The organism is Shewanella polaris (assembly GCF_006385555.1).
In the GTDB taxonomy this organism is placed as follows: domain Bacteria; phylum Pseudomonadota; class Gammaproteobacteria; order Enterobacterales; family Shewanellaceae; genus Shewanella; species Shewanella polaris.
This window is the reverse complement of record NZ_CP041036.1, coordinates 2825900-2883570: the sequence shown is the minus strand read 5'-3', so window position 1 is coordinate 2883570 and position 57671 is coordinate 2825900. Positions and strand designations below refer to the sequence as shown.

The window sequence follows — 57671 nt, the reverse complement described above, 5'->3', positions numbered from 1 at the left end:
GGGTAAATTGTTAACTCAGCAACCGCCAGATAAAACCTGGGGATATTCCGGCCAACTATCGGGTCTTGAGCATTCGCAAGTCGCCTTGGTGTCGCTGCATGAACAGCAACAATTACTTGAAGATATTCTTGAACAAGATGACAGCGAGTCTTTAGGTTATATCGATCCTAAAACCACTGTTTATGGCGTAATATTTGCCCAATGTAATGATGACGCACTGACTCATCGATTATTGGCGCAATTGGATCTTACTCGGTTAAGTGATAGCCAGTTTACTCAGCTTTCTACCGGAGAAAGCCGTCGCGTGATGCTTGCCCGTGCGCTGGCGACAAAGGTGCCATTTTTAGTGCTCGACGAACCCTATGCCGGGCTAGATGTGGCTCATAGGCAAGCGTTAAGCCAATATTTACAGCTGTTATCGCAAACTGTGCAAATGTTGGTGGTGGTCTCTCGTGAGCAAGATATGCCAGATTGGATAGAGCATGTTGCCCTGTTTAACCATGGTAAATTAGACAGTGTGATGGCTAAGTCTGAGTGGGATAACCATCCGCTTATCACTCAATTAACCGCGCAATCTGGCCAACAAAGTGAAGATATGCTGGCGCTTATTCGTCGTCACCGTCACACCCCAACATTTACAAATCCGGTTTTTCAATTGAACAATGGCCGAGTCGCTTACGGTGACAAAGTCATTTTCTCTGGGGTGAATTGGCGCATCAATAATGGTGTTCATTGGCAAGTTAAAGGCCCTAATGGCTGCGGTAAAAGTACTTTGCTTGGGCTTATTTTTGGCGATCATCCACAATGCTACAGTAACGATATTGATATTTTTGGTAAAAAAAGAGGCTCTGGTGAGAGTATTTGGGAGATAAAAAAGCACATCGGCATGGTGTCATCTGCGTTGCATTTACAGTATAGGGTTAATTGTAGTGCGCTTGATGTGATTGTATCGGGCTTTTATGACTCTATTGGCTTGTATCAGCAACCGTCGAAACAACAAGTCGCTATCGCAACGGAGTGGCTAGCGATTTTACACATGAGTCATTTGAGTAAATTGTCATTTCGACAACTAGAATACGGTCAACAGCGATTATTATTAATCGCCAGAGCCATTGTTAAACAGCCAACCTTACTTATCCTCGATGAACCTTATCAAGGTTTAGATTATCTAGGGCGTAGATTGATCAAGAATGCCCTTGAACTTATTGCAAAAGAACACTTAACTCAATTGCTATATGTGTCACATTATCAAGAAGATAGCCTTGATAGTATTCAACACTTTATTGAGTTTGTCGCCGATGAACATCAAGGCGGTTATCGTGCTGTGGTCACAAATGCCTAAATACTTAACTGGCAAAACTCTTTAAACAGCTGACATTAGTCGGCTGTTTTTATTTCAGATGATTTTCCAATGATAATTGATAATGTTTCAATTATTACGCCGTATATGGCAATTAAATTATCGGATATGATAACCAAATTAATGTAGTGACAGACTTACCAAGTTACTCATGCTAACTGTAAAGGATATGACCTATGTTACTCGATACGCCTATTTGTGATTTTGGCTGGAAAGCACCTGATTTCACACTTAACACGCCTAATGGTGACGCTTTTACCATGAGTGAAAATTTGGGTAAAAAGGGCTTGTTAATTATGTTCATTTGTAATCATTGTCCCTATGTTAAAGCCATTGCGACTCGCTTAGCCGAGGATACAAAACAATTAATGGCCGAAGGCATTAATGTATTGGCAATAATGTCTAACGACTATGAAAATGTTGAAGCGGATTCGCCGCAGAACATGTTGCGCTTTGCTGAGTTGCATGGGTTTGAGTTTCCGTATTTAGTTGATGAAGACCAACAAGTCGGTAAACAGTATGGTGCTGTATGTACCCCTGACTTTTTTGGGTTTAATCACCTTGGTGAATTGCAATATCGTGGCCGTTTAGATGATGCACGTTTGCACGATGATCCAAATCGAGAACCTGAGCTTTTGAATGCCATGCAAATGATCGCTGGGATTGGTAAAGGCCCTAAGCAACAAACAGCCAGTATGGGGTGCTCAATTAAATGGCGCTAAATAGCTTTTAATTGAATGCAAACCTTGAAAAAACCTTTTTAAGCACAATAACAGGGTGACGATGTATTGATTTAGTTATCTTGTTAAACAATTGTATTTATTGTTAATTTTTTTTAGTTTTATGCTTTTCCTCGTTTGTTGTTCACGACTCTTTGTCGTGATTAACAGGGCAAGCTAATCGATAATATTATTATTTGATATCGTTAACTGCCAATCCTTTTAATGATTGTTAAAAAAGATGGAGCTCCACATGACTAATGCCATTATTGCTGATTTAGAAAAACGTTACACAACCAAACGCTATGATCCGACCAAGCGTATTCCAAAACAAGATTTAGCCGTGATTTATGAAGCAATGAGACTGTCACCTTCATCGATTAACTCTCAACCATGGAAATTTATCGTGATTGAAAGTGATGAGGCTAAGCAACGTATGTCTGACACGTTTGCCAATAAGTTTCAGTTTAACCAACCGCATATTAAAGCGGCATCTCATATCATATTGTTTGCTTATAATCCTAAGTATACCCGTGAAGATTATGCCAAGGTTGTTGATAAAGGCATTGCAGACGGTCGCACTAAACCTGCTGATCGTGAAGCTGCGTTTGGTGGATATGTATTTGTAGATTTAAATACCGACGAAGCTGGCAACAATGGTGCTTGGACAAAATCACAAACCTATTTAGCCTTGGGTAACACTATGCATGCTGTTGCACGTTTAGGTATCGATTCAACACCGATGGAAGGGGTTGATAGCGAATTGATAGGTCAAGTTTTTGAAACAGAATTGGGCGGCTATATTTGTGACGTGGCACTCGCGTTGGGTTATCACAGCTCGGAAGAAGATTATAACGCTGGGTTACCTAAGTCTCGTTTAGCGAAAGAACAAGTTATTCAAATATTGTAATGAATTGATCTTGGCTCGCAGCAATATAAAATTATTTACAGGCTATAAAAAACGGCTTAAACGTTTAACGTTTAAGCCGTTTTTTATCTTATTCTTTTAACTTAACTATTTTTATCATCAATACTTTTAGCGTAAATTCTTCTAACGTAAACAATGACCTCGGTTAAGGCTTATCAGTTTATCTAAAATGCGCTCGCCATCCATACGGATACCATTATGTTCATATTCTGAGGTGAGCCAATATTGTAGTTGTCCGACTTGTTGGGTAGTTTCTAAGCTGTATTGCATTTCCACAAACATGTCGTTGCTATAAATGGCTGCTGCCACAGGGACTTTATTATTAGCCAATTTTTCAAGGTCATATAAAGCTGGCCAGTCTTTCTTAGCGGCGATTAACTCTGCAGCAGGCTGCAAGGGAGTTAATGCTTCAAACTGGGCAAACATCCATGGATAAACCATTTCACCAGTAAACAACAAAGGTTTATCTGGATGGTAATTAAATTGGTCAAACTGCGATCGTACTCGATGAGCAGCCCACGATGACGCATTATGTTGACAGTAAATCGACTCATGCATTAAGGCAAAAATTGGATTGGTATTGTAACTAAGTAATTGACTGAATTGATGTGCAAATAACGGGTTTAAATCTTCACCGTGAGCCGTTTCTATTAACGCTTGTTCAAGCAAGTAATAAACCGCTTCAGGTCCTTGTTCCATGCCGATATTAACGCCTAATAACTGCAGCATTTCTACTGTCAGTTGTTCACCTGTTGCTAAGTAAACTTTGTTTCCATAAAGGTACTTGGCTAAGTTATCAACCAGTAATCTCGCGTCACTAAAACGATTAAAAAAGTCTTTGTTTTTAGCGATAACGCGTTGATATGTCGCTTGGTAAACTTCATCTGCAGTACGGGTCAGCGAAGGAATGCCACCAGTAATATAGGCTTCTTTCAAACCTTCTGGCGCGGCAGATAAATAATGCAATACACAAAATCCACCAAAGCTTTGGCCTAAAATGGTCCAGGGTTCGTCTGGTGACAATTTTGCGCGAATATACTCAGCATCGCGAATAATATTATCGGCACGAAAAAAGCTTAGATAGTCAGCTTGATCAGTGGAGCTCATGTCGCTTAAGCTGGTGGCATTGACTGGGCTTGATAATCCAGTGCCGCGTTGATCAAGCAGTAATACCCGATATTCTTTTAGTGCTCTTTTTATCCAACCGCTATTGCTAATCGGCCTTACGGCTCCAAAGCCTGGTCCGCCTTGAAAAAACACTAAGTATGGTAGCTTTTTATGTTGGTTTTCTATGCTGGATATTTCACGGGCGAAAACGGTAATTTGTTGACTTAGGTTTTGTTGGTAATCAAGCGGCACAGAGAAAAAATGTTTACGGGCAACGATGTCTGCTAAGGTGAGATCAATGTGCATATAATGGCTATTCCGTCGTTATTAATGATGTTACTAAATTTATCTTGTGGATATGATATATGAACGCATGTACGAGCGCGAACAAGGTTATTTAATTAGCCCGTTAATGATTAACAATCAGTCACTAGACGTAAATCACTTTAAAGAGCTATCTAGATCACATCTGCCTAAGTAGAATTAACGGATAATCAGCAAGTGTTTTTTAAAGAACGAGGTTGTCGATGAAGTATCAAATCATCCCCGTAACGCCTTTTCAGCAAAATTGTAGTGTCATTTGGTGTGAGAAGACCTTAAAGGCTGCGGTTGTTGATCCCGGTGGTAACATTGATCGGATTTTAGCTGAGGTGACTAAGCTAGGCTTACATGTTGAAAAAATACTATTAACCCATGGTCATATTGATCATGTCGGTGCCGCTGCAGCGTTATCGAAACAATTAGCTGTCCCGATTATTGGTCCGCACATTGCTGATAAATTTTGGTTAGATAATTTAGTCAAACAAAGTCAAAACTTCGGTTTTCCGCGTGTAGAAGCCTTTGAACCAAGCCAATACCTGAATGATGGTGACGAAGTGAATGTAGGTGAGCAACATTTGCAGGTGCTTCATTGCCCCGGACATACCCCAGGTCACATCGTTTTTTATGATAAAAAGGATAGTTTAGCTTGGGTGGGTGATGTGCTTTTTAGGGGCTCAATTGGTCGCACCGATTTCCCTGAATCTAATCATCAAGATTTACTTCACTCAATTACCACTAAATTGTGGCCATTAGGACAAAATATCAATTTTATTCCCGGTCATGGACCTATGTCGACGTTTGCCGATGAACGCCAAAACAATCCCTTTGTTGCTGATCAGTTATTTGATTAATATTTTGTTATAAAATCAGATCATTGAGGTTATTTTTAATCCCATGAATGATTGATTATTTGCATTGTAAAGCCAGTCTGTTAGCTTAATAGTCTGCGTTTATTATGATGGACAGTTCTCATGGTTCAACACCTTGTTGATTTACTCGATGCCTGGTTACCTACTTATCAAGAAGACTGGGTTGTAGCAGTGTTAACTCAAGTGCAAGGCTCTTCTTATCGCAAGCCTGGCGCTATCATGTTATTTCATCCTATGGGGAAAAGTTTAGGCATGCTAAGTGGAGGTTGCCTTGAAGCAGATCTCCGTCGTCATGCCCAACGAGCGATTCAAACCCAAGAAGTTATTCAATTAACCTACGATGCGACCGACGAGTCTGATACCAGTTATCAACTTGGTTGTGGTGGTATTGTCAATATTATGATGGTGTCGGTAAATAAAGCTAATAATTACTTAAGCTTACTGCACGTACACGATGCATTAATGCGGGGAGACAGCGGAATTTATCAGTTGGATATTGTCGATGACGGTGTATCGAGCAATAAGATATCGGGCTTATTTATTGAGCATCCAAATGATTCGGCCACACCAATAACCCTCAATACTAAAACCATTAAAGTGACAGAGCAGGGTAAAACCTTACTGCAGATCCCTTTGCGTCCTCCGGTGCATATTGGTATTTTCGGTGGTGGTTTAGACGCGCAACCTGTCGCACTAATGGCGCAAACCATGGGCTGGAAAGTCTCGGTGTTTGACGAGCGCACCGCTTATGCGCGTAGCTATGATTTTCCGGGTTGCCAAATTATCAAACAACCGACTGCCAATGTAACTAATCACTTACTCAGTGATTTAGATGCTGCTTTTTTGATGAGTCACAATCTGCAAATTGATGCCAAGACCCTTAAAGTATTGCAGACACAACCTTTAGCCTATATCTCGTTACTTGGGCCAGTGCACCGCCGCGATAAAGTATTAGCAATGGCTGATCTTAGTTTGGATGATTTTAGTGGTTATTTCTCCGCTCCTGCAGGGCTTGCATTAGGCGGTGAGCTTCCTGGTTCAATAGCATTAAGTGTTTTATCTCAGTGTCACGGGGTGCTATATGGCAGTCAGCTCACTAGTCTTGATAGTGTGATGCTGTAATGATGGGCATAATGAAGCCTAATATCGTTACCGTGATTTTAGCTGCGGGGGCTAGCAGCCGATTTAATGGCAGTAAAATAACGGCCAAAGTGCAGGGCGATCAAAGCTTGCTGGCCCATAGCATTACAACCCTAAATCAAGTGACAACCGCTGCAGGTATTCAAACACCTGCGGTGGTGTTGGGTGCACACCTTAATGACGAGATTATGGCAATAACTTCGACATCACATCGAATTATCAATCATGATTGGCAACAAGGATTATCCAGCTCTGTTAAACAGGCTGCTCAATATGCTATTGATCATCATGCAGAGGCTTTATTGCTGGTGTTGGCCGACCAAGTGGCGATAACCGCTCAAGATTATACTCGGCTTGTTGATGCTTATTACCAAAATGGTCTAAGTAGTTGTGCTTTTTATCGGGAAAATGTTGGTGTACCCGCTATATTTTTAGCAGAGGATTTTGCCGCGTTAATGTCTATTGAAGGTGATAAAGGCGCTAAAAGTATATTAAAACACCATGAAAAAAATAACAGTTTGAACATATTGACTATGGAACAAGCCCAATTTGATATTGATACCCCAGCTGATTTAACGCGTTGGTTAGATCAAGTGAGTTAAGTTTCGGCCCAATTAAGGAATGATTATGACAACCTCAACACAAAAATTAATGGTCAATGGTAAGGATTTTACCCTTGATGCCGATCCTAATATGCCTGTGCTATGGGCTTTGCGTGACATACTTGGTTTAACGGGCACTAAATTTGGATGTGGTGCAGGTTTATGTGGCGCGTGTACGATTCATGTTGATGGCAGTCCGATGCGCGGTTGTTTAACCAGCTTAAAGCAAGTGCAAGGCAAGCAAGTTACCACCATTGAAGGCCTTGAGACCGAACAGTTAAAGCAAGCTTGGCTGGAACACAATGTGCCTCAATGCGGTTATTGTCAGGCGGGGCAATTGATGTCTGCGGCTGCATTATTAAAAACCACAGCTAAACCTTCTGAGGCACAAATTGACGATGCAATGTCGGGCAATATTTGCCGCTGTGGTACTTACCCACGTATTAAAGCGGCGATAAAATCGGCTTCGGAGGCATAACCATGACTACATTTACTGCAGTTGAAAATATCAGTCGCCGTCATGTACTTAAACTATTTGGCGCTGTTGGCGGCGGATTGGCCCTCGGCACATCCAGTTTAGCATGGAGCCCAATGGCGCTGGCACAAGACAAACAAGCTTTAATGAATCTATTTGTTGCTATTGGTGAAGACAACAAAGTCTATTTAACCTGTCATCGCTCTGAAATGGGTCAAGGTATTCGAACCGGTATCCCGCAAATTTTAGCTGATGAATTAGAAGCTGATTGGGATAAGGTTGTGGTGGTGCAAGGCCTAGCAGATAAACGTTATGGCAGCCAAAATACTGATGGTAGCCGCAGTATCCGTAAGCATTACCATCGCATGCGTCAAATGGGTGCCACCGCTCGTACTATGTTAGAACAAGCGGCGGCACAACAATGGAAAGTGCCTGCTGCGGAGGTATATGCCAAAGCTCATAAAGTGCATCACAAAGGCAGTAACAGAAGCCTTGCTTATGGCGATTTAGCACTGGTAGCGTCGACATTGCCAATGCCAGAATTAGACTCAGTGGTGTTAAAAAATGCTAGTGATTTTACTCATATTGGCAAGTCACACACTATTGTCGATATGGATGCGATGCTAACGGGTAAAGCGATATATGGATATGACATTAAGCTAGATGGCATGTTGTACGCTAGTATTACTCGCCCACCAGTATTAGGCAGTGATGTGGTAAGTGTTGATGACACCAAAGCCCGCAGTATTGCCGGCGTGGTTGATATCATTACCTTGCCAGCACCACAAGGTGCACCGTTGTTTCAACCTTTGGGCGGCGTAGCTGTAATCGCTACCAACAGTTGGAGTGCGATTGAAGCGCGCAAAGCATTAACGATTACCTGGTCTAAGTCGATTAATGATGGTCATGATTCAGAATTATATTTACAAGGCTTGGTTGAGCGAGTTAACCAGCCTGGGAAAGTAATACGCAAACTCGGTGATTCGATCACTGAGTGGCCTGCAGAGCAAACCGTTAATGCAGTGTACACAGTCCCTTACTTAACCCACGCCATGATGGAGCCACCCGTTGCAACTGCAAATGTGACGGCCGATGGCTGCGAATTATGGGCATCGAGCCAAACGCCGCAAAGTACTCAACAGAATGTAGCTGGAGCATTAGGGCTTAAAGAAGAGCAGGTTACGGTTAATGTGACCTTATTGGGCGGCGGTTTTGGACGTAAATCCAAACCTGATTTTAGCGTAGAAGCAGCTATTTTATCGCAAAAGTTAAACAAGCCTATTAAGGTGTGTTGGAGCCGCGAAGATGAAATTCAAAATAGCTATTACCATGCGATTAGTGCGCAAATGTATCAGGCAAAACTTGATAACAACAATATGCCAATCGCATTGTTAGCGCGGACTGGTTTTCCATCTATTAGTTCAACATTTGCTGAGGGCGTAGAATATCCGTCGGCTGGTGAGTTAGATTTAGGTTTTAGTGATGTACCATTAGCGCTGGGACATGTTCAGTTGGAAGCGGTAAAGGCGGAGGCACATACCCGTATCGGTTGGATGCGCTCTGTGTGTAACATTCAACACGCTTTTGGTATGGGAAGTTTTGTTGATGAGTTAGCCGTTAAAGGTAATAAGCCTTGTATACAAATGTGGCGTGATCTTTTGGGTAAACCACGGATAGAAACATTTGAAAACCAAGCTTTTAAATACGGTAACTATGGTGAGGCGTCAGGGGATCATCCCGTGGATGTGGGTCGATACCTTAAGGTATTAGATACACTTGAAACTGCGTTAGCTAATGCGCCTAAAGCGGCTAAAAACCAAGGCTGGGGTATGGCTATTCATCGCAGCTTTGTGAGTTATGTTGCTGTTGCTACCTTGGTTGAAGTTGTCGATAAGCAGCTTAAGGTGATTAAATCAATAGCAGTGATGGACGCTGGTACTGTGATTAATCCTGATCGGGTTAAATCTCAATTAGAGGGCGCGATTATTTTTGGTTTAAGCCTCGCTATGATGGGCGAAATTAGCTTTAAAGAGGGTAAGGTTGAACAATCAAACTTTCATGATTATCCGTTATTACGTATGCCACAAAGTCCAGATATTGAAACGTATGTTATCGAGTCTACCGCAAAACCAGCGGGTGTCGGTGAACCCGGTGTGCCACCTGTTGCGCCAAGTTTAACGAATGCAATTTTTGCAGCGACCGGTGCAAGATATCGCGATTTACCGCTCAATAAATATTTATCCGTTTAGCCATTTACGTGAGCTGTAACACTTAAGTCTTACTCATTTAAGTCGATAATTATTAAGCCTAATGCCTAAGTATATTCGTACTTAGGCATTGTTATTGCCTCAAGGTTAACATTTTAAAAAATACGGCTATAAGATGGCAAATGAATCTGAATAACCTGGATCTTCTATAATATTGATTGACGTTTGTGCGGGTGCTGTCCGTTTATGTCGTTTTGTTGTCACTTTTGAGATAATGGCAAGTTGCCTTAGGAAGCTTATATGAAGCAAATCCAGTTTAGAAAAATTGATGCTATTTTGATTAAATTAAGCCTCAATGGAAAATTTTGGGTGGTGTGTTCACTTGTTGCATTGATCACCAGTGTTATTGCATTATTGAATTACCAACAAACTCAAGAATTAATTGAGCAAACATCGTTACAACGTGCTCAAGCAAGTGTTGACAGTTTCGCCTCGGTTGCCAATAACCAAGATTTACATAATGATGCCCTTAAACAATTTGCACAAGATAACCAATTGCAGTTAACGAGTCGTGATAACACGGTTAGAAGTGGTGATGTGGTAACGACGTCTGCAAGCGTTGGCGATAAGTATTTAACTAAAAGTCAAAATGTTCAGCAATGGGAACAAGAGCCGCTAAGCCAAACGAATTTAATGTTGATTTTGGCTTTGGTTGGTTTATTGCCGTTATTTCAACTGAGCTATTGGATTTCCACCTCATTAGGGGGAGGCTTATGGGATATTTACCAAGCAATTAAACGTTTAGCTGATGGTGACTTAACCGTTAGGTTAAACTTTTTTGGTTCTGATGATTTCAGTTTAATTGCTAATGAAATTGATCGCAGCGCAGATAACATGAGTGAAATGGTTGGTGCTATCCGCAGTAATGCTGAAACCTTGGCTGTTGCCGCTAACGAGTTTAATCATCAAGCCAGTACCAATGACGAACTAATTGACCAACAACACCATTTCTTAGATTCAGTGGCTCACGCCATGGATCAAATGACGACGGCCATTGCCGATGTGTCACATCATGCAAGTGATGCCTCATTAAATACTAAGCAAAATGCTACACACATAGGTGAAAGCCAAAGTAAGATTAATGATGCGGTTAAACGTATTAGTTATTTATCTGAACGTATAGCTGAAGCATTTTCATCTGTAGAGCAACTCTCCCGCGATGCTACCCAAATTAATGATGCCGTTACCACCATTGATAGTATTTCTGAGCAAACAAATTTATTAGCATTAAATGCTGCTATTGAAGCTGCTCGTGCTGGGGAGCAAGGTCGTGGTTTTGCGGTCGTGGCGGATGAAGTACGTACTCTTGCTGGGCGGACACAAAAAGCAACCGTAGAAATTCAAAAAATGATTGAAGGTTTACAACAAGGTTCCAAAAAGCTCACCACTATTACTACTGTTATTGTGACAGAAGCCGATCAAGGTAGTGCGAGTATTAAAGCTGTCGGTGATGATATTACTCATATGGCTGATTCTATTAATGCGGTGTTTGATATGAGTAGCCAAATAGCTGCTTCGGCAGAACAACAGAGTGTGTCTGCCGGTGATATTGCCATGCAACTTAATCAAATTCGTCAGCAATCGGATACTATTCGTAGTACTTCCAAGCAAGCTGGTATATTAGCTCAAGATTTGAATAAATCTTCTAAAGGTTTAGGGGTAATTTTAAGTCAATATAAAATTTAGTTTAGTCTGTCTTACCTTATCATAGAGGATTATTGATATTTTTTTGATTAGCTTGAAATAAAGTACTAAGGTAGCAGGTCTGTTAATAAGTTGTTAGGCTGAATTAATGACTGATTTAAGTTAACCGCATTTAATTTAATCCGTTCGCTTAACAACGTTTATTTTTATAACAGCATGATTAGATACCGATGAATAACAACCGCTTGGATACCTTCATGGTAAACTTGTTTCGGTGCTTTATTGTATGATCAGGCAAACGTCATTTAGGAGTATCAATGATCATTACCTCAACGCGCGTAATCGTGCTGACTTTAACCAGTTTAATATTTAGTACCAGTGCTGCGATAGCGGCTTCGCAAAATATAATGGTGTTAAATACCCAAGGACTACCAGCAGAAAACATGGTGGTGTACCTACTGCCAAGCAATCCAGCCCATATTGTTGCCAGAAAATCATCTAAAAAAGCTGAAGTTCATCAAAAAGATAAGCAGTTTTCCCCCTATATTACTATTGTGCAAAAAGATAAGGATGTGGCTTTTGTCAATGAAGACGATATTACTCATCATATTTATTCGGCACTTGGTCCGAAACGTTTTGCATTTAAATTACGTCATAATCAAGAACAACAAGTTCTGAGATTCGAGCAAACAGGACATGTGTCGATGGGGTGTAATATTCATGATTGGATGTCGGGCCATTTGTTGGTTGTCGACACCCCTTTTTATGCAGTGACCAATCCACAAGGGCAGGTGACATTTGCAGATTTACCCGCCGATGACTTCAAGATTGTTGTATGGCATCCACAATTAAAATTGACAGATAATCAACAAGCCAAAATGTTCCATTTACCCAGTGATAACACTATTACTATCTCTTTACAGGGTGAATTTGATAGTATTCCGGAACAGAAAAGTTTAGATGAATTTGAATTTTTAGAAGGATACTAGTATTGGCATTTTTTAATCGCCTACAAACTCGGATTTTTGCTTTTTTTGTCCTGTTAATTATTGCTGTATTAAGCTTGTCTTTTTGGTTGTCTTATCAAGCAAATCAAAGATTAGAGCAACAATATGTGGCGAGCCAACTTGACGTCGCCAGTCTTGTTTTTGAATCGCAATATGATAATCGAAGCTATTATTTGGCGGCATTCGCAGCGACGGCAGCAAAAGACTTCGGCTTAAAAGATATTTTTATTGATGGTGATAACCGTAGTTTTTTAGTTGCACTCAATAATCATCGTAGTCGAATCAATGCTTCGCTTGCAATGGCAGTATCTGCGGAAGGTAAGATTATTGGTCAGCTGGTCGCATCACAAACAGACAAGGGCCGTGAAGTGGTTGCTTTGGGCTCTGAGCAAAATAGTACGTTTCGCTATCTGTTAGGTTCTGAGTTTGAAACATTAAGTCCATTTTATTTATTAGATAATAAGTTATATCAAATTAAGTTTTCTCCACTCACCAGTGGTGGCAATAGTGTTATCGGTTGGGTTGGATTTGGTTTTCTCGTCGACGATGCATTGGCCAATTCGTTGTATAAACTCACTGGGTTAAATAGTGGTTTTATCCTAACCTCGGCGGATAAGATGACGACAATTGGCCACTCTGGTGAGTCGTTGTCAAACGATGAAAGCATGTTGTTATCCAGCTATATCACTGATCAAAAAAGCAATCTCGATTATATCTTGTGGAAACAGTCTTTGGGTGATGTTGATGGACAAGCTCTGCATGCTTACATGTATAAATCGCGTTCAGACTTACTGGCTTCCATAGACTCGCAGTGGTTACAACAAGTGGCAGTGCTGGTATTAATGTTACCCGTTTCTTTGTTATTGGCATTTTTGATTTCGGGCAGTATTACTCGACCGATTAAACAATTAATTGCCCAAGCCCGCTTTATTGCCAAAGGTAATTACGACTCGAATGTTACTGTCGACTCAAGTGTTGAGTTACAACAATTAGCTAACGAGTTTACCTCAATGCAGCAAGCTATTTTAGCGCGTGAAAAAGCCATTGAGCATCAAGCGTTTCATGACCCGTTAACCAATTTAGGTAACCGCAACGAATTACAGCGCAACATTGAACCTTGGTTGGTGTCAGGTTCAAAAATGGGACTGTGTTTAATTAATATTCGCCGTATGACCGAAATTAATGTCACTTTAGGTCATGAAGTGGGTGATGAAGTGATTAAAGAGGTGGCTAAGCGTCTATGTGAGATTAATTCTGATGCCTTTGCTTACCGATTGTCAGGTGATGAATTTGTTCTGGCATTTAAGCATTGTGAGCATCAATCGTTCGATGTTTTGTTATCCAAGTTACAGCAACAGATTGGTCAAGATTATCATTACAAAGATGTGATGTTACATTTGCAGTTTACTGCTGGCGTGAGCTTTTATCAGCCTAATATCGATATTGTAACCTTACTAAGACAAGCCGATACCGCCTTGCAGCACGCTAAAGTAAATAAGCGTGATTACCAGATCTATGATGCTAATATTGATAAAAATAGCATTGAACGTTTTCAATTAATTAATGAACTCAAAGTGGCTATTGAGCAAAATCAGTTAGTATTGTATTACCAACCAAAATTAAACTTAGCCAAACAAAAAATCACCCATGTTGAAGCATTAGTTCGTTGGGACCATCCTGCTAGAGGCATTATTCCACCCGATACGTTTATTCCTATTGCTGAAAAAACCATGCAAATGGATGCGTTGACACGTTGGGTTATTACCGAAGCAATGGCTCAATATCATCGCTGGCAATTATTGGGCATTGATATGTGTATTGCCGTTAATATTTCGGCTGAAAATTTAAAAGATGAGCAATTTTGCCATTGGGTCATTAATGCACTCGCGGAGCATCATGTTCCTGTAGCTGCAATGACGTTAGAGATCACCGAGGATGCGGTCGTATCAGATCCTGAACTGGCGATAAAGCAGCTCACATTATTACGAAATAATGGACTGACACTATCGATAGATGATTATGGTACGGGTTATTCTTCACTGGCACAGTTGAAGCAATTACCGGTTGATGAGCTAAAAATTGATAAGTCATTTGTGCAAAAGTTACTAGAAAATCAAGCTGACCAAATTATTGTGCAATCAACACTACAACTTGCTCATAACTTGGGGCTTAAAGTGGTTGCCGAAGGCATCGAAGACAAGGTTACGTTAGAGTGGTTAACCGATCTAAACTGCGAAATGGGCCAAGGATTTTACTTGTCTCGCCCGCTCCCAGAACGACAGTTTAATGATTGGTTAACACAATCAGATTATCAATAGGAGAGTGACTATTATTTGCCCGTCATATACAAGGATAGTGTGCTGTTTACTGTTTTTGAGTAGCAGTGTTTATGCCGACTCTATTGAACTGAAGGATGTTGAGCATGATCTCACTGGTGTGATTGATGTTCGTGCCGGTTATGCAGATACCATCGATTCTTATCTAGAGGGTGGATTGGGCAAGTTTGGCGCTGACAATGGCGCACAAATAGCGTTATCACAACTAGGATTAAATTATCACATCCAATGGGGTGATGCTTGGTCGAGTCGCATTGTGGCTAATGGCTATGTTGATGGGATCAATAATGGATTGGGCATCACCGAAGCGTTGATCCGTTATCGTGATATTCCAAGTGAATCGGGCATTCGCCTTGATGTACAATTTGGTCTGATGTACCCGAAAATCTCGTTAGAAAATGTTGCAACAGCTTGGGCATCGCCTTACACGTTAAATTACTCAACGTTAAATAGCTGGCTCGCTGAAGAAGTCAGACACATTGGTTTATCGACAACCATTGAGTCTTTAGGCAAGTATCGTCAGTCAGAGCATGATTTTTCATTAACAGCTGAAGCCTTTATGTTTAACGATACCACTGGTGCCATGTTGGCTTGGCATGGTTGGACTCAAACCTCAAGACAAACATTAGTGCAAGAAACGCTTCCCATCGCAGCCATTCCAGCAATGGAAACTGGCGGTATGTTAGAGGCTCAAGCTGCTAATTCGGATCCTTTTACTGAACTTGACGATCGTATTGGTGGGCATGTGTTAGCCAAGTGGACTTGGCGTAATAAAGGCAGTGTTCAAGCAGGTTATTATGACAATAATGCTAACACGCTTATCGTTAAACAAGGTCAATATGTGTGGTTGACTCAGTTTGGTCATGTTGGCACAAAATGGCGTTTACCTTACGGAATAAGCTTAATTGGTCAATTTATGCAGGGTTCTACCTTGATGACCAACACAGAAGGTTATCCTGTGGTTGATAATGATTTTCAATCGGGATATATCTTACTCAGCAAGCGTTGGTCGCAACATAGAGTTAATATTCGTGTTGAAGATTTTTCTGTCACCGATAATGACAGTACGCCATATGATAATAACAACGAAGATGGCCAATCATTGACACTGGCTTACCAGTACCAATTAGACCGACCATGGTTTATTCAATTTGAGTACAATCTTATCGATTCAAATCGACCCGCTAGAGCTTACCTTAATGAATCTATTGATTTAGTCGAACAACAATGGCAATTATCCAGCCGCTATTTCTTTTAGATCACTTGAACATAAAATCTATATAAACTAAAACCATTTTTTCTGCTGGTGCGATGCTACTTTGCAAGCACTCTAAGCATAAAGAATAGGCATAGAGAGTTGTCATAGTGACTGGTCGTTGAGATTAGCTGAGAGGGTGTTCTGAAGGCTGATCCGCTACTAAAAATGCGCTAGAAGTAAGATGAACTTATCGCTTTTATGGTTTTTAGTAGCGAAGTAATCGAATTGATACGTTATTTGGTTAACCTATGACTAAGTTATTTAACTTATATTAGCTTTTCGCTAAAGGTGCTCCAAATTGGCGCGTGATCTGATGGTTTATCAATACCGCGTAAATCGTAATCCACGTCAGATTCAATTAAGCGTGGGACCATAGATTCAGTCACCAAAATAACGTCTATTCGTAGGCCACGGTTATCAACAAAGCCTTTGCTGCGATAATCAAACCATGAATAACGTTCTGTACGAGTTGGGTGTAATTGACGAAAACTATCGATAAATCCCCATTGTTCTAGGCGCGCTAACCATTCACGTTCTTCAGGTTGGAAGCTACATTTACCCGATTTTAACCAACGCTTGGCGTTAATATCACCAATACCAATGTCTAAATCGGTTGGCGATATATTAATATCACCAATAATCGCAATGTCTTCACTAGGATTATGATGCTTTTCTAAATACAGCATTAAGTCTTGATAAAACTTACGCTTAGCCGGATATTTTGTTTCGTGATGAATACTTTCACCTTGAGGGAAGTAGCCATTGAATACCGTTAATATACGGCCATTGTCTTGCTTGAACTGGCCAATGATCAGGCGACGTTGGGCGTCTTCATCATCGGTTTCAAAACCTTTAATAACACAAATAGGTTCTATTTTTGACAGCATCGCCACACCATAATGTGCTTTGCCACCATGATAATGAACTTTATAACCCATAGCTTCTACGTCAGCGACAGGGAACGCGTCATCATGTACTTTGGTTTCTTGCAAACCAATAATATCCGGTGAATGGCTGTCGATCAGTGCTTGTAATTGATGTAAACGAGCACGTATCCCATTAATGTTAAAAGACACTATTTTCATTATGGAAGTACTCGCTTAAATGGTTTAACGATGACACTTTTGTATACGCCAGCGGCGATATAAGGGTCTACATCGGCCCAAGCTTGGGCATCTTCTAGTGAAGAGAACTCGGCAACAACTAAAGAACCAGTAAAACCCGCTTCTCCAGAGTTTTCATTATCAATTGCAGGATGTGGTCCGGCAGTTAATAAACGGCCTTCATCGGCTAAAGTTTGTAAACGGGCTAAATGTTCAGTACGAACAGATAAACGTTTTTCTAAACTGTTTTCGACATCTTGAGATGAAATCATATACCACATATAGCATCTTCCTTTACTTGATCTTGTTGATTGATTATTGACCATCAGTTGGTTGTGAGTTGTCTTCTTCCATATTTTTATACAGATAGACTACCGTAATAACAGTGTTAATTAAGGTGAGGGCTGTTAAGCCAAAGACTTTAAAGTTAACCCAAGTTTCTAAAGGTAAATTGAACGCAATATAAATGTTGGCGAATCCACATAAAACAAAAAATCCAACCCAATACCATGTAAGTTGAGCCCATATTTTATCGTCAACTTTCATTTCTTTACCTAACATGCTCTTAAGCGCAGGTTTGCCCATCATTTGAGAGACAATTAACCCAATAGCAAACAAGGCGTAAACGATGCTGACTTTCCATTTGATAAAGGCATCATCATGGAAAAACAGTGTAAGAGACCCAAAGACAGTCACCAAGGCGAATGTGGCCAAATGCATTTTTTCAATGTGTTTATAAAGCAGATAAGTGATGACGAGTTGAATTGCTGAAGCAGCAATCAATACTGCTGTTGCAGTATAAATGTCATAGAGTTTATATACAGCGAAAAAAATGACTAAAGGTAAAAAATCTAACAGTTGTTTCATAACGATCTCAGGTTAGAAAAAGAGGCTGATGATGTGGCATTACCACCGTAATAATCATCGATTGTAGCATGATGTTATCCCTATTCACATTAGGGTCTGTTGATCTTTCAAGGTTGTTTTTGCAGCGAATTGTTGGTCATTTGTACAAGGCAGAGACTTTGTGGTGTAGTTATTCTACATAAAAAGTCGATAACGCAGTAAAAATGACCAACAAACGCTGCCCGAAGGGTTCGGCTAAAAACGTTTTACTCTTTGTTGAGCGAATTTAGCTTAGATTGCTAGGCAGCAATCCGCTCGCCTCGATTAAAACGTTTTTATCTCGAACAAAATTTAACCTGCAAAGATCAACAGACCCTAACAAGGATAGCGAAAAATGATTAATCATCGGCCATCTTGCAAGGGAATGTTAACGGCAATCTTCAGCGAGATCGATGATTGTCCGTGCCTTATATATGCTCCAGTGAATCATTTTTTATGTGTTGTTATTTAGGCTGAGTAAGTCTTGGTTGTCACTTTTTAAACGGTGTTTGATGTCAGTCGCGCTTTTGTCCCCATTCGTAGTAAAGCTATAGCGTTCTTGACTGCTGATATTCAGCATTGAAAACTTAACCCGTATTATGGACGGATTAATACCTGAAAAAAGAGCCGAATTAACGGCTCTTTTTGGGCTATGGTTATCAAAAAGTGTCTAGGTTGCGGCTTTCATTGTCGCGGTAAATTCAGCAAGTTTGGCCAATAAGGTGACTTCATCATGTTGGTGTGCAGCAATAATCTTAACTACAGCTGAGCCTGAAATAGCACCTGCAGCGCCTGCTTTGATGGCCGCACGTACTTGTTCTGGTTCTGCAATACCAAAACCTAATAGCGGCGGCGGTGCATTAAATTCAGCCAGCTGTGCCAGAATGTTTTCAATAGGTTGACCTGCTTTTGATTCAGTACCCGTGACGCCCGCACGTGATAACAGATAGGTGTAACCTTCACCTTGTTCACTGACCATTTTTAAGGTGTCAGAATCTGCATTAGGCGGTGCAATAAAGATAGGTGCAATACCGTGAGCTTTAGCAGCTTTACTAAAAGGTGCTGACTCTTCAACTGGTACGTCGGCAATCAATACTGAATCAACACCTGCTGCCTGTGCTTTGGCATAAAACACATCAATACCATTAGCAAAAACTAGGTTGGCATACAGTAATAACCCAATCGGCAGATCAGGGTGTTGGACACGAATTTTAGTGATGATATCAAAGCAATCACTTGGGGTGGTACCTGCGGCTAAAGATCGCAAATTTGCACCTTGTATTACGGGGCCATCGGCTAATGGATCTGAAAATGGAAATCCTAATTCAAGGGCATCAGCGCCATTATCCACTAAGGTTTGAATAATTTTTAACGATAATTCAGGGCTCGGATCGCCAATGGTCACAAAAGGAACAAACGCACCTTTATCTTGTGCTTTCAGTGCAGCAAATGCTGTTTGATAACGGTTACTCATTGCCGCTCTCCTGTGTTTTTTGTTTGGCTTCTAAAATATCAGCCACAGTAAAAATATCTTTGTCACCACGGCCAGATAAATTAACCACTAAAATGGTTTCTTTAGTGGCTTCTTTTGCCATGCGTACGGCATAGGCGAGGGCATGGGCAGACTCTAATGCGGGAATAATGCCTTCGCAGCGAGCAAGTGTTTGAAACATCTCAAGCGCTTCATCATCAGTAGCTGACTCATAACGTGCACGACCAATAGAATTTAAATACGCATGTTGTGGTCCTACCGATGGGAAATCAAGTCCGGCAGAAACCGAATATGATTCTTCAATCTGACCGTCACTATCTTGCATTAATGGCGATTTCATTCCAAAGAAAATCCCGGTTTTACCATGTTTAAGTGGTGCACCGTGCATCGGGGTATCAATGCCTTTACCGGCAGGTTCTACACCAATGAGTTCTACTGATGGTTCATCAATAAAATCAGCAAACATGCCAATAGCGTTTGAGCCACCGCCTACACAAGCGATAACGGCATCTGGTAAACGTCCTTCTCTTTCAAGAATTTGCTTTTTAGTTTCTTCACCTATCATCCGTTGGAATTCACGGACAATAGTTGGAAATGGATGCGGGCCGGCTGCTGTGCCCAATAAGTAATGGGCTTTATCATAGCTGCCTGACCAGTCGCGCATGGCTTCGTTACAGGCATCTTTTAAGGTTGAAGAACCCGATGTTACTGGAATCACTTCAGCGCCCATTAATTTCATGCGGAACACATTTGGAGATTGACGTTCAATGTCTTTTGCGCCCATGTAAACTTTACATTTTAGCCCCAAAAGTGCACAGGCTAGGGCTGTGGCCACACCATGTTGGCCAGCACCTGTTTCGGCAATAATTTCTTTTTTACCCATTCGCTTAGCTAACAGAGCTTGACCTAATACTTGGTTGGTTTTATGAGCACCGCCGTGGAGTAAGTCTTCACGTTTTAGGTAAATTTTTACCAGAGGATTTGGACTTAAATTTCGGGTGAGGGTTAGCGCTGTTGGGCGTCCGGCATAGTTTTTCAATAAATCGGTAAATTCAGCAATAAAGCTTTCATCTTGTTGAGCTTCAACAAAGGCGGTTTCGAGTTGCTTTAATGCAGGCACTAAAATCTGTGGTACGTACATACCGCCATATTCGCCGAAATAAGGGTTAAGCTTGAGCTCGGTCATAAATATTCCCTTCGAGTAATCATGTTTTTAACTAAAAATAGTGTCGTAAATATAAAATTAATTACGGCGTAATTGGGTAAATGCGGCAATGAGTTTTTGGTGGTCTTTATGTCCAGGGCTAGATTCTACTCCTGAATTTAAGTCGACCCCATAAAATCCTTGCTGGCTTGCAAGATAAACATTGTCTGGGGTTAATCCACCCGCCAACATCGCATCTTGTTTATCATCAATATCGGCTTGCCAATTAAATGTTTGTCCTGTGCCGCCAAATTGTTGTGCTGATTTGCTATCGTATAAATAACGATTGGCACCCGCTGGCTTTTGGCTCATTTCGCCACTTTGACTATCAACAGCGACGGCTTTCCAAATCTCAGTGCTGAGTTGTTGTTGAGCCAGTAATGCTGTTAACTGTTTTATTTCAAGTTCAGTTTCATCGCCATGTAATTGCACCGCAAATAATTCAAGTGTTTTAGCTAAGGTGGCAATGTCAGCAACAGGATGATTAACAAATACCCCCACCATATTTAAGCCAATATTGCGTTGGTGCATTTGCGCGACTAACTCAGTTGCCGCTTCTGGAGTAACCGCTCTTGGTGATTTAGGATGGAATATTAATCCGCCAAACACGGCACCTGCCTTTGCTACTGCCTCAATATCGTCAATTTGAGTTAAACCACAGACTTTATTGTTACCAAAAACAAGTTGTCTGCACGCTAAATCAATATCGTGTTGCGCCATAATAGAACTGCCAACAAGGTAACCGTCTACTAATGGATTTAAACGACGAGTTTGCTGGTGGTTGTAAATTCCCGATTCGCTTATCACTACTCTGTCTGCAGGGATCTGTGGTGCTAATAACTCTGTTGTCGCAAGATCCGTGCTTAAGTCGCGTAAATTGCGGTTGTTAATACCAATAATCGGCGCATTAAGATCAATTGCCCGAGCCAATTCAGCTTCGTTACTGACTTCGGTTAAGGCATCCAATTGATATTTTGCGGCTTCATCGGCTAATAAACTATATTGTGCATCATCAAGTACTGACAACATCAGCAATATAGCATCTGCGCCTTGATGGGCTGCCAATTTCACTTGGTATGGGTCGACAAAAAAGTCTTTACAGATAATCGGTTGAGTTACCCTTGCGCGCACTTTTGGAATGTAGTCCATGTCACCTTGGAAAAACTGTTCGTCGGTGAGCACTGAAATACCTGCAGCGTAATGAACATAAATATTTGCAATGGCTTCAACATCAAACACTGGACGAATAAGACCTTTAGAAGGACTGGCCTTTTTACATTCAAAGATGAACTGAGCATTGGGCGCTTTTAGGGCGTCATATAAACTACGATCTGATATTTTAGGCTGTAAACTGGCTTCTGGGAAACGCAGTTTAAGTGCGGCAATATGTGCCGCTTTTGTATCAACAATACGGGTTAATACATTACTTTCTGGCTTACTCATTATGTTCTCCAGCTTGGCTCGCGGCAGCTAAATCGGTTAATAAGGTAAAGGCTGCACCGCCCGCTAGCGTATCAAGCGCTAGTTGAGTGCCCGCTTGAACGGAGTCGCAAACACCACAGATATACAAAGCACAACCGGCATTAATGGCCACCGCATCTCGATGAGCAGGCAGGCCTTTGCCTTGCAAAATGGCTTGGGTTATTAAGGCATTGTCTGCCGGTTCGCCACCTGTTAGCTGTGCTATGTCTGCACGTTCAACCCCTAGATCTTCAGGGCTCAGCTGGTAAGTACGCACTACACCGTCTTTTAGTTCTGCCACATGAGTATTATCGTGAAGGGCTACTTCATCTAAGCCACTGCCATAAACCACCATAGCGCGTTTTACCCCAAGGGCATGCAGCACGTGGGCAATGGGTTCAATAAGTTCAAGTGTGTAAACACCTAGTAACATAAACTCTGGGCTGGCAGGGTTAATTAGCGGGCCTAGCACATTAAAAATGGTTCGCGTTTTTAACGCTTGCCTTACTGGCACTGCATGTTTAACTCCACCATGGTAATGCGGTGCGAATAAAAAGCATAAACCGAGTTTATCTAAACATTGGCTTGCTGCTTCTGGTTCCATGGTGAGTGCGATACCGCAATGAGACAATAAGTCGGAAGAACCAGACTTACTTGATACGCTGCGGTTACCGTGTTTTGCCACTTTTGCGCCCGCTGCAGCAGCAACAAACGCGGCAGTGGTTGATATATTAATGGTGTTGTAACCATCACCGCCCGTACCAACAATATCAACAATACCAGTGTGTTTTGAGGCATCGCTACGTGGGAATGGTTTGGCTGCTTGGCGTAATGCGTCCGCGGCTCCGGCTATTTCATCAATGGTTTCGCCGCGCATTTTCAGTGCAACTAACATACCCGCCATTGTTGCTGGTTGCATGTCACCTTGAATAATAGCGCTAAACACTTGTGCCATTTGCTCGCGATCTAACGACTTACCTTGGTAAAGGCGGTCAAATAAAGCTTGTAGATTATCCATTATGCGCCTCCAGCAAAAGTATGCTCTTGGGTTAAATATGCCAATGTTTGTGTCAGTAATTGGCTGCCTAATGTGGTTAAAATGGATTCTGGATGAAATTGAAAACCGATTGCTTGATCTTGTGGGTGCTGTATTGCCATTGGCATGCCATCTGTTGTGGCAATAATGTCTAAGCATTCAGGTACTATTGTCGCCACTAAGCTATGATAACGGGCAACTGGTAATGGTGAGGGTAAATTGGCAAATACACCTTGACCATTATGGAAGGTTGGACTGGCTTTACCGTGGACCACAAATGGCGCGCGCTCAACTTTTCCGCCATAGTATTCAACCATTGCTTGTTGACCTAAACAAATGCCAAGCATCGGCACTTTTCCTGCCACTTTACCTATTAACTCCATCATGCAGCCTGCTTCATGAGGCGCACCTGGCCCTGGCGATAATACTAATGCTGTTTTACCAGTTTCATTCATTAGCTTTTTAGCGACATAATCGGCACTGACATCATTACGATAAATGATCACTTCACAGCCAAGACTACGGAATTGGTCGACGAGGTTGTAAGTAAACGAATCGAAGTTATCGAGTAAGTATATTTTCATCTGTTGATCAGTTTGTGTGGTTGCGTTGCTCATAGACCACCTCCCATTTTTATCGCTGAGATCACCGCTTGGGCTTTTTGACGAGTTTCATCTGCTTCGGCTTGGGGATCTGAATCAAACACCACTCCTGCACCCGCTTGTATATGGGCAACATCATTTTTAACAAAAGCGGAACGAATAACAATGCAGGTGTCCATATCGCCTAAACCATTGAGGTAACCTACTGCGCCACCATAACTACCACGGCGAGCTTGTTCTGCTTGGCGAACTAATTGTGATGCACGTACTTTTGGTGCGCCAACTAAAGTGCCCATGTTCATACAGGCTTGATAAGCGTGTAGGGCATCTAAATCTAAGCGTAACTGACCGGTAACGCGACTGACTAAATGCATCACATGCGAATAACGATCGACTTTTAATAGTTCTGTGACTTTACGGCTACCGCTTTGGCTGATGCGGGCGATGTCATTACGAGCTAAATCGACCAGCATTAGATGTTCAGACAACTCTTTCTTATCTAAACGCAGTTCAAGTTCGATACGGCTATCTAGGTCGAAATCAATTTCACCTTGGGCATTCTTGCCACGCTGACGTGTACCAGCAATGGGGTAAACTTCAACTTGATTACTGGCGGCATCGTATTTAAGGGCACTTTCTGGTGATGCGCCAAATAAGGTGAAGTCAGGGCCTCTGAAATAGAACATATAAGGGCTTGGGTTGGTGAGCCTCAATGCTCGGTATGCCCCAATGGTATTAGGGCATGGTAGGCTGAAACAACGAGATGGCACCACTTGAAAAATATCACCTGCGACAATGTGTTCTTTTAAATCAATAACCGTTTGCTTAAATTGTTCGTCAGTAATGTTGACTATTGCGTCGGTCGCTACTGGTACTAACGGCTCAATATCATCTAATTGTGCACATTGCTGTATGACATGTTGAACTTGCTGAGAGAGTTGATTTTTAATGTCTGTATCTTGACTGAATTGATGAGTGACAATCTCAGCTTGTTGAGTTTGGTGGTTAATTAGAATAAGTGTTTCAGCAAGATAGAATAAGTAATCGGGGCAGTCATTGTGCGCATTGGGTGCTGCTGGAAGTGGCTCTACGGTATCAATTAAGTCATATGCTAATACGCCACCTAAAAATAAATCTTCAAATTTAAGCGGATTGTTGGTTTGAATGTGTTTGATAAACATTCTTAAGCCATCAAGAGGCGACGTCGACTTTAAGCGTGCATCTTCGTCTTGTAATTCGGTGGCCTTTTTTAAGGTAATGACTAAGGTATCATTATCCCGTTGTTGCTCTGCATCACTGAAAAATTTGGCAATTGGCACTAACAAGGCCACGCCATTGTGAGTTAACGCATTAAACGTGAGTTGATAACCGTCACAACGGATCATCATCGCAGCATGAGTTAATACAATGCTTTTTAAGTGGTCTTTACTTTCGACCTCAGCTGATTCTAATAACATGGTATGCGGCGCGTTGCCGGTAACTTGCTGATACAGCTTTAGCGGATCAGTGTGGTAGGTTAACGGCTGTGTTTGCGTGGTAACCTGAGCGAGCTGATTTAGTTTGGTCATTGTTGTAGTCACTGTGTAGCCGCTCCCTGTGTCATTGTATTATTCATTTGTTGGCCTTTAAATGTAGTGAAACCCGAGTGACAATGTTGAATGGGCCAAATAACAAGAAAGCCCACATCTCTGCGGGCTTTCTGGTAAAATCTTGTCTCTTAAAAATGAGCACAACGCTTCACACAACCCGTTAATTTGGGAAGTGCCACCACCAAGTAATGTGTAATGAAGCAAAACAGTGTGTCATTGTTAATAGCATCTTGAGTTGGTATTTAATACCTATAGGAAAACCCAGCTGGAGATTAATGTCAATTGAATATTTCTCAAAAGTTGTTAAAAAATGATAATCAGGATAAATCTGGTCTATTTATTGAGCGTTTTAACTAACTAAAGAGCAAAAAAGTTATCAATTGCCATCATTTATTCATAAATCCAAGCAGTATTTATACCGCTACTCTTGTACAATAACCATATGATTACAGAGACTCTCTTGGCCGATCTTCACAGCCACACGACCGCATCAGATGGTCAACTAACACCAACAGAATTATTAACTCGCGCTATTGAAAAAGGCGTTGAGATGTTTGCTATTACTGATCACGACACTGTCGGCGGATTAGCAGAAGCGCATCTTGCTAATAAAGCACATGAGACGCCTTTAAAACTCATTAACGGTTGTGAGATTTCAACTCGTTGGAACAGTTTTGACATTCATATTGTTGGATTAAACTTGGATATTGCTCACACGGGATTGCTCGAGTTTTTAATTCATCAACGCCAATTGCGTGAAGTGCGAGCCCAAGAGATCGGCGAACGTTTAGCTAAAGCTGGTATTGAAGGCGCCTATGAAGGGGCCAAAGCTATTGCAGGCGATGCCGCACTGAGTCGAGGTCATTATGCTAGATGGCTAGCTAATAATGGGCATGCTTCAGATATGCCTAGTGTATTTAAACGTTATTTGGCACGCGGTAAAACGGGCTATGTACCCAATAATTGGGGCGACATGACCAATGCGATAGAACATATTCATCAAGCGGGTGGCGTAGCAGTATTAGCCCACCCTAGCGGTTACAAATTATCGGCCAAATGGCTTAAACGCTTAGTGCGTGAATTTGCAGAGGCCGGTGGCGATGCGATTGAAGTTATTTTAGGCCAGCAAACATTAGACGACCGTAATAATTTGATCGCATTAAGTAAGCAAAATAACCTACTTGCTTCTGTGGGGAGCGATTTTCACTTTCCCAGTAATTGGATCGAGCTAGGTAAAAACTTATTCCAACCTCAAGGTGTGGAATGGGTTTGGCAATCACAACATTGGACGGAAAGAGCATGAGTCAATTTTTTTATATTCATGATGAGAACCCACAAGCTCGGTTAATAAACCAAGTGGTGGATATTCTTAAACAAGGCGGAGTCATTGTTTATCCTACAGACTCAGGTTATGCATTAGGTTGTATGATTGGTGAAAAAAATGCCATGACGCGTATGGCACGTATCCGCCAGATTGAAAACGACGCTAATTTTTCATTAATGTGCCGGGATTTATCTGAGTTGGCTAATTTTGCCCGCGTTGATAACCAAGCATACCGTCTATTAAAAAGCTGTATGCCTGGGCCATATACGTTTATTTTCAAAGCGACAAAAGAAGTACCTCGTCGTTTACAATGTGACAAAAAACGTACCATTGGTATCCGTGTTCCGAATAATATTATAGCGTTGGCAATACTTGAAGCATTGGGTGAGCCGATGATGACCACCAGTTTGGTGATGCCAAATGAACAATTTGCCGAGTCAGATCCAGAGCATATTCGCGATATACTCGATCACCAGGTAGACGGTATAATTCATGGCGGTTATTTACCTGAAAATCAAACCACTGTAATTGATATGTCTGAAGGTGAAATGGTGATATTACGTCATGGTGCTGGCGATACCAGTGCATTTGAATAAACTCACACTATTGATAAATAGACAAGGATAAACATGCAAGGCAGTCAGCAAAGCCTGCCATTGGCAGTAATACGTGGCGAAGTGCTTGAAAGCATGCCGTTAGACTTGTTTATTCCACCAGAGGCCTTAGAGGTGTTTCTTGAAACATTCGAAGGCCCACTGGATCTATTATTATATCTGATCCGCAAGCAAAAATTGGATGTGGTTGATTTACCCATCCAACAAATTACCCAACAATATTTAATTTATATCGACATTCTTACTGAAGCTCGGATAGAACTTGCTGCCGATTATTTGGTGATGGCGGCAACGTTGGCAGAGATTAAATCGCGGTTATTATTGCCTAAAATGGCTAATGAAGATGACGAGGAGGAAGATCCTCGTGTGGTACTTATACGGCAATTAAAAGCCTATGAAGTGATCAAACAAGCGGCTGCTGATATTGATGCATTACCGCGTATTGAGCGCGATGTATTTCAGGCATCTGTTTCTGCCGCGCCAGATATTAAACCAGTGATAGTGCCGCCTGATGTCTCGTTGGTGGATATTGCCCGTGCGTTTGGCGAAGTGCTGAAACGCATTGATGCCAACGAAGATCATCATGTTAAACGTGAACATTTATCAACACGGGAACGTATGAGCCAAATTTTAGCTAAGTTATCCAGTACTGAATACATTGGTTTTGAGTGCTTGTTTGATGTCAGCGAAGGCCGTGCTGGTGTTGTGGTGAGCTTTTTAGCCCTAATGGAGTTAGTCAAAGAGTTATTAGTTGAGCTAGTACAAAATGAACCCTTTTCGCCAATTTATGTAAAAGCTTTTTAACTCACTTATATTCGAAGAGATCCATGAAGCCAATTAATCCCATCCAGCTTAAGCAACTTATTGAAGCCAGTTTATTTGTCTTAGGTAAGCCGTTGTCGGTAAAAGTTATCAAAGAAACTGTGTTAGCTGAGTTTAGTGTGTCACGCTCGCGGATTCAGGAAACGCTAGATGAATTACAACTCGATTATCAAGACCGGGGCGTACAACTGGTTAAAATAGCCAGTGGTTATCGATTTCAAACTCAAGAAATACTCAGTCCATTTTTACAACCATTATGGCAAGACAAAGCACCTAAATACTCGCGAGCGACACTTGAAACCTTGGCTGTTATTGCATATCGCCAACCTGTTACGCGCGGCGATATTGAAAATATCAGAGGTGTTGCCATTAGCAGCAATATTATTAAAAGTTTAGTGGATAGAAATTGGATTAAAGCTGTTGGCCATAAAGAAGTACCGGGTAGGCCGTCATTATATGCAACCACCAGTGCATTTCTTGATTATTTCAATTTAAGCAAACTGGCAGATTTACCTGCATTAACTGATGCCAGCTCTCTACATGCGTTATTTGAAAAAGCCCAGTTAGCGATGGATGAGCCCGAAGATGAGGCCAATAGTGAAGACAGCACCGAAGATGGCCTCAATAATGTTGAATAAATTCAAGGGCGCTATTACGGCCATCAACAAAGGTTTCATCTGTGTTTAGGTATCAGTAATACAATTGTGCAAATGACAACAATGTAAACCAGATACATTAGCCGCTGGATTAAATCCATGTCTTATTATTGATGACCACGGTTTCGGTTGTTTGAGTGGATGACTCGGTAAGCATATAATCAAGTAAGCGTTGTCCAGCTAGGCTTAAAAAGCGCCTTGATGGGTACACTAAAAATACTACGCCAATGTAGGGGGGCAAATCATCAAATAAACGCACTAATTTCCCTTGTTGTATGTCTTCTATACATAAACCTTGTGGTAAGTAACCGATCCCTCGACCTAACCTAGTCGCTTCATAGGCAAGTTGAATACTATTAGTGCATAAATTGCCTTTAACGGCTTGCATGGCATCATTTGCTAGCGGCACTTGACTAAAGGTTTTCCCATTGGGGAAGCGAAATAAAATTGAGTTATGCTGTTCAATATCAGTTATGGTCACTGGCATACCCGCTTTATCCAGATATTCAGGGCTGGCAAAGAAACACATTTCTTCACTGATAATGGGCTTTGCCACCATATCTAATTCAGTAAACGTTTCGTTGACCATAAATGCGATATCAATATTATTTCGTACCATATCTAATGGTTCAGTGCTGGTGATTATTTCAATCGAAAACTTGGGGTTTTGATCCATAAAGGCAAAAATTTTATTAACTACATCCATTATCTGTGGAATTGGAAACATCAAAATACGTAAATGGCCGGTTAATTCCGCCTTGTTGTCGGTAATGTGGGAGAGGGTTTGTTCTAGATCCGCTAGCATCACCAAGGTTTTTTCGTAGAAATGACTGCCCGCTGAGGTCAGTGTTATTGCGCGGCTTTGACGATGAAACAGCTTTAAATTTAATGATTCTTCTAATGATTGCAACCGTCTACTGACGGTCGATTTAGGTAAATTCAACAAATTAGCGGCTTCAAGTATGCTGCCTGTTTCGACAATTCGATGAAATAATGCAATGTCTTCGGTTTTCATATTGATTGCTCGGATTATGCTTTATAAGTCAAACTCAAATAATGGGATTGATGTTCCCAAATAAACCCGTTTATTGCAACTATAATTCAGCGTATGGTTCGGCGTAATTGTCTATAAACTGTTGCCTCTAAAAAGGGGCAATTGAGTTGTAACCCAGTCTGTTTAAATTTCTGTCATCAAGGATCAGAATCGATGAGATATCACTTAACATTGCCGTTGGCATTGCTTATTTCTACTGTTTTAGCTGGTTGTGCACCGGCCGAAATTGTCGTACAAGAAGTACTTGTGCGTCCCGTAAAATTGTTTGAAGTGGCGACCTCTGCAGGTAATACTGTCCGCCAATTTCCTGCGAGAGTAGAAGCTAACAGTCGTGCAGAATTATCATTTCGGATATCAGGTCAATTGGTTAGACTCGATCTTGTTGAAGGGCAGCACGTTAAACAAGGTTTTTTATTGGCTCAATTAGATGATCGCGATGCGCATAATAATTTAATGACTCGTGAAGCTGAGTATGACTTGATGTTAGCTGATTTTACCCGTAATCAAACTTTATTAGATCGTAAACTGATTTCTCAAGCTTTATTCGACAGCAGTAAAGCTCAACTTAAATCAGCTAAAGCAGCCCTTGCGGCAGCTAATGATCAAGTTAGTTATACGCGTTTAGAAGCCCCTTTTAGTGGGACTATCGCAAAACGATTAGTGGATAATCATCAAATTGTACAAGCTAATCAAGGCGTTTTGACGCTGCAAAATAACCAATTACTTGATGTCACGATTCAAGTACCAGAAGCAATGGCGGCAGTATTGACTCAAGATATTGCCCATGGTTTAGCTGCGAAAGTGCGGTTTAGTGCACTAGACGGTATGTCGTTCGATGCTAAATTTAAAGAATATTCAACCCAAGTCACTCCCGGCACCCAAGCTTATGAAGTGGTCTTTTCATTACCACAACCTAAGAATGTGCAATTACTGCCTGGTATGAGTGCTGAGTTGACGCTAGCAACCATCAATGAGTCATCACAAGGCTTTACCGCGATAGTGCCTATTTCTGCAGTAGACAAACAAGATGAAAGTGGTGATGTGATGGTTTGGCGTTATCAGGCTGAAAGTGGTGACATTAATCCAGTGAAAGTCACCCTGGGTCGAGTTAGCAATAATGGCGTAGAAGTATTAACCGGATTGGAAAAAGGCGATGTTATTGTTGCTGCCGGTTTGTCGCAATTATCTGAAGGCATGAAAGTAAAGCCTTTACGCTGGCAACGAGGAGTGTAGTTGATGAATGTTGCTGAGTATTCCATCAATCACAAAGTGATTAGCTGGATGTTTGCGTTTTTGCTGCTTATTGGTGGCAGTGTGGCATTTACCGGATTAGGACAACTAGAATTTCCTGAATTTACCATTAAACAAGCATTGGTTATCACCGCTTATCCAGGTGCATCGCCCGAACAAGTTGAAGAAGAAGTGACCTTGCCACTTGAAGATGCTTTGCAGCAGCTTGATGGCATTAAGCATATCACCTCTATCAATAGCGCTGGATTATCACAAATTCAGGTAGAAATTAAAGACAGTTATGACAAGCATCGCTTACCCCAAGTATGGGATGAGTTGCGTCGAAAAGTTAACGACACCATAGGCCTATTACCACCGGGAACGGCCAAACCCAAAGTGATTGATGACTTTGGTGATGTTTACGGTATTTTACTTAATTTATCAGGTAACGATTTTAGCAACCGAGAGCTGACCAATTATTCAGATTATTTACGTCGTGAATTAGTATTGGTTCCCGGGGTTAAAAAGGTGTCAGTAGTTGGCAACTTGACGGAGCAAGTTGTCATTGAAATTTCTCAGCAAAAACTCTCGGCTTTAGGGTTAGACCAAAACTACATTTATGGATTGGTGAACAATCAAAACGTGGTATCAAATGCCGGCAGTGTTGTCATTGGTGATAATCGCATTCGCTTGCATCCTACTGGCGAGTTTAGTTCAGTGGAGGAATTGTCTCGTTTAGTGGTTAGCTCACCGGGTAGCACTGAGCTTATCTACTTAGGTGATATTGCCAATATTGAAAAAGACTACGAAGATACGCCGAGTGTGTTGTACCACAACAGAGGTGAGTCGGCGTTATCACTGGGTATTTCTTTTTCCAGTGGAGTAAATGTAGTCGATGTCGGTCAACGTGTTAGTGAACGTTTAGTTGAAATAGAATCACAGCGACCATTAGGGATGAACCTTGATACGGTTTATAACCAAAGTTTAGCTGTGGATGACACTGTGCAAGGTTTTTTGATTAACCTGCTTGAATCGATTGCGATTGTCATCGCAGTGTTATTGTTGTTTATGGGCCTAAGATCGGGTCTATTAATGGGCCTCATTCTACTACTCACTATTCTGGGTACTTTTATTATTATGAAAGTATTAGATATTGAATTGCAGCTGATCTCTCTTGGTGCCCTCATTATTGCATTAGGCATGTTGGTCGATAATGCCATTGTTGTGACTGAAGGTATTTTAATTGGCTTACAGCGTGGTAAAACCCGTTTAGAAGCTGCCAAACAAGTTGTGTCGCAAACGCAGTGGCCATTGTTGGGGGCAACGGTAATAGCCATTATCGCTTTTGCACCGATTGGTTTGTCACAAAATGCGGCTGGTGAGTTTTGTCGTTCATTATTTCAAGTGTTGATGATTTCACTGTTTATCAGTTGGATAACGGCAATTACCTTAACACCCTTTTTCTGTAATTTGTTGTTCAAAGATGCTTCACCGCAAGCTGAACAAACCGATCCCTATAAAGGTTGGCTGTTTACCACTTATCGAAGTTTTCTTTATTTTGTTCTGCGTTTTCGTTTGGTGACATTATCAATTGTATTGGCAATGTTAGTGACCGCAGTGATCGGCTTTGGTCACATTAAAAACGTATTTTTTCCAGCATCGAACACGCCAATATTTTTTGTTGATGTATGGATGCCTGAAGGGACAGACATAAAAGCCACTGAACGTTTTACTAGCGAAATTGAGAAAAAACTGCTGCAAGAAAGTGAACACAATGATACTGGTTTAGTGCATCTTACTTCAGTGATTGGCCAAGGTGCGCAGCGTTTTGTGTTACCTTATCAACCAGAAAAAGGTTATCCAGCCTTTGCCCAGCTAATCATTGAAATGCGCGATTTAGCCGCGGTTGAAGCTTATAAACCACAACTTGAACAATTATTAAATAGTCATTTTCCACAAGCTCAATATCGCTTAAAAAATATGGAAAACGGTCCGTCACCAGCGGCTAAAATTGAAGCGCGTTTCTACGGTGAAGACCCTCAAGTACTGCGTCGTTTAGCAATACAAGCAGAAACAATCTTCCGCAATGAACCTACAATGGACGGTGTTCGTCACAATTGGCGTAATCAAGTCCCGGTGATCCGTCCGCAACTGCAAAATGCGCAAGCGCGTGAAACGGGGATTAGTAAGCAAGATTTAGATAACGCTTTACTGGTTAACTTTAGCGGCAAACAAATCGGCTTATATCGTGAGACTAGCCATTTATTACCGATTGTCGCTCGAGCTCCCGCTACTGAACGTTTGCAAGCCGATAGCTTGTGGAAAATGCAAATATGGAGCACAGAGAACAATATCTTTGTTCCTGCATCGCAAGTGGTTAGCGAATTCAGTACCGAATGGGAAAACCCTTTAATTATGCGCCGTGACCGTATTCGTATGTTGGCGGTATTGGCAGATCCTAAATTGGGATCTGACGAAACAGCAGACTCGGTGCATAAAAAAGTGAGAAGCAAAGTTGAGGATATTAAGCTACCCGCAGGTTATCGCTTAGAATGGGGCGGGGAGTTTGAATCAGCAGGTGAGGCACAAACTGCGGTATTTAGTTCAATTCCTTTGGGCTATTTAGGAATGTTCTTAATCACCGTTTTTCTGTTTAATTCGGTTCGACAACCCTTGGTTATTTGGTTCACTGTGCCATTAGCGGTCATCGGCGTTTCAGCTGGTTTGTTGATATTTGATGCCCCATTCAGCTTTATGGCATTACTGGGGTTACTGAGCCTCTCAGGGATGGTCATCAAAAATGGTATTGTGTTGGTTGATCAAATCAATATTGAACTTGATGAAGGTAAAGAGCCCGGATTTGCACTGGTTGATTCGTGCGTGAGCCGTGTTCGCCCTGTGATGATGGCTGCGATTACCACTATGCTGGGGATGATCCCATTAATCAGTGATGCATTTTTCGGTTCTATGGCAATCACTATCATCTTTGGTTTAGGTTTCGCTTCACTATTAACCTTAGTAGTGTTACCTGTAATGTACAGCCTAGTGTTTAACCTTAAAGTGATCCGCTAAAGTGTCATATTAAACTGTTTATTAAGTGATTAAGGCTGTTGACGGATAACGTTAGCAGCCTTTTTATTGGCTGATCTATTCTGTTGGTTTTAGTGTACGCAGTAGCTAAAAGGGCTAAATAACCCTAACTCGAGAGATTACTGGTGTATAAAATTATCTTGCCGTTATCTGGGTTATATCGGTTCATAACAGGGCAGGTATAACGTGTTAATAAGCCTTATGAGCAAGAAAGAGTAAGTTTGATATTGGAGACATTAAAGTGATTGATTTTCATGTGCTTATGTCATCTACTTTCCCTATTTAAGCTTAATGATGGTATTTTTTGCTCAGCAGCTCTATTCAGCGTATAATCTACGCACTTTTCTAAATTGTATACGCTCCATGCGGGTACAATCCTAAAAGATAATGGAACGAGAATTAATAACATCTTGTTTTTCATATTAAATCCTTTAAAGAGTCCGCTAATGAGTGAAAAATTGCAGAAAGTCTTGGCCCGTGCAGGCCATGGCTCCCGTCGTGAGATGGAGGCATGGATTGCTGCAGGCCGAGTTAGTGTTGACGGTGAAATTGCTGGTTTAGGTGATCGTGTTGAGGTTGATGCCAAAATACGTATTGATGGCCGAGCTATTTCATTAAAATCAGCTGACGACATTATTTGTCGTGTACTGGCATACCATAAACCTGAAGGCGAAATTTGTTCGCGCAAAGATCCTGAAGGTCGTACTACCGTATTTGAACGTTTACCTAAAGTGCGCGATGCTCGTTGGGTTGCGGTAGGACGTTTAGATATCAATACTTCAGGCTTACTATTATTTACCTGTGATGGTGAATTAGCTAACCGTTTAATGCATCCTTCAAATGAAGTAGAGCGTGAATACGCTGTGCGTACTTTTGGTGAAGTGCCAGAAGCCGCAGTACAGCGTTTACGTACCGGTGTGACGTTGGAAGATGGTCCCGCACAGTTTGATAGCATTAAAGCTGCAGGTGGCGAAGGCATAAACCAATGGTGGCATGTTACCCTTCGTGAAGGACGTAATCGTGAAGTACGTCGTTTGTGGGAATCACAAGAAATCCAAGTCAGTCGTTTGATCCGCGTGCGTTATGGCCAAGTTGAATTGCCAAAAACATTACCACGAGGTGGTTGGATTGAACTGCCTATTGACCAAGTTAACTACTTACGTCAACTTGCTGGGTTAGAACCTGAAACTCGTTCAGTTTTAGGTACAGACAAACACAGTGTTGCTCGTTCTAAAGTTAAAAGTGCTAAAATCCGCCGTGCTGTTCATAAGCATAAAGTGGTTGGTAAGCATGGTAAACCGACTCGTCAACGTACCTAATATCACTATGTAGGTTAATTTACAGAAGGTCGCAAATGCGGCCTTTTTTGTTATTTTTTTCCAATGAAAATTAATTATTGCTTACCTACTTGTCAAAAATAATTTCTCAGATATGATTCTCAAAATTTACACATCATTGTGCTGTTTTCGACGATTTATGCGCCGCAGCATTTACATTGTTCATTAGGAATATATGAAAAAATTATTGTTAGGTTTATTGGTCTCGTTATTGGTAGCTTGCGCATCTGCTCCTAGCTGGCAAGGTATGTCTGAACGTGAAATTAGCCAATGGAAAGCGATAGGCTTTGATTCAACCCAAGCGCAAAATTGGCGTGTAAGAGGCTTTGGTCCGACAGAGTCAGAAGGGTGGATAAAAGCCAACTTTACATTAGACACGGCAACTATTTGGGCCAAAGAAGCGTTTAATGTTGAAGAAGCGCAAGTGTGGAGTGAAGCCGGTTTTGAAATTGAAGAAGCTGTCAATAATCGCAGTAAAGGCTTAACGCCTGTGAGAGCTAATTAATCATATTCTGTGCTAAGGACTTCGTTTTGTTGTATTTTACGTCGGATTGGCGTTTTTTGAAGCATTCAGTTCGATGCAATGAATATTTTTGTTGCTTGGTCCCAAAAAATCATTAAAGTATGCACCACGTTAAACGGGACGCGATAGCAGCTCTATTTATTTAACGTGAATGCGAATTAAGTGGCTTGATATTTTTTATCAAAACACGATAAGTTTGCCCGAGTGGTGGAATCGGTAGACACAAGGGATTTAAAATCCCTCGCTGAATAAGCGTGCCAGTTCAAGTCTGGCCTCGGGTACCATTATAATCTCTAGCAATAGAGAGTGGTGTAAAAAGCCTCAACATTAGTTGGGGCTTTTTTACGTCTGAAATTTAATAAATAATATCGAAAGCTAAAATCCCTCGTGCTCTTGTTGAACATCAAACGTGCCACTCTTTGTTATCAAGAATAGTCTGGCCACGGGTACCATTATAATCTCTAGCAATAGAGAGTGGTGTAAAAAAGCCTCAACATTAGTTGGGGCTTTTTTACGTCTGAAATTTACTAAATAACATCGAAAGCAAAAATCCCTCGCGCTCTGGTTGAATATCAGGCGTGCTACTCTTTGTTATTAAGAGTAGTCTGGCCTCGGGTACCATTATAAATTCTAGTAATAGAGAGTGGTGTAAAAAAGCCTCAACATTAGTTGGGGCTTTTTTACACCTGAAATTTGGTTGTGAATGGTAATAAGCGATAGAAGTAGTGAGAGCGATAAAAGCGAACGAGCCTTGAGCTAGGGCGCTATTTACCTCGCTAGTTCGCTACGCGGCTATAAGAGCGGTTGATTGCAGTTATGAGAGTATAACTGGGTAACTACAGTTATAGACTCTAGTCACGAAGCATTCTCGCACCTAGGAATTTATAATCTCTGGTGCCTCAGCTAGTCGTTAATCAATGCTTTTAATACGGGAGATACTTTAAAGCTGGGTTGATTAAATCCGTCAATCTCAATGGCTTCACCCGTTTGTGGATTACGACCTACTTTAGGTAAGTGAAACCGCAATTCAAAGGTGCCGAATTGTGGAATATAAATTTTTTCACCTTCAGCTAAACCTTGATGAATAATCGCTAGGATTTGCTCTAGTTGCTGCTTAGCTTGAGTTTGCGGAATGTCCATCTTATGGGCCATGGATTGGGTTAGTTGCTTTTTATTCATGAGAATCACTTTGATTTAATACTTCTTATTCCCCTTATAACAATTCAGCATGGTCCTTCCTAGTTGTGTATAAATAAATTAATGTTAAGTGGTTACTTTTTATCTTTCTGATTGATTTTTGTGCTGATAAGTGACGTTTTGGTATTAATTTTTGTTACTTTAATGTGTCGATCATTCAAACAGTTTTATTATTTGCCATAATGTCTATATCGATTTCACTTAAGTGAAAAACATGCCAATATTGATGGGTAGCGCCAACGGGGAAGAGTATGTTCAGCAAACCTAAGCATTCTGTAATCGTAAGCATAATAAGCATATTACTTTTGTGTATGTCGCCATTTACTGCGGCCAGCACTCAAGATCAATATGTGAATTTGACTCAGCACTTACAATTACAGTATTTGGCTGAGCCCACCGCACAACGTGCTCAATACTTAGCGATATTACAAACGGGTTCTGCTGCTGAACAATTAGAATATATTGATGAAATTCAGCATAGTGTTGCCGATTTTTGGCATAGTAAACAAGTGCCATTGGCATTCGACTCAATAAATGACACCGCCTCATTGTTAGAAAAGAATATTGCACTGGAACCCATCGCAGATGATTATCTTGGGGTCATAAATTCTCTACGTAAGTTAATGTGGTTGTCACAAACCCAAGATTGGCAAGCTATTGATCCTGGCGGTCTGTTGCGTCCTGGGGATAGCCACCCAAGTATTAAGCAAATTAATCAACGGTTGTGGTTATTGGGTGATGCGAACGAATATATTACTGACGAAGTTATTTATCAACCGACATTGGTACAAAGTGTTAAGCGATTTCAATCTCGTCATGGGTTAAAGGCTGATGCTGTTATTGGGCCTAAAACGTTATACTGGCTAAATCAAACTCCTTTGCAACTCGCTTCTTTATTGGCAATAAGTTTTGTTGAAAAAACGACCTATGTAAGCCAACTATCTCAGCCTTATTTGTTGATTAACATTCCCGCTTTTCAAATGGTGTTAGTTGATCACAATCAAGTGGTGTTGGCATCCAAAGTGATTGTGGGTAAGTCATATAGACAGACTCCAGTGATGAATGGGCAAATTTCAAATGTCATCATTAATCCGACTTGGACGGTTCCTCGACAGTTATTACGCCAAGACATTTTGCCGCAAATTAGGCGAAACGGTCATTACTTTGCCGATAAACATTTTGATGTGTTTGATTATGAAGGCCATCGTATTGATAAAACACCCGAACAATGGCAGCTGGCTGCAGCAGGGAAGTTCCCTTATAAAGTTGTGCAACGTCCTGGTGGTGGTAATGCATTAGGCCGTTATAAATTTTACTTTCAAAATAATCAAAGTTTGTATTTACATGATACATCAGCCCCAGAGCTGTTTTCACGTGCGGAACGAGATATATCATCAGGTTGTGTGAGAATTGAAAAAGTACAACAGTTGGCAGATTGGTTTGCAAACCACTTAGTCCTTGATAAGCGTACTTGGAATCGCTTGCAGTCTAATTATACTCAAACTCAATGGTTTTCTCTATCGTCCACGTTACCTGTACACATGGTGTATTGGCGTGCTTGGGTGGATGAGCAGCAAGCCGTGCAGTATCGTGATGATATTTATCAGTTAGCACCAGCAGAACCTGTCAATTTATTAAGCCATAAAGTCTCCAAAAAATAAATTGTGCAATAACTATCAATTAATGAAGTAAAGTTAATCACGGTTTACTTTGTCTCTAAGTAATTGAGCTTTATCACTCTATTATGCAAGAGAGCATATTTATTAAGTTACTTATATATCAGCAGACTTGCATTTATGAATATTAATGGTTAATTTATTCATCAAGTGGATAAAAAAGCAACAATTAGCTCAATAGCATTGTAAAGATGAAATTGTGATTTTGAAGCTTATATGTATTGTAATTCAGATAATTAAAGTGGTGTATAAATGACAATCGAGTGCCTAACTCGTCGGCAGTTATTATTAGGCTTAAGCGGTGCCGCAGTGGTGACTTTGTTACCTAATACCGCGCAAGCAAGTCGTTCAACTCTGGGTGTTAAAGATTTACGTTTTTATAACCTTCATACCGGTGAAAGAAGTCAGGGCAGTTTTTGGGTTGATGGTCAATATCAACCAGAGACGCTGACTGAATTTAATCATGTCCTACGTGATCATCGCCAAAACGTTGCAGCACCTATAGATAAGCGAGTATTCGAATATCTATATAAATTACAACTCGCTTTAGATCATCATGATGAAATTAATGTAATCTCTGCTTATCGTTCACCAAAAACAAATCAGATGCTTGCTTCTCGCAGTAACGGGGTTGCCAAGAAAAGTTATCATATGAAAGGCATGGCGATGGATATTGCATTACCAGGTGTGAAAACTAAGCATTTGCGTGATGCAGCCGTATCACTTAAGTTAGGCGGCGTTGGATTTTATCCTCGAGATGGTTTTGTACACATTGATTGTGGCCCCGTGAGACGTTGGGGGTAATTCATACCAATCCCATTCAATATCTGATTAGTTCAGAGTCTCTCAGGTTTTTCAATTCAAGGCGCATTGATGTAGAAATGGTTGTTCCCTTTTAAATTGATGCAACACAGAAGTGGAATACCTGAGAGACTCCATACTGGCGGGCTTCAAAGTCCTTTATGCTTCGTTAGATACTTTCAAAATAGAATCACTATTCGTTTCAATCATCTGCCTTGCCTACAGCACTTTGAACTCCCGCTGAAATATCACATATTTAATAGGATTGGTATATATACTTGTGGGTTTAGAGTGACTATGGTAATATCCGCGCGCTTTATTTGAGTCATCGTTGGTCGAAAATGATGACGCCTTCATACTATTTTAATTATTAAGTGAGTGACTTATGTCTTACACAATCAACGCAGAAACCCGCACAAACATCGGGAAAGGTTCGAGCCGCCGCCTACGTCATGCTGGTAAAGTTCCTGCAGTAATTTATGGTCCAGGTAAAGAGCCTGTATCAATTATGTTCGAACACAAAGCTATCGTTAACATCCAGTTAAACGATGACTTTTATACAACTGATTTAACTATCGTAATCGACGGTAAAGAAGTTATAGTTCGCACTAAAGCTATCCAACGTCATGCATTCAAGCAAATGGTTGAACATATCGACTTTATGTTTGTTTAATTGCTGAGTTGAGAAAAAGCGCCTAAGGGCGCTTTTTTTGTGGCTGAATTTTATTCTGAATACTAAAAACTACTCGATTTCGAAGCTATAGTAGATATCCAGTGATTGACTTAAGGTGCTCGACACGCTTTCTAAATACAATTGTGAAAACAAATAATATCGCACGGTCATTTCATAACCTGGGTTGAATACTCCCACACCATACTTAACCATCAAGTCTTCGCCAATATAACCACTCACAGCCACTTTACCATCATCATTGGTATCAAGCTGTACGTTGGAAAAACCAAACCGCTCAATCAATCCTGATGCGGTGCTGCCAATGCTATTCATTGCTCCACCATCAAATTGTGAACCTAAACTGAGTGCCGCTCCCATCATTAATGAATTGCTTTGTTGGTTAGTTGTGCTGCTAAATCCTTTACCGGTCAAAATATAAGAGAGTATTTCAGCTTGTTCTTTCACTGGACTAGAGAATAAAGTCACAATTGGACGCATTGGGGTTCCGGTGACTCGAACACCTGCTGTTACGTCGCTGTCTTTAATCTCTCTAGTTGCTTCTATATTTAGATTAGGTAATGAAATTGGGCCAATAAATTGGACTTCACCGGTATCAATACTTAAGGTTTGCCCCATAAACTTATAAGTACCCTTGGTAACTTTGATATCACCAAATAGCATGGGGGGCTTAAAAGCTTGTTGTTGTAATACTAGATCACCTTCTAGCTTACCTTTAAGACCCATACCGTCAATGGTAAGGTTTTTACCGACATTGATGTTAAGATCAGCCGTAACAGCGTAAGGGCTGGTTTTAACGGTTTGTTCAGATACTGAATCGTTAAATACCACATCGTTTGATATCGCAACGCCTCCCTCAGCTAATTGAATAATTTTTATTTGGCCAGATGGAACGTTTACTTTGCCTTTTATTGCCAACAGTTGCTCATTAAAGGTGATATTAATATCTGGAGAAACATCCAATATTGCCATTGGTGGTTGAATCACCGCTAAATTATTGCCTTTAATATCAATATCACCGCTAAATTTTCCTTGTGGCCAAGCAAGTGTTCCTTGAGTACTTACTTGCCCATCACCCATATGCCATTGTCCATTAAGTTGTCCTTGTTGGCCTTCAAGTGCCAGTGACAAGTAGAGTTTATCAATGAGTGTAGGGTTTGTTGATAAAGCAAATGCACCGTCGCTGAGCTTGATATTACCCGATAGGCTTGGGTCCATAAGAGTTCCGGAGACTATTAATCGACTGGATAGAATGCCTTCTAAGGTTTCTAGCTTAGGGAAGAACTCTCCAAAAGGAGCCAGATTGAGATCATTAACATTGATGGTACCTTGTAAGGTTCGATCGGGAGTGATGTTGACACTCAATTGACTTTGCCAGCTGGCGATTCCGGATGAATTAAAACTTAATGAACTATTAATTTGTTTTTCATCAAGGGAGGCTTGTAATAGTAATTGCTGGTAGTCAATGCTAATGGTGTTGTTTTTGGTACGGCTTAGCTTAATATTGCCTGGTAAAAGCGTAAATTGAACATTGGCTGTCGGCTTTTTACCTTTAGCCCAATTAACTTGGCTGGTTAATGCCGCTTCACCACTCCAAGTAATTTTTTTAGACAAAATGGGTGCTAATAATTGTCCTGGCTTACCAGAGAAATTTATATTGGCTTGGCCGGTATTGCCCAAATTAACATCGTTGACTAAACATAATTTATTATGTGGATGTACTAAGCAGAAGTGACTCACGCTACCACGGCTATTGAGCTGATCCCAACTGGCTGTAATTGGGTTATCTTGCTGCCATTTTCCAAGGGCATTACTAATACTGAGCTCTGTTAGTGTGGCATCAAACTGTTGTTTATCAATATTACTATGACTGGTCATTTGTGTATTGATAACCACATCACCTTGGGTGTTGAGTTTACTTTGTTGTTGCTGTTGGTTTCCATCACTGATGAATACGATATCTGTAAGTTTATAGCTGTCCCACACGAGATTATTTGTGTGCAGCTCGGCTTTATATTGATGTTGGGAATAAGGGCGGTAATTGCCGTGTAAGTCGAGGCTGTCGATTTTGCCACCTTGGTAACTAAACTTACTGATTTGTGCATTAAGATCAACGATTGGATCAGCACTATTCCCCGTTACGTTAACTTTGGCAAAAATATTACCTTGGCCACCATTTAGCCACTGACTAACATCGGGAACGCTTAATTCGGCATTGATGTTCCAAGCTTTATCTGCTTGACCATTGATAATGAGCTGAGCTCCTAGCGCGTTTGCCTGAAGGTTGTTAGCGTTAATAGCCATGTCTTGATTTAAAGAAATATCACCTTGTAAATTTAGCGGATAACCATTTAAACGCCCCGTTAAGTTTGCCTCTTGAATGGCCACTTGCCATTGTTTATTCGCTAGGGTGCCACTGCTATTAAAGTGGCCGCTAAATTTACTTTGAATGGGATTTTTCTGATTAATGTAATCGATATATTGCAACTGAATATTATCGGTAAGCACACTGGCTTGCCAGGTTATGTCATCTTGATATGACAGTTCTCCAGTGAGATCTAGATTTCCTGCAATTGACTTTACATTCAGTTTGTTGATACTCAGTTTTTGCTTACGGTTAACGACATCAGCAATAATAGCTAAAGTAGGGTGATACGGCGTTGTGAGTTGCCCTTCAAACTGTGCTTCTTGGTTTTTAATATCTCCTTTACTGGCAAAATGACTGATGTTGCTAGTATATTGCGGATTTTTTAATGGCCACTGTAACGCCGCGTCGGTAAGCGTTACTTGGTAATTAAGTTCTGGTGTGGTGAGATTGATTTCAGCATCAAGCTTAAAATAATTATCGCCTTTAGCAATGGCGTTGATATTTAATTTGCTCAAGTCTTGGGTAAGATCAACACTAAGTTGTTGCTGTTGAAGACCCGGTAATTCAGGCAGGTTTTCGATATTGGCGACTAATTTTAAGGTGACAGGGTAATGATCTTGAAACGCAATATCACCGATAACACTTACATCACCATCGTCATGTTGAATAGTTAATTGGGTTATTCCAAGTTGAAACTGGTGAAAACTGGCGGCTAAACCAATATGACTAAAATGGTCGCTACGTTGACCTATCGTAAGCTGAGTTTCAGTGGCATTAAATTGTTTTACATTAATAGGAAAAGGCATAAAAACCTGTGGCAAGTTAGCCAGCGGCCATACGTTTTTATCGGTATCACCAGATCGATTAATCGCTTTATTATCTTGTTGATTTATTTGGCTTGTAGTCGATGCCGTTGTGCCTGTTGCTTCGGTCGTTATAGGAATATTAACTACTAATCCTTGGCTTGTAAGTGATTCAACTACAAGGCCAGTGTTATTCCATATAGCTTGAGTCATTAACTTGTCGGCATGAAATTTCATGCTATTCACAGCAACATTAACCTGTGCTAATTGGGCCTTGCTGAGACTAATGTTGATGGGTAATTCAAGCTCTGTTAAAAGATCTTCGCTTTGGTTTGTGTCACTAACGTTTGCTGAGGTTGGAATATCATCTGTGACAATATTTACATCAATCTTTGATGCGCTTAAATTTGTGACACAAATCTGTTGATTAATGAGACACCTTGGCAGCCAACCTAGTGTTAAATCATCAGCATTAACGCTAATGCCTGGCATTGACCAAGACAAGTGATGCAGGGTGAGATCGCCATTTAAGGTGCCTGAAGCATATTCAACCTCGATATCACTAACAAATTGGTTGGCTAGCATCACGCCTATTTTACTGCCAAATGGAGTGCCAATAATGACAGCAAACAACATCAATAATGCCAAAGGGACGTAGATGAGTATTCGAGTATAAAGCTTAAAATGCCGCCAAATCTTTGCCGATAAGCTTGTTGAAATGTTGGCCTTTTCGTCACTTGAATCGAGCTGTGGCTGTAACTCGGTATCTTGCTGATTTTTCTTGTCAGTATTTTTATGTATCATAAATCAGTCCCCATGGTTAAATGGAAACGATATGAACGTGCAACGGTCTCGGTTTCTTTTAAGCCAAAACCTAAGTCCATGCGAATGGGGCCAATGGGTGAGATCCAATGTACACCACCGCCAACAGATACCACTGGTTCAAATTGTTGTGTATCAAAAGCATTACCAGCATCGACAAAAGTGGCCACTCGCCAAGTCGGGGTAAGATAATATTGATATTCTATACTGCCAATAGCCAAATAACGTCCACCAACAACTTGCCGAGATAAGCCTCCGTCGTCGTTGGTATAGTCTATATAAGGCCCTAACTCTTGATAACTATAACCTCGTATACTTTGGTCACCACCGGCAAAATAACGTAGTGATGGTGGAATATAATCAATATCATTTTTATCGGCAATATTGGCTGCTAAATCAATTCTGGCGACAAAACGGTGTTTATCAAATAAGGTCTCTATCCATTTAAATCGGGCTTGTAAACGAGCAAGTCGAATGGTCGACCCTAAGGAAGGATCTGCATATTCAATACTGTATGTCTGACGGTAACCAGACTTGGGATCGAGCGTGTTGTCACCTCGAACTGTTTTGGTCAGGTTATAGCTTAATAAATAAAAGCGTGGATCATAGTCAGTATCCAGTTGAGTATAAAACTCTCTCATTGATTCAATTGAATAACCATGTAGCCAATTATTTTTAGATCGTCTTTGGCGAGTTAAGCCGATTAAGTACTTTTTAGACTCTAGCTGGCCTGTATTACTAAATTCACGTTTGTCGGCATCATAATCTTGAGTAACGCCATAGGTGTCACGTAATAATCCTAGTTTTATTTTCAACTGGTCATCCAAAGGATGGGTCAATGGGATGGTATAAGTGGTTAATATTTTGGGTCTTTCTGGCGACCATTCAGCACTGGTTTCTTGATAATGACCATAGCTATTTATTTGTGGCGTGCGCCATGTAACACGCACTCGAGGATCGACTGCGTTTTCGGTGCTATTGCCAATATCAGCACCTAAACCGACATCAATAAGATGACTAGGACGTGGGCTCAACTCTACTTTAATGGGTACTAAGCCTGTATCTATCTTGTCTAACTGAGGTAATACTTTGATATTGCTAAAGTAACCAGTATCTAATAAATTGCGATTAAACTCAGTGAGTTGTTGTGTCGCGTAAGGGGCGTCTGCATCAAAAGGGATTAAGGATTCGAGAAGATCGTCGTGTAGTGTACTGCCTTCAAAATCGACATGACCGAATAAATAGCGTTTCCCCGAATCAAACTGCAAATTAATTTGAGCGGTATTTAAGTCACGGTTAATACTAATTTCAGCTTTAGTGTATTGGCCATCAAAATAACCACGCGCCAGCGCTAATGTTACCAGTTGTGATTTAATTAAATCATATACCCCGTGGTTTAAGGTGTCGCCGGGTTTGACTTTTAAACGATTAAGCCACAACGAAAAGGTATCGTCTTCCAGCATCTCACCTTGGAAACGAATATCTATCCATTGAATAATTACAGGGTCTCCTAGGGTGATATTGAGGCTTAACTCCCAAGGTCCATTATCATTTTCTTTAACATCGACATCTAAAATACCATGGTAATAGCCCATGGATTCAAGCGCATCTTGGGTGTTATCGTCCACGGTAAATAAGAAAGCTCGACGCTGAACCTCGTTTTCTGGCAACGTGCCTAAATGAGCAAAAATATTCTTTTCAATTTTTTTGTTAACGCCCGAAACCTTAATCGTTAACCAATTATTATCAGCCAGCACAAAGCCTGACATCATTAATGTCAACGAAAGTAATATAAACTGACTAAATTTAAGGCATTTTGTAGACAAGTTAAGCTATCTTTTCCAAAATTGATGATAATGTCTATTGTCGCTACAAAGCATAAAAGTCGCAATGATATGATTGAAAAGACAAGTAGAAATAGTCATAAAGATAAACCACTTTAAAGGACTTAACTAACATGAATAAAGTATATTTAACGATTGCGCTCTGTTTAAGCCTCACATCGACTGTCAATTTTGCTGCTGATGATAAACCGTTTGCTATTGCAATCCATGGTGGTGCAGGCACTATTTCAGAAGCTAGTTTAAGTCCTGAGTTACAACAAAATCTTCGCGACAAGCTTAAGCAGGCTGTGGATACAGGATATAAGGTGTTGGATAACGGTGGTGACAGTCTCGATGCCGTTCAAGCTGCAATAAATGTATTAGAGAATAGCCCGCTATTTAATGCTGGGGTCGGTGCTGTTTATACCTTTGATGGTGGCCACGAGTTAGATTCTTCTATAATGGATGGTAACACCATGAATGCGGGTGCTGTGGCTGGGGTTAAACATATTAAAAACCCAATTGATTTAGCGCGCAAGGTGATGGATAAGTCACCCCATGTGATGCTTTACGGACAAGGGGCGGAAGAGTTTGCGTTAACACAACAATTTAGCTTGGTGGCTAACAGTCACTTTGATACCCCACATCGTTATGCGCAATTGTTAGATGCTAAAACGAGTATTATTAAAGCCGAACAAAATAACGGCGGTGATTATCAAGCATCAGTTGAACAATTACCCGCTAATTATAAATACGGCACGGTAGGCGCTGTAGCACTTGATAAACAAGGCAACCTTGCTGCTGGTACGTCAACTGGTGAAATTGCTTAATCCATAATTGATTTCACGATACTAAAACCTCCTTTACTTACTCATCAGTTTGGATTGCTCTTTGCTTATAATGACATAGACCTCCGCTTCTTTTACAATAAGCCCTATTTTCTTTACAAAATGTTTGGGGCTATTATCGCTGTTGGTAATTATTTTAATTGCTTGATTTGTAAGGTGTTCGTAATTAGTGTTCATTTTTTCTTCAGGGAAGTATAAGCTAATAAGCATCTGCATTTTTTGATGGTTTTCGAGTAAGTCTCTTTGTATTAGATTGGTCTCTTGTTTTATTCTTAGCTTTTCATCAGGGTCAAAAATGGCAGGGTGTTTATCATTTTCAGTTTCAGCAATTGCTTTTTGCTGAAGACTTTCTAGTAAGTGTAAGCAACTTATTGATGCTTTGTAGAGTTCTTCTATTTTAGATACCTTGAGTGCTTTGACTTCTCTAAGGTTTATTTGGTTCTGTGTGTACCAAACTCCAAGCCCTACAAAGAAGGCTGATAATAAGATAGCTAAGAACCTAGCTCTGTCAGAAGGGTCTGCAAACATCTCGATAAAGTACATTAAGCCAACTCACTATAGTTGATAGTTAAATTTAGGGGGGAGGTAGGGTTTAAGGTCAGTGTAATAGCAATTAAACTTATGTTAATAATCATGTGTATCAACGCCATACCATGACTCAATAATCTCTGATTGGTAAATTGTTTCACAGGAGGTGCATCTTAGGTGGCACTCTGAATGCTGCTGTAATTTGATGTGGTGACCCTTGGTCTCTTCACATGAAGGACAAGCAAAATGATGTGGTTCTCCTTGGTATTCTAAAAGTACCATTCCAAAGTCATTCTTTATAAGCTTATACATGTCAGATTTTTTTGATTTATCCTGAGTAGTTTCTAACTCTTTTTGAAGACGCTGATTCTCTAGCTGAGAGGCAAACATAGCCTGTTGGACTTGTAGTATTATGGTCTGCATTTCCATTATTTCTTTGTTAGAAGCAATAGCTAGCTCATAAGCTTTCGTATCTGCTTTACCTTCAAGCACTGCTGATGCAAGTTGCTTGGTTGCCGTAAGTCCAGTGCTTAATGCGCTAAAGCCTGCGAATATATCCATATATTATGTTATTCCCATTAATTAAGTGGTTGAAAGCTTCAATATCAATAGTTTAAATATACATGGATAAAGATTTTGAGGAAACTGATTTTTCCACGATACAGGTCGTAAAGAATAGCCCGCTTGGTCTTGATGCATGGGTGAAATCCCTGTTGCTTGTGATGAGGTATTTAGGGGGTCTTTAGGTCTTTGGTTAACATCCTGTAGGATTTTTAAAATCCGATAGAGTTCTGTATGAATTATGTATTATACAAGTTCACAATCAATTAATCCGACAGTGTAAGGAAGTCTTTAAACGAGTTTACATTCGAGACCTCCGTTGTGATTTGTAATTAAACGTGTATAATTGTCGTTATTGATTAATTAATACAGGTCGCCAACATGAAGAAATATGTAGTCTATTATCGAATAAGTACCAAAAAGCAAGGTGAGTCAGGTCTAGGGTTGGCAGCACAAGAAAGGGATGTAAATCTATTTTTGGAGCAATATTCAGAAACACCGTTTGAGGTTGTGGGTACGTTCACTGACATTGAGTCAGGAATGAAAGATAATCGTACCGAATATATGAAAGCCGTTTTACTTACCAAAAAGACTAAGGCGATTTTGTTGGTCGCCAAGCTAGACCGAATCAGTCGCAAGGTAAGCACTATTGCTAAGTTGATGGAGGATGTCGATTTTAAAGTGGCCACTATGCCAAATGCTGATAAGTTTCAGCTTCACATTTATGCAGCCTTAGCAGAGCAGGAGCGGGACTTTATTAGCAAGCGCACCATTGCAGCGCTTAGGGAAGCTAAAGCTCGTGGTGTGGTGTTAGGTGGTAATAGAGGTAACATTGATAAGGCTAATGAGGCTGCTAGTGCCAAAGCTAAGAATGATGCGGAGCAATATCGTGTGCAGATTCAATTGATTGTTGACTCAGGTGTTTGCACTATGAAGGGTATCGCTGAAAAACTTAATGGTCTCGGCTTGGTCACTGTTCGTGGTGGTAAGTTCCAAGCGACACAGGTTAAGCGTTTAATAGATAAGTTAGAAATAGGGAAAAAATAACCACTCAGGACTCTATTAAAGGTTGGGGTGTTAATTCCCTTGTAAAGCTAAGTATATTAATAGTAAGTCGTGCGTTTATTTATAGTATCTTTTTAGATGAAGCTCAATTAAGTTATTGTTATTGCTGGTTTTAATTTTTGTTTGTCAAACTTAATTATAGTAATTAGAGGTAAACACCTATTACCCTTTAATACTCGAAAAACCTATAAGTAGGCCTGTTAAGCTTTTGGGTGAGATTGTGAAGTTCTTTCGTAATTGCTCGCGTAGTTAGGTTAAGGTGAATAGCCTAGTTATGGTTTATTTAATCCTCTAACGCTTTATCAGTGAAAGTGTGTGCTGGTCACCGATTGGTCACTTAACACATGTTTTTCACTTAATCAAGCTAAATTGGTTGACTTTTTGTTAAAAACATGCTAAAATATTAAATGTATTGAGTAAATAGCTTCTAAGGTCTTTGGTAAATACTTTAGTGATTGTTTATACGTCCTTAATCACTATCTGTTATTCCTTATTTTTATTGTTAGTATGTCTACTTCACTAATACTCTTACCAATACAGATAACCTCTAACAACCCCCAGTAATAAAACAAATAATCTTAACTAGGTTTTACTAAATCATTCTATAGCTCATAGTTGTGGGTGATAATAGTGCGTGTTAAATCTACCAATACCAATCTAACCACTTGTCCATAAAGAGCCTTTCCTCAGAAGTCTGCACAGTTTTGTGTATTAGACTCCCTTGCCGCAAATAAAGCTTTTGCTTAAGCGTGTAGGCTTCTGAGGAAATGTTTTTAAGCTAATTAAAGCTGGAGTCTGCATATAGGAGTACACGAAATGAACAGAACCAATAGAGGTCAAACACCTCAAGATGTAAGAAGTAATAGAGCAGCCTTACTTGATAAAGAGTTAGATAGGTTTAATAAAGAGCTTTTGCAAGAGGCTAAAGATAAAGAAGCGCTCGGTATCCTATCTAGGGGTAACTTTATTAAGTTAGATGCTATGTCAAAGCTATCAAGGAAGCGAGTGCGAGATTCGGTTGTGCATAGTGATAAGCGTTATAAGTCTTATGGGAACTTGGCAGTCTATTCTGTAGATGACTTTGAGGGCGCAAACTTAAGGAGAGAGTACGGCGGTGGCGTCTATCCGCTTTCAGCTATGTTCAAACACCACAAAGAGTTTTTAGAGGATGGTTGGTGTATTGGGTTAGACCCTGTTATTAACAGTTTTGGTGGAGTGACTAAAATCACTGCTTACTTCAAGAAACCTAAGACGTTACAAGTTAAAGATAAGGCATTGTTATTTGAATTTATAAAGAATGAGTTAAAAGAGGAATACGCTATCTACAATGGCAAGATAGATGATGCTCAGAATCAGCTAGACGCTCATTGGATAGCTTTAGATAGGTATGAGTCAGTAACTAAGCCAGATAAAACCATCCTTGCAGAGAAAGCTCGAGAGGCTCGTAGTCGTCAAGGTCTAGCTAGCTAAGAGAAGTGCAAATGAAGATTATAAAACCTTGAAGGGGCTTGCAGAAATGTTAGCCCTTTTTTTATACCCACAGTTTAGGAGTACAAATAATGAACAAAGCAGATTTACAGAAAAGAGTTGCAAACCACTTGAATTTAGAGGAGGTGAAGGCTAGAGAGTTAGCAGCCTTTGAGGTTCTACGTAACATCGAGGCTAGAAAGGCTTTGGAGCAGGACGCTATTAAGCAATCACCGCTCACCACTCCCGTATATGAAGAGATAACTAACTACAAGGTGGTCATCAAAGGTGTGGGCGAGTTATCCATATCAAAAGGTGTATTTGAGTTAATGGATACCGCCAAGAGCTTAAAAGTATATTTTGAAACCAAAGGTGTCGAGATTGATAGTAACACCGCATACATAGCCTATGGAAAGCTTAAAGAGGCTATATGCTCCAGTGTGTAGTCATATCTAGTCTTGTAAGTCATGCAAATCAATCAAGTCAATGGAGAGATTTTTGTAAAACTCTATTAAGTTAATGCGTTTATATTGAGCTGTCTCCAGTGTTTGCAAGGTGTAGTTAAGGTGGGTGCTCAAATCTTTAAGGTTGAAGTTAAATTGCGTAGAGTGAGTAAAGAATTTTATTGATGCTATTTCACCGTCCGTGGTTATTCTTTCAATGTATTGTGAAAGGAACTTATGAAGTCGCATTCTGCCCTCAGGGCTTACTGTATCAACGTCTATAAGGTTGGTATCAGATGTTGAGTCGATAGCCTTAGAGCGAAGTTCAGAGAGTTTGATAGCTATTGATTCACGTTCTCGCTGCTCCGCTTGAAGCTTACCTGTTAGCAAGGTTATTGTTGTTAGGTCTTCTGCTAATCCGATACCATGAGTAAAGTTCTCAATTTTCTTATCTGCTGTAAGTAATTCGCCCTCCAAAATTTGAATATCGTTTGAATAATCCTTGGTGTCAGCTAGCTTTGAATAGTCCAGATGTGAAAGCAAGTTCACTAAACCTGTTTCAAGTTGTGGGTAGTAGAATGTTTTCTGTTCACAGTTAAGCTTACCCACTTTTCGAGTATTACAGTAAAGTCTTGGTTCGTAAGTTTTACCACCTACATTAACGCCTTGTTGCCATCCCAGAGAACCACCACAACACTTACACTTAATGAATCCCTTGAACAGGTTATGAAAGTTAACGTTAGCCCGTACCTTGGTTGCATTAGCTTTAATGAATGTTGATTGAGTGGATAAGAATATGTCTGAGGATATTACTTGTGGGTAGTAGTTCAGAATAGGGTTAGGGGCTGGTACTCGTTTCTTCTTGCCATCTTTCATCACAACTACTTTTGGGTGGTATTCACCAATAACTGAGCGGTGTTTTAGGTGGTTGGTTACTGTTGTGGCGTTCCATACTTTACCTGATAGTGGTGGCGTACCGTCATCATTCAACATTTGAGCAATCTTCAATACTCCAAGGCCTGATAGTTTGAGGTCAAATAGCCTTCTCAATGTGGCTAATGGCTCTGGTAGAATCTCAAAGCTCAATTGGTCTTCTGATAGCTTCAACCACGGCCTAACAGCTATCTTAATTTTCTTACCATTTAAAGCTTGTTCACGCTGTAACTCGAAGGTCTTCTTAATGCGTTCAGACTTTTGTTGAGACTCAAGAAATCCCAAATACAAACCAACTGAAACAAGTAACGCCCCGCTAATATCATTCTTATCTGATGCGCTTATTATGATTCCCATTTTAAGCAAGCAAACATCAATACCTGCCTTAAATAGCTTGTTCACTAGCTCTTGCCCATCCTGAATACCCAAGCGAGACAACCTATCAATACCCTCAACAATTAGAAGGCTACCTCTAGGAATGAGCCCTCGCTCAACCTGTGACATGAAAGAGCCTAATCCTGCTTTATCTAAAAGGTTATCACCTGAGAAACCACTTACACCAGCGTCCTGAATTGAATCTATTAGTTTGTATTCAGGTTTATCTTTAAGGAAGTTTTTACATAATTCTTTCTGTCGTTGTAAGCCTAAACCAACCTCAGCTTGAGAGGTTTTCGAGACTCTTGAATACATGTATGCGTTGTTTACTTTCATTATCAGGTTCACTATAGGTGGCTGTTGCAACTAGCATAACCCTTTTGTTGCTTAGTTAATACCACCAACCGGAGATATGACAGCAAAACGTTTTGGTCGTATTGGTGATTCCCCTGTTATTGGTGCCGGAACCTATGCTGAAAATGGCGTTTGTGCTGTATCAGCGACAGGTCACGGTGAGTATTTTATTCGTTATAAGGTGGCGGGTGACATATGTGCGAAAGTGAAATACCAACAGTTATCGATTATTCAAGCCGCTGATGAAGTCATTAACCAACGCTTGCTCTCGGCAGGTGGAACGGGTGGGGTCATAGCCATAGACGAACGAGGTAATATCGCTACACCATTCAATACCGAAGGTATGTACCGTGCAACACGAAGCAAAGGCCAACAGGCGAATATTATGATCTGGCGTGACAAGTAAGTTTTAGCCGCTTTGAATTAAGCATTGTTAATACTATTGCCAAATACAGTAGGTTAATACAATCGGTTTTATTATCTATCCATTGGGCCATTATTGACTAGACTTAATCAAGTGAGTACTCATAGGTTGATTCATTATGAATTGAATAACGAGTTTTACTAAGCACGTTGTCAATTAGCGTGCATTTGGGGGAAATATGGATTCAATTAAAATTAAAGATTATATGGATAGACGTCCAATACTTTTAACCGCTGAGATGTCGCTGGCAATTGCTGTTGAAAAATTACTTGATAGTAATAAAAATGGGGCTCCAGTTGTTGATCATTTCGGCAAGCTAGTCGGTTTTTTGTCGCAACAAGATTGTTTATCAGTAATGTTAAAAAGCAGTTACCATTGCGATATGACAAGTACCGTACAAGATTGCATGAAAAGCCCTGTTTTGACGGTTGCGCCGGATGACAGTATTTTAGAACTCGCGGAACAAATGTTGGGTGCAAAGCCGAAAATTTATCCAGTATTAAAAGAGGGGAAAGTCATTGGTACCATAAATCGCACCAATGTGCTTAAGGCGATGAATATTTACATGCAGCAGTGTTACTTATCTCCAGCTTAACAATCGTTAAAATCAATACCATTATACTGTTTTCCTTGCTAGGATCGCTTTTTTCGATGTAAGCAAGGGAACCAGTTTTGAATTCGGACCTTCACCCGCTATCTAAAGCATATCTCAATCTTTGTTATCAAACCGATGCTGCTAAAATTCGTCGTCGTTTGTATCGTGTTAATAAAGAAGCTGAGTCTGAAAAAAAATCCCAAACGTTAGCGCAGTTAACCGAAGCTGCCCAGCGAGCCTATGCGAAAGCGCAACAGCGCTTACACTCTAGACCCACCATCAGTTACCCTGATGAACTTCCAGTGTCACAAAAGCGTGATGATATTGCCTCTGCCATTGCCAATAATCAAGTGGTAATTGTGGCGGGCGAAACAGGCTCGGGTAAAACAACCCAGTTACCTAAAATTTGTCTTGAGCTGGGTTTAGGTACACGAGGTTTAATTGGTCATACTCAACCTCGTCGTCTTGCCGCTCGAAGTGTTGCGAACCGTATTGCTGATGAACTTAACAGCCCATTAGGTGAAGTTGTTGGCTTTAAAGTTCGATTTGCTGATGCCATGAGTGACCACAGTTACATTAAATTGATGACTGACGGTATTTTGCTGGCTGAACTTACCTCAGACCGATTTCTCAACCAGTATGATGCCATTATTATTGATGAGGCACATGAACGTAGCTTAAACATTGATTTTATATTGGGGTACCTTAAACAGGTATTAAAGAAACGTCCTGACTTAAAAGTGATTATTACTTCGGCGACCATTGATGTCGATCGTTTTTCAAAACACTTTAATAACGCGCCTGTTATTGAAGTATCTGGGCGTACTTTTGAAGTTGAAACTCGTTATCGCCCTTTAGTGCGTGATACTGATGAAGATTTAGATGTCAGTGATGGTATTTTTGCCGCCGTAGATGAGTTAATGGCTGCGGGGCCTGGCGATATATTGATATTTATGAATGGCGAGCGCGAAATTCGCGATACCGCAGATTTACTTAATAAACAGCAATATCGCGATACTGAAATTTTACCTCTTTACGCGCGTCTTTCTTATGGTGAACAATCTAAGGTCTTTAAAAGCCATATTGGTCGCCGTATTGTATTGGCCACCAACGTTGCCGAAACGTCATTAACCGTGCCTGGGATCCGTTATGTTATTGACCCTGGTACCGCACGCATAAGCCGTTATAGTTACCGTACCAAAGTACAGCGTTTACCGATAGAACCTATCTCACAAGCCAGTGCTAATCAGCGTCAAGGACGTTGTGGGCGTGTTGGTCCGGGTATTTGTATTCGACTATACGATGAAATGGATTTTATTCAGCGTCCCGAATTTACAGATCCTGAAATTTTGCGTACCAATCTAGCTTCTGTCATTTTACACATGTTGTCGATTGGTTTAGGCGACATAGCCGGATTTCCATTTATTCAGCCACCGGATCAAAAACACATTAGAGACGGTTTTTTATTGCTTGAAGAGTTGCAAGCTGTGAAAAAATCTCGTGATGAATTAGTCCTAACTCCATTAGGCAAAGATCTATCTAAAATCCCACTTGATCCGCGTTTGGCTAGAATGGTCATTGAAGCGAATCAATTAGGTTGTCTACACGAAGCATTAGTTATTACTGCTGGTTTGTCGATTCAAGACCCACGAGAACGTCCCGCAGAGAAGAAACAAGCGGCCGACGAGTGCCATCGTCGTTATGCTGATAAAGACTCTGATTTCGCCAGTTGGGTTAAATTATGGGACCACGTTAAAGATCAAAAACGAGAGTTGTCAGCCAGTCAATTTAGAAAACAATGTCGCGATGAATATTTAGCCTATTTACGAGTACGCGAATGGCAAGATCTGTATACCCAAGTGAAACAAGCTGTACATGAATTGAAATGGCGTATTAATGACAGTGCTGCCAGTTACGACCAGTTGCATAAAGCATTATTGTCAGGCTTGCTAAGTCATGTTGGTTTTAAAGGTGAAAACAACGAATATTTAGGGGCACGAAACCGCAAGTTTTTTGTATTTCCTGGATCGCCATTAGCTAAGAAAGGTCCTAAGTGGATTATGGCCGCTGAGTTAACTGAAACTTCACGATTATTTGCTCGTTGCTGCGCTAAAATTGAGCCTGAATGGTTAGAGCCACTAGCCGCGCATTTAGTGAAAAAGAATTATCTTGAACCTCATTTTGAAGCCAAAGCAGGCAGCGTTATTGCACTTGAAAATCAGGTGCTTTATGGCTTAACCATAGTCAACCGCCGTCGAGTGCAATATGGTCCTATCGATGCCGTAGAAGCCCGTGAAATATTTATCCGTAGCGCCTTAGCAGAAGGGCAGTTGCAAACAAAAGAAGCTTTTTTTGTTAACAACCAAAAGTTACTTAATGATATCGAGTCTTTAGAGCATAAATCTCGTCGACGCGATATTTTGGTCGATGAACAAGTTCTAGTGGACTTTTACGAACCATTGGTGCCCGAAGGGATTTATAACGCACCATTGTTTTTTGCATGGTGGAAAAAAGCCCGTCAACAAACCCCTGATTTACTCGATTACAGCCAAGCATTATTAATGCAACGCAGTGCCGATCATATTTCGGCTTTAGACTTTCCCGAAGTATGGCATAAAGGGAATTTGGCTTTAACAGTTAGTTATCACTTTGAACCTGGCAATGCGGATGATGGTGTATCGGTACACATTCCAGTGGCACTCATCAATCAAATTGACGACAGTGATTTTGATTGGTTAGTACCAGGATTACGAGAAGAAAAGTTAATCGCATTGATTAAGTCTTTGCCAAAAAACTTACGGCGCAATTTTGTACCTGCTCCTGACTATGCCCGGGCATGTTATCAAGCAATGAAGCCGTTTGAGTTATCAATGCTTGATTCCATGTGTAAACAATTGCTGCGCATGAGTGGCGTGCGTATTTCTGCTGATGATTTTGATTTAACTCAATTAACAGAACATCTTAAGATGAACTTTAAGATTGAAGATGATCAAGGTCGTTTAGTTGCACAAGGCCGTGATTTAGAACTGTTAAAAGGTCAATTGCAAGGTGTTGTCGCCAAAGCAATCCGTAAAGTCGCAGACAAAGGTATTGAGCAACAGGCCATCACTACGTGGTCATTCGGTGATTTACCAGCTCAATATCAGCAGCGTAAAGGTAACTACGAAGTTAAAGCATATCCGGCATTAATTGACAACAAAACCGATGTGGCGATTAAGTTATTTGATGATGAACATGAAGCAAAACGACATCATCGAGTCGGACTACGCAGATTATTATTGATTAATATTCCCTCGCCAGTGAAGCACTTGCAGCAAGCATTGCCTAATAAAGCTAAGCTTGCGATGTACTTTAATCCTTTTGGACAAGTACAGATATTAATTGAAGATATTATTAATGCAGCAGTACAGCAGTTGCTAGATCAAAAGCAATTAGATATTCGTAACGAACAACAATTCGAGCAAGCAAAAGAATGGGTTCGCCAAGAACTCAATCCTACTGCGGAAATTCTTGCATTGAACGTAGAGAAAGTTTTGACCATTTATCAACGAATTAAAAAACGTTTAAAAGGAAAAATTAGCTTTGATATTGCGTTTGCGATGAGTGATATTCAAACTCAGCTGGATAGCCTAGTTTATAAAGGATTTGTCGAAGACTGTGGCTGGCAACGATTAACTGACGTAGCCCGTTATTTAAAAGCTATTGAGAATAGACTGGAAAAGCTGCCAGTTGATCCCACGCGCGATAGATTACATATGCACAGTATTGCTAAAGTTCAAGAGGCGTTAACCGCTCAATTAGCCAAAGTGCCACGTTCGCAACCGATCCCTGAAGCATTGATT

The 57671-nt window shown here is 40.7% G+C and carries 45 protein-coding genes, 1 tRNA gene and 2 pseudogenes (2 of these 48 running past the window's edge); 31 read left to right on the top strand and 17 right to left on the bottom strand.

Features of this window, described 5'->3' with window-relative positions; all coding sequences use genetic code 11:
• The 3 genes from FH971_RS12580 to FH971_RS12570 form a co-directional block, all read left to right on the top strand.
• Nucleotides 1-1342, top strand: the 3' portion of a protein-coding gene (locus FH971_RS12580) for an ATP-binding cassette domain-containing protein (RefSeq protein WP_140234518.1). It extends 128 nt beyond the left edge of the window; the window shows 1342 of its 1470 coding nt (coding positions 129-1470); its start codon lies beyond the left edge, outside the window; it ends in the stop codon at nucleotides 1340-1342.
• A gap of 194 nt (nucleotides 1343-1536) precedes the next feature.
• On the top strand, nucleotides 1537-2082 hold the full coding sequence (locus FH971_RS12575; RefSeq protein WP_137226701.1) for a thioredoxin family protein: 546 nt from the start codon (nucleotides 1537-1539) through the stop codon (nucleotides 2080-2082).
• 250 nt (nucleotides 2083-2332) lie between these two features.
• Nucleotides 2333-2989 (top strand): nitroreductase family protein, encoded by a 657-nt coding sequence (locus tag FH971_RS12570; RefSeq protein ID WP_140234517.1) that lies wholly within the window; start codon nucleotides 2333-2335, stop codon nucleotides 2987-2989.
• A gap of 141 nt (nucleotides 2990-3130) precedes the next feature.
• Here FH971_RS12570 and FH971_RS12565 read toward each other — a convergent pair whose 3' ends face one another.
• A complete protein-coding gene (locus FH971_RS12565; RefSeq protein ID WP_140234516.1) occupies nucleotides 3131-4420 on the bottom strand; it encodes an alpha/beta fold hydrolase in 1290 nt (429 codons plus the stop codon).
• Nucleotides 4421-4641: 221 nt separating this feature from the next.
• Between FH971_RS12565 and FH971_RS12560 the strand changes: the two genes are divergently transcribed.
• From FH971_RS12560 to FH971_RS12520, 9 genes are all read left to right on the top strand, one after another.
• Nucleotides 4642-5286, top strand: a complete 645-nt coding sequence (locus FH971_RS12560; RefSeq protein ID WP_140234515.1) for an MBL fold metallo-hydrolase — start codon at nucleotides 4642-4644, stop codon at nucleotides 5284-5286.
• A gap of 120 nt (nucleotides 5287-5406) precedes the next feature.
• Nucleotides 5407-6426 carry an XdhC family protein gene (locus FH971_RS12555; protein ID WP_140234514.1) on the top strand — a complete coding sequence of 340 codons (1020 nt, stop codon included), beginning with the start codon at nucleotides 5407-5409 and terminating at the stop codon, nucleotides 6424-6426.
• An 11-nt stretch (nucleotides 6427-6437) separates the two neighbouring features.
• Nucleotides 6438-7046 (top strand): nucleotidyltransferase family protein, encoded by a 609-nt coding sequence (locus FH971_RS12550; RefSeq protein ID WP_167496016.1) that lies wholly within the window; start codon nucleotides 6438-6440, stop codon nucleotides 7044-7046.
• Nucleotides 7047-7071: 25 nt separating this feature from the next.
• The gene (locus FH971_RS12545; protein WP_140234512.1) at nucleotides 7072-7524 is read left to right on the top strand and encodes a (2Fe-2S)-binding protein; all 453 of its coding nucleotides are present in this window, start codon (nucleotides 7072-7074) and stop codon (nucleotides 7522-7524) included.
• Between the two features lie 2 nt (nucleotides 7525-7526).
• Nucleotides 7527-9770: a xanthine dehydrogenase family protein molybdopterin-binding subunit gene (locus FH971_RS12540; protein ID WP_140234511.1), complete on the top strand. Its 2244-nt coding sequence runs from the start codon at nucleotides 7527-7529 to the stop codon at nucleotides 9768-9770.
• A gap of 258 nt (nucleotides 9771-10028) precedes the next feature.
• On the top strand, nucleotides 10029-11474 hold the full coding sequence (locus tag FH971_RS12535) for a methyl-accepting chemotaxis protein (protein WP_140234510.1): 1446 nt from the start codon (nucleotides 10029-10031) through the stop codon (nucleotides 11472-11474).
• 275 nt (nucleotides 11475-11749) lie between these two features.
• Nucleotides 11750-12421 carry a cupredoxin domain-containing protein gene (locus FH971_RS12530; RefSeq protein WP_240778298.1) on the top strand — a complete coding sequence of 224 codons (672 nt, stop codon included), beginning with the start codon at nucleotides 11750-11752 and terminating at the stop codon, nucleotides 12419-12421.
• 2 nt (nucleotides 12422-12423) lie between these two features.
• Nucleotides 12424-14757: an EAL domain-containing protein gene (locus FH971_RS12525; RefSeq protein ID WP_140234509.1), complete on the top strand. Its 2334-nt coding sequence runs from the start codon at nucleotides 12424-12426 to the stop codon at nucleotides 14755-14757.
• Between the two features lie 55 nt (nucleotides 14758-14812).
• Entirely contained in the window at nucleotides 14813-16033 is a 1221-nt protein-coding gene (locus FH971_RS12520) for a hypothetical protein (protein ID WP_240778297.1), read from the top strand.
• Between the two features lie 266 nt (nucleotides 16034-16299).
• Here the strand turns inward: FH971_RS12520 and xthA are convergent, their stop codons facing one another.
• The 9 genes from xthA to FH971_RS12470 all read right to left on the bottom strand — a co-directional run bounded on the left by xthA (nucleotide 16300) and on the right by FH971_RS12470 (nucleotide 25384).
• A complete protein-coding gene (xthA, locus tag FH971_RS12515) occupies nucleotides 16300-17118 on the bottom strand; it encodes an exodeoxyribonuclease III (RefSeq protein WP_140234507.1) in 819 nt (272 codons plus the stop codon).
• Nucleotides 17118-17417: a YciI family protein gene (locus FH971_RS12510; protein WP_140234506.1), complete on the bottom strand. Its 300-nt coding sequence runs from the start codon at nucleotides 17415-17417 to the stop codon at nucleotides 17118-17120. Before FH971_RS12510 ends, xthA begins: the two co-directional genes overlap by 1 nt.
• Nucleotides 17418-17451: 34 nt before the next feature.
• Complete coding sequence (locus tag FH971_RS12505; RefSeq protein ID WP_137226713.1) at nucleotides 17452-18003, bottom strand: septation protein A; 552 nt, start codon at nucleotides 18001-18003, stop codon at nucleotides 17452-17454.
• A gap of 688 nt (nucleotides 18004-18691) precedes the next feature.
• Entirely contained in the window at nucleotides 18692-19495 is an 804-nt protein-coding gene (gene trpA / locus FH971_RS12495) for a tryptophan synthase subunit alpha (RefSeq protein WP_140234505.1), read from the bottom strand.
• On the bottom strand, nucleotides 19488-20699 hold the full coding sequence (gene trpB / locus FH971_RS12490) for a tryptophan synthase subunit beta (protein ID WP_140234504.1): 1212 nt from the start codon (nucleotides 20697-20699) through the stop codon (nucleotides 19488-19490). Before trpB ends, trpA begins: the two co-directional genes overlap by 8 nt.
• 57 nt (nucleotides 20700-20756) lie before the next feature.
• Nucleotides 20757-22160 carry a bifunctional indole-3-glycerol-phosphate synthase TrpC/phosphoribosylanthranilate isomerase TrpF gene (gene trpCF / locus FH971_RS12485; protein ID WP_140234503.1) on the bottom strand — a complete coding sequence of 468 codons (1404 nt, stop codon included), beginning with the start codon at nucleotides 22158-22160 and terminating at the stop codon, nucleotides 20757-20759.
• The gene (gene trpD / locus FH971_RS12480; RefSeq protein ID WP_140234502.1) at nucleotides 22153-23196 is read right to left on the bottom strand and encodes an anthranilate phosphoribosyltransferase; all 1044 of its coding nucleotides are present in this window, start codon (nucleotides 23194-23196) and stop codon (nucleotides 22153-22155) included. The genes trpCF and trpD overlap by 8 nt, the downstream gene beginning before the upstream one ends.
• Complete coding sequence (locus tag FH971_RS12475) at nucleotides 23196-23798, bottom strand: aminodeoxychorismate/anthranilate synthase component II (protein WP_140235590.1); 603 nt, start codon at nucleotides 23796-23798, stop codon at nucleotides 23196-23198. The genes trpD and FH971_RS12475 overlap by 1 nt, the downstream gene beginning before the upstream one ends.
• Nucleotides 23799-23827: 29 nt before the next feature.
• Complete coding sequence (locus FH971_RS12470; protein ID WP_140235589.1) at nucleotides 23828-25384, bottom strand: anthranilate synthase component 1; 1557 nt, start codon at nucleotides 25382-25384, stop codon at nucleotides 23828-23830.
• A 463-nt stretch (nucleotides 25385-25847) separates the two neighbouring features.
• On the opposite strand from FH971_RS12470, the gene rnm reads away from it, so the two are divergent.
• The 4 genes from rnm to scpB are packed head-to-tail and all read left to right on the top strand — an operon-like array spanning nucleotide 25848 to nucleotide 28803.
• Nucleotides 25848-26708: an RNase RNM gene (gene rnm / locus FH971_RS12465; RefSeq protein WP_137226718.1), complete on the top strand. Its 861-nt coding sequence runs from the start codon at nucleotides 25848-25850 to the stop codon at nucleotides 26706-26708.
• Entirely contained in the window at nucleotides 26705-27325 is a 621-nt protein-coding gene (locus FH971_RS12460) for an L-threonylcarbamoyladenylate synthase (protein WP_137226719.1), read from the top strand. The genes rnm and FH971_RS12460 overlap by 4 nt, the downstream gene beginning before the upstream one ends.
• Nucleotides 27326-27358: 33 nt before the next feature.
• A complete protein-coding gene (locus tag FH971_RS12455; RefSeq protein ID WP_140234501.1) occupies nucleotides 27359-28147 on the top strand; it encodes a segregation and condensation protein A in 789 nt (262 codons plus the stop codon).
• Between the two features lie 23 nt (nucleotides 28148-28170).
• On the top strand, nucleotides 28171-28803 hold the full coding sequence (gene scpB / locus FH971_RS12450) for an SMC-Scp complex subunit ScpB (protein ID WP_137226721.1): 633 nt from the start codon (nucleotides 28171-28173) through the stop codon (nucleotides 28801-28803).
• A 109-nt stretch (nucleotides 28804-28912) separates the two neighbouring features.
• On the opposite strand, the gene FH971_RS12445 is transcribed toward scpB, so the two are convergent.
• On the bottom strand, nucleotides 28913-29836 hold the full coding sequence (locus tag FH971_RS12445) for a LysR family transcriptional regulator (RefSeq protein WP_137226722.1): 924 nt from the start codon (nucleotides 29834-29836) through the stop codon (nucleotides 28913-28915).
• 192 nt (nucleotides 29837-30028) lie between these two features.
• Here FH971_RS12445 and FH971_RS12440 point away from each other — a divergent pair, with 192 nt between their 5' ends.
• The 5 genes from FH971_RS12440 (at nucleotide 30029) to FH971_RS12420 (ending at nucleotide 36339) form a co-directional block, all read left to right on the top strand.
• Nucleotides 30029-31108, top strand: a complete 1080-nt coding sequence (locus FH971_RS12440) for an efflux RND transporter periplasmic adaptor subunit (RefSeq protein ID WP_137226723.1) — start codon at nucleotides 30029-30031, stop codon at nucleotides 31106-31108.
• A 3-nt stretch (nucleotides 31109-31111) separates the two neighbouring features.
• Nucleotides 31112-34177 (top strand): efflux RND transporter permease subunit, encoded by a 3066-nt coding sequence (locus FH971_RS12435; RefSeq protein ID WP_140235588.1) that lies wholly within the window; start codon nucleotides 31112-31114, stop codon nucleotides 34175-34177.
• 464 nt (nucleotides 34178-34641) lie between these two features.
• The gene (gene rluB, locus FH971_RS12430; protein ID WP_137226724.1) at nucleotides 34642-35514 is read left to right on the top strand and encodes a 23S rRNA pseudouridine(2605) synthase RluB; all 873 of its coding nucleotides are present in this window, start codon (nucleotides 34642-34644) and stop codon (nucleotides 35512-35514) included.
• A 193-nt stretch (nucleotides 35515-35707) separates the two neighbouring features.
• On the top strand, nucleotides 35708-36037 hold the full coding sequence (locus FH971_RS12425; protein WP_140234500.1) for a hypothetical protein: 330 nt from the start codon (nucleotides 35708-35710) through the stop codon (nucleotides 36035-36037).
• 216 nt (nucleotides 36038-36253) lie between these two features.
• Nucleotides 36254-36339 (top strand) — tRNA-Leu (locus FH971_RS12420).
• 619 nt (nucleotides 36340-36958) lie between these two features.
• Here FH971_RS12420 and FH971_RS12415 read toward each other — a convergent pair.
• On the bottom strand, nucleotides 36959-37234 hold the full coding sequence (locus tag FH971_RS12415) for an HU family DNA-binding protein (protein WP_137226726.1): 276 nt from the start codon (nucleotides 37232-37234) through the stop codon (nucleotides 36959-36961).
• 269 nt (nucleotides 37235-37503) lie between these two features.
• Between FH971_RS12415 and FH971_RS12410 the strand changes: the two genes are divergently transcribed.
• From FH971_RS12410 to rplY, 3 genes are all read left to right on the top strand, one after another.
• On the top strand, nucleotides 37504-38913 hold the full coding sequence (locus tag FH971_RS12410; RefSeq protein ID WP_140234499.1) for a L,D-transpeptidase family protein: 1410 nt from the start codon (nucleotides 37504-37506) through the stop codon (nucleotides 38911-38913).
• A gap of 267 nt (nucleotides 38914-39180) precedes the next feature.
• Nucleotides 39181-39732 (top strand): peptidoglycan L,D-endopeptidase MepK, encoded by a 552-nt coding sequence (gene mepK / locus FH971_RS12405; protein WP_140234498.1) that lies wholly within the window; start codon nucleotides 39181-39183, stop codon nucleotides 39730-39732.
• A 382-nt stretch (nucleotides 39733-40114) separates the two neighbouring features.
• On the top strand, nucleotides 40115-40402 hold the full coding sequence (gene rplY, locus FH971_RS12400; RefSeq protein WP_137226729.1) for a 50S ribosomal protein L25: 288 nt from the start codon (nucleotides 40115-40117) through the stop codon (nucleotides 40400-40402).
• Between the two features lie 69 nt (nucleotides 40403-40471).
• Here rplY and tamB read toward each other — a convergent pair whose 3' ends face one another.
• Both tamB and FH971_RS12390 read right to left on the bottom strand, forming a co-directional pair.
• A complete protein-coding gene (gene tamB, locus FH971_RS12395; protein ID WP_140234497.1) occupies nucleotides 40472-44395 on the bottom strand; it encodes an autotransporter assembly complex protein TamB in 3924 nt (1307 codons plus the stop codon).
• Nucleotides 44392-46185 carry an autotransporter assembly complex protein TamA gene (locus tag FH971_RS12390; RefSeq protein WP_476748685.1) on the bottom strand — a complete coding sequence of 598 codons (1794 nt, stop codon included), beginning with the start codon at nucleotides 46183-46185 and terminating at the stop codon, nucleotides 44392-44394. The genes tamB and FH971_RS12390 overlap by 4 nt, the downstream gene beginning before the upstream one ends.
• 185 nt (nucleotides 46186-46370) lie before the next feature.
• Here FH971_RS12390 and FH971_RS12385 point away from each other — a divergent pair.
• A pseudogene (locus FH971_RS12385) lies at nucleotides 46371-47054 on the top strand (isoaspartyl peptidase/L-asparaginase family protein); the annotation flags it as partial.
• 45 nt (nucleotides 47055-47099) lie between these two features.
• On the opposite strand, the gene FH971_RS12380 reads toward FH971_RS12385, so the two are convergent.
• Together FH971_RS12380 and FH971_RS12375 are read right to left on the bottom strand one after the other, a co-directional pair.
• On the bottom strand, nucleotides 47100-47627 hold the full coding sequence (locus FH971_RS12380; RefSeq protein ID WP_140234496.1) for a hypothetical protein: 528 nt from the start codon (nucleotides 47625-47627) through the stop codon (nucleotides 47100-47102).
• 81 nt (nucleotides 47628-47708) lie between these two features.
• Nucleotides 47709-48173, bottom strand: a complete 465-nt coding sequence (locus tag FH971_RS12375; RefSeq protein WP_140234495.1) for a hypothetical protein — start codon at nucleotides 48171-48173, stop codon at nucleotides 47709-47711.
• A gap of 381 nt (nucleotides 48174-48554) precedes the next feature.
• On the opposite strand from FH971_RS12375, the gene FH971_RS12370 reads away from it, so the two are divergent.
• The 3 genes from FH971_RS12370 (at nucleotide 48555) to FH971_RS12360 (ending at nucleotide 51151) form a co-directional block, all read left to right on the top strand.
• Nucleotides 48555-49220 carry a recombinase family protein gene (locus tag FH971_RS12370; RefSeq protein WP_140234494.1) on the top strand — a complete coding sequence of 222 codons (666 nt, stop codon included), beginning with the start codon at nucleotides 48555-48557 and terminating at the stop codon, nucleotides 49218-49220.
• 834 nt (nucleotides 49221-50054) lie between these two features.
• Nucleotides 50055-50708 (top strand): hypothetical protein, encoded by a 654-nt coding sequence (locus FH971_RS12365; RefSeq protein WP_140234493.1) that lies wholly within the window; start codon nucleotides 50055-50057, stop codon nucleotides 50706-50708.
• Between the two features lie 89 nt (nucleotides 50709-50797).
• Nucleotides 50798-51151, top strand: coding sequence for a hypothetical protein (locus FH971_RS12360; RefSeq protein WP_140234492.1), 354 nt, complete (start codon nucleotides 50798-50800; stop codon nucleotides 51149-51151).
• Nucleotides 51152-51157: 6 nt separating this feature from the next.
• Here FH971_RS12360 and FH971_RS12355 read toward each other — a convergent pair whose 3' ends face one another.
• Nucleotides 51158-52792: a recombinase family protein gene (locus FH971_RS12355; protein ID WP_140234491.1), complete on the bottom strand. Its 1635-nt coding sequence runs from the start codon at nucleotides 52790-52792 to the stop codon at nucleotides 51158-51160.
• Between the two features lie 67 nt (nucleotides 52793-52859).
• Here FH971_RS12355 and FH971_RS12350 point away from each other — a divergent pair.
• The 3 genes and pseudogenes from FH971_RS12350 to hrpA all read left to right on the top strand — a co-directional run.
• Nucleotides 52860-53216: pseudogene (locus tag FH971_RS12350) on the top strand (isoaspartyl peptidase/L-asparaginase); the annotation flags it as partial.
• Between the two features lie 196 nt (nucleotides 53217-53412).
• A complete protein-coding gene (locus tag FH971_RS12345; RefSeq protein WP_140234490.1) occupies nucleotides 53413-53829 on the top strand; it encodes a CBS domain-containing protein in 417 nt (138 codons plus the stop codon).
• 77 nt (nucleotides 53830-53906) lie between these two features.
• Nucleotides 53907-57671 carry the 5' portion of an ATP-dependent RNA helicase HrpA gene (gene hrpA / locus FH971_RS12340; RefSeq protein WP_140234489.1) on the top strand. Its footprint extends 111 nt past the window's final position, so only the first 3765 of its 3876 coding nucleotides appear in the window; it begins with the start codon at nucleotides 53907-53909; its stop codon lies beyond the right edge, outside the window.

Coding starts and splice junctions, on each gene's coding strand:
- FH971_RS12575 (WP_137226701.1), top strand. CDS start 1,537: ATGTTACTCGATACGCCTATTTGTGATTTTGGCTGGAAAGCACCTGAT.
- FH971_RS12570 (WP_140234517.1), top strand. CDS start 2,333: ATGACTAATGCCATTATTGCTGATTTAGAAAAACGTTACACAACCAAA.
- FH971_RS12565 (WP_140234516.1), bottom strand. CDS start 4,420: ATGCACATTGATCTCACCTTAGCAGACATCGTTGCCCGTAAACATTTT.
- FH971_RS12560 (WP_140234515.1), top strand. CDS start 4,642: ATGAAGTATCAAATCATCCCCGTAACGCCTTTTCAGCAAAATTGTAGT.
- FH971_RS12555 (WP_140234514.1), top strand. CDS start 5,407: ATGGTTCAACACCTTGTTGATTTACTCGATGCCTGGTTACCTACTTAT.
- FH971_RS12550 (WP_167496016.1), top strand. CDS start 6,438: ATGAAGCCTAATATCGTTACCGTGATTTTAGCTGCGGGGGCTAGCAGC.
- FH971_RS12545 (WP_140234512.1), top strand. CDS start 7,072: ATGACAACCTCAACACAAAAATTAATGGTCAATGGTAAGGATTTTACC.
- FH971_RS12540 (WP_140234511.1), top strand. CDS start 7,527: ATGACTACATTTACTGCAGTTGAAAATATCAGTCGCCGTCATGTACTT.
- FH971_RS12535 (WP_140234510.1), top strand. CDS start 10,029: ATGAAGCAAATCCAGTTTAGAAAAATTGATGCTATTTTGATTAAATTA.
- FH971_RS12530 (WP_240778298.1), top strand. CDS start 11,750: ATGATCATTACCTCAACGCGCGTAATCGTGCTGACTTTAACCAGTTTA.
- xthA (WP_140234507.1), bottom strand. CDS start 17,118: ATGAAAATAGTGTCTTTTAACATTAATGGGATACGTGCTCGTTTACAT.
- FH971_RS12510 (WP_140234506.1), bottom strand. CDS start 17,417: ATGTGGTATATGATTTCATCTCAAGATGTCGAAAACAGTTTAGAAAAA.
- FH971_RS12505 (WP_137226713.1), bottom strand. CDS start 18,003: ATGAAACAACTGTTAGATTTTTTACCTTTAGTCATTTTTTTCGCTGTA.
- trpA (WP_140234505.1), bottom strand. CDS start 19,495: ATGAGTAACCGTTATCAAACAGCATTTGCTGCACTGAAAGCACAAGAT.
- trpB (WP_140234504.1), bottom strand. CDS start 20,699: ATGACCGAGCTCAAGCTTAACCCTTATTTCGGCGAATATGGCGGTATG.
- trpCF (WP_140234503.1), bottom strand. CDS start 22,160: ATGAGTAAGCCAGAAAGTAATGTATTAACCCGTATTGTTGATACAAAA.
- trpD (WP_140234502.1), bottom strand. CDS start 23,196: ATGGATAATCTACAAGCTTTATTTGACCGCCTTTACCAAGGTAAGTCG.
- FH971_RS12475 (WP_140235590.1), bottom strand. CDS start 23,798: ATGAAAATATACTTACTCGATAACTTCGATTCGTTTACTTACAACCTC.
- FH971_RS12470 (WP_140235589.1), bottom strand. CDS start 25,384: ATGACCAAACTAAATCAGCTCGCTCAGGTTACCACGCAAACACAGCCG.
- rnm (WP_137226718.1), top strand. CDS start 25,848: ATGATTACAGAGACTCTCTTGGCCGATCTTCACAGCCACACGACCGCA.
- FH971_RS12460 (WP_137226719.1), top strand. CDS start 26,705: ATGAGTCAATTTTTTTATATTCATGATGAGAACCCACAAGCTCGGTTA.
- FH971_RS12455 (WP_140234501.1), top strand. CDS start 27,359: ATGCAAGGCAGTCAGCAAAGCCTGCCATTGGCAGTAATACGTGGCGAA.
- scpB (WP_137226721.1), top strand. CDS start 28,171: ATGAAGCCAATTAATCCCATCCAGCTTAAGCAACTTATTGAAGCCAGT.
- FH971_RS12445 (WP_137226722.1), bottom strand. CDS start 29,836: ATGAAAACCGAAGACATTGCATTATTTCATCGAATTGTCGAAACAGGC.
- FH971_RS12440 (WP_137226723.1), top strand. CDS start 30,029: ATGAGATATCACTTAACATTGCCGTTGGCATTGCTTATTTCTACTGTT.
- FH971_RS12435 (WP_140235588.1), top strand. CDS start 31,112: ATGAATGTTGCTGAGTATTCCATCAATCACAAAGTGATTAGCTGGATG.
- rluB (WP_137226724.1), top strand. CDS start 34,642: ATGAGTGAAAAATTGCAGAAAGTCTTGGCCCGTGCAGGCCATGGCTCC.
- FH971_RS12425 (WP_140234500.1), top strand. CDS start 35,708: ATGAAAAAATTATTGTTAGGTTTATTGGTCTCGTTATTGGTAGCTTGC.
- FH971_RS12415 (WP_137226726.1), bottom strand. CDS start 37,234: ATGAATAAAAAGCAACTAACCCAATCCATGGCCCATAAGATGGACATT.
- FH971_RS12410 (WP_140234499.1), top strand. CDS start 37,504: ATGTTCAGCAAACCTAAGCATTCTGTAATCGTAAGCATAATAAGCATA.
- mepK (WP_140234498.1), top strand. CDS start 39,181: ATGACAATCGAGTGCCTAACTCGTCGGCAGTTATTATTAGGCTTAAGC.
- rplY (WP_137226729.1), top strand. CDS start 40,115: ATGTCTTACACAATCAACGCAGAAACCCGCACAAACATCGGGAAAGGT.
- tamB (WP_140234497.1), bottom strand. CDS start 44,395: ATGATACATAAAAATACTGACAAGAAAAATCAGCAAGATACCGAGTTA.
- FH971_RS12390 (WP_476748685.1), bottom strand. CDS start 46,185: ATGATGTCAGGCTTTGTGCTGGCTGATAATAATTGGTTAACGATTAAG.
- FH971_RS12380 (WP_140234496.1), bottom strand. CDS start 47,627: ATGTACTTTATCGAGATGTTTGCAGACCCTTCTGACAGAGCTAGGTTC.
- FH971_RS12375 (WP_140234495.1), bottom strand. CDS start 48,173: ATGGATATATTCGCAGGCTTTAGCGCATTAAGCACTGGACTTACGGCA.
- FH971_RS12370 (WP_140234494.1), top strand. CDS start 48,555: ATGAAGAAATATGTAGTCTATTATCGAATAAGTACCAAAAAGCAAGGT.
- FH971_RS12365 (WP_140234493.1), top strand. CDS start 50,055: ATGAACAGAACCAATAGAGGTCAAACACCTCAAGATGTAAGAAGTAAT.
- FH971_RS12360 (WP_140234492.1), top strand. CDS start 50,798: ATGAACAAAGCAGATTTACAGAAAAGAGTTGCAAACCACTTGAATTTA.
- FH971_RS12355 (WP_140234491.1), bottom strand. CDS start 52,792: ATGAAAGTAAACAACGCATACATGTATTCAAGAGTCTCGAAAACCTCT.
- FH971_RS12345 (WP_140234490.1), top strand. CDS start 53,413: ATGGATTCAATTAAAATTAAAGATTATATGGATAGACGTCCAATACTT.